Below are 43967 nucleotides of genomic sequence, written 5' to 3' on the forward strand. Positions count from 1 at the left end.
GCGGTCAATAATCGCTTGATCTTCAAATTCTTGCTTTTCGCTATCTGTGGTGGTTTTTAGTAGCTCATAAGTGGCTTCATCGGCAACTTTCTTTGGCTTGCCGCGCTTGTCCATTTCATACTTATAGAAACCAACGCCGTTTTTCTGACCTAAGCGTTTGTTTTCATATAAAAGCTCAATCGCGCCTTTATAATCAGGCTTCATGCGATCAGGGAAACCTTCTGCCATCACTTCTGCGCCATGAACACCGGTATCTAAACCAACCACGTCGATTAGATAAGCAGGACCCATCGGCCAGCCGAATTTTTCCATGACTTTATCGACATGAGCAAAGTCCGCACCTTGCTTAAGTAGCAAATCAAAAGCACCAAAGTATGGGAACAATACGCGGTTCACTAAGAAACCTGGGCAGTCATTAACCACAACTGGCACTTTGCCCATTTTAGACGCTAGCGCAACAGTCGTCGCAATCGCTTCTTCAGAGGATTTCTCACCGCGGATAACTTCAACCAATGGCATACGATGTACTGGGTTAAAGAAATGCATACCAACGAAGTTTTCTGGACGCTCAAGTGCTTCAGCCAAGAATGTAATAGAGATAGTCGAGGTGTTTGACGCTAAGATACAATCGTCTTTTACTAAGCTTTCAACTTCTTTTAGTACCGCACGCTTCACGTTTGGATTTTCTACCACTGCTTCGATAACGATATCAGTCTCAGCAAAATCGCCATAATTCAAAGTAGGACGGATACGGCTTAAGGTTTCACCCATTTTTGCTGGGGTCATTTTGCCGCGATCGACCATTTTACCCAGTAATTTGCTGGCTTCGCCCATACCAAGGTCTAATTGCTCAGACTTGATGTCTTTCATGATGATTGGCAAGCCTTTACTGGCTGCCTGATAAGCGATACCGCCGCCCATGATACCAGCGCCTAGTACAGCTGCTTCATTGATCTCATGTGCTTTTTTGCTGTGCTGTTTGGCTAATTTTTTAACCAACTGATCGCTTAAGAATAAACCGACCAAGCTTTCTGCTTGTGGGGTTTTCGCCGCTTTTGCAAAACCAGCCGCTTCTACTTCGATTGCTTTATCACGTGGTAAGTTAACGTGTTTTTCCATCGCAGCGATAGCAAGTGCTGGCGCAGGATATTGCTTAGGATTGGCTTTGGCAAAGATCATACCTTTAGCGCTGTTAAACGCCATCGCTTGCTCAAGCTGATTTAATTTAACTGGATTCAGCTTCTCTTCACGCTTCGCTTTCCAATCAAGCTCACCTGAGATACATTTTTTGACCAAATCAATAGCAGCATCTTGCAAATCATCAGCAGCAACAGTCGCATCAACCAAGCCCAGTTTTAGCGCATCAAGTGGTTTCTTTGGTGTACCAGTCGCAATCAGCTCAAGCGCATTGTCGATACCAATCACACGCGTCGTACGAACCGTACCACCAAAACCTGGGAAGATACCCAGTTGGGTTTCTGGTAGACCTATGATGGCTTTGTCGCTCATGACGCGATATTCACAAACCAAGGTCATCTCACAACCACCGCCAAGTGCCGCGCCATTGATGGCCGCTACTTTCGGGAAAGGCAGGTCTTCAAAGCGGTTAAAGGCGTCATTGATACCTACGACCCAATCTTTAATCTCGCTTTCTGGCTTTTTAAAAGAGCCAACGAATTCTGTGATATCAGCACCAGCGATAAAGACGCCTTTACCTGAGGTCACGATTAAACCTTTGACGTCGTCGGCTTTTTCTAAAGCAGTAACCGCTTCACCAAATTGCTTATTGGTTTCAGCATCAAACTTGTTCACGCTCTCATTTTCGGCGTTGTACTGCATGTTGGCGATGCCATCCTCTAGCATTGTCACCGTGATGCGATTTCCTTGGTATACCATTTGAAACTCCTTGCTATATAACGAAAGCTACGTTTTAAAATTAAAAGTTTTAAAATTAAAGGTCATAGCCAGTTATTGTTAGTAAAACGAGTAATAACACTGCCAATATACTGTGTTATAAAGTCAGTATAGAGTAAGCAGTGAAGATGTCTTTATTATCCAGCGTTTATGTTTCTATATTTATTTTTTATGCTTAACATTACCGCGTTAGCACAAGTGAATACGGCGCTTCATTTATATATATTGTGACCAGTACTGATATTGAACATACTAACATTAAAAATATGGACTGAGAGTTGAGCAAATTTTTCGCTGAAATAAGCACGCAAACCTCTAGCCCTAAATTATCAGATCATTTTTACGCCAATTAGTGTAGGGGATTATGCCCCTAACTGTCACAAGCTAATACCATACTCACAAGTCACTCTTAAATCAGCAGCAGCCCTTTACCTGACTAGTAATGTGCTTTAAGTGACGGTTTGTATACTGAAATTGTATACTAAAAATTCGTCTTTTAAAGATTATAATGACAGATGCTTATCCTCACACGCCGTCACACGCTTAACGTGATTCTTTATCAAAACATATCCACTAACTAAGTTAAATCACCAATACGTAACGAGGGCTTGTTGCATTATTTCGGAGTGCTTAATACAATTTTTAACAGTAAGCTGCAAAAATATGGCATTGATGATGCTCACCCCATAAGCTATATAATCTATCATGCTACACTAGCGATATTTTTATTATTCACCTGATAAATGGTTGGGTTATGACTGTTTCTTCTACGCCAAGCTTTATACCTGAAAGCCTTATGCCTTCAAGACTTGTATCTTTTACTAGCTTTAATAACAACACCGAGCAATTTCATAGCGCCGTGCGCGCGCAACTTGCACAAGATATCGACGTGCTGTTTGCGTATGCCAACCTGCCAAGCCCGTTGATTGATGCCTGTCGTTATGTGATGACCGGTCAAGGTAAATTGGTGCGTCCACTATTGGTTGCCAGTGCCTTTGATAGTGTTAATCACACTAATATTAATGATAATACAAACGATGCTGATAAAAACCCTGATAAAGAAGCTAAGCAAATTCAGCAAAATAGCGATTTGGAGTCGCTATTAGAAAACGACTCCGATTATGATATGGCGCGCCGTGCGGCATTGGCGGTGGAGCTGCTGCATACCTATTCATTGGTACATGATGACTTGCCATGTATGGACGATGATGACTTGCGCCGTGGTCAGCCAACGGCTCATATCGTCTTTGAAGAATCGACCGCCCTACTCGCTGGCGACGTATTGCAAACATTAGCCTTTGAAGTATTGACCGCGGAGTTGCCCACTTTTGTACCCTTTGATTCAGCTATCGCCAGCCAGCTCATCGCAATATTTGCGCCACGTGCACGGCGTATGGTTTCTGGTCAAATGCTTGACTTGAACGCTGAGGCTAGTGCTAATATTTCACAAAGCGATCTAGAAGCTATCCACCGTGATAAAACAGGCGCATTGATTGAAGCCGCTATGCTTATGGGCGGCATCTGTGCTGGTGCGACCGCTCCGCAGCGTATGGCATTACAGGAGTGCGCCCAGCATATTGGTCTGGCTTTTCAGGTTCAAGACGATATTTTAGATGTGACGACTAGCACCGATACCCTTGGCAAACCTGCTGGCAGCGATGAAAAATTAGACAAATCTACCTATGTGAAATTGATGGGTGTCGAAGACGCGACCAGCTATGCGCAATCGCTATTTAATGATGGACGTGCAGCCATCATTCGTGAACTGAGTCTTTATGAATCAAGCGGTAGCGAGCTTGGCAATGACGCAAACAACGATGCTTTACTGGCATTAATAGAATGGCTATGGGCACGTAAAAAATAGCCAAAAATTTAATCATCAAAGAACGGCAGTGAGTGGTCAACATGGACAGTAACCCTATCCCGTGTATCTACCTTGGCACTGGCGGCTATAGCGATACCGACTTACTCGGTACGCTGTATCCAACTGGCACCAAAAAAACGGACTTCTTACGCGAGTACGCCAAGCAATATAGTGCAGTAGAAATCAACAGTACCTTTTATGCCCCTATCGGACAGAAAGCCTTTACAGGTATGGTCAATAAAGCCTATGCCGAAGCGAATAGCCAATTGAAATTTGCCGTCAAGCTTCATCAAGACTTCACTCATGCGCGTAAAGGTACTGCCGAACACGCGCAAGCATTTTTAAATGCCCTATCCCCGCTTATCGAAGCCAATGCTCTAGCGCCACTACTATTACAATTTCCCCATGGCTTTGATCGTACTCGTGAGCATCGTCTATATTTGGCTAATCTCGTTAGTTGGTTCAAAGACTATCCACTCGCCATTGAGTTCCGTCATAATGGCTGGCATACGCCGCAAGTGGTCGATAGCTTCGTCAAGCAAGGTTTGATTTGGTGTAGCGTTGATTATCCCAAAGTCAGCGGTCTACCGCCATCACGATTGATATTTACCGAGCGAACTGGCTATCTACGGATGCATGGTAATAATCTGAACTGGTGGGATGCGATGAGTGCTGCTGACCGTCATGATTATCGCTACAGTGAAGCTGAGATGAATGACTGGGCGCAAGCGATTGCCAATCAGCATCAGCATTTTGATACGCTCTATATTTTCTTTCAAAATACCGTTAATGCGCATGCTTATTATAATATTGCGATGTTGAGGGAAGCGTTGGGTAAGTTTGGGTTTGAGGTGTTGTAGCACTACTCCCCACGCTGTATATCAGAGGGTTTAACTAACTCTAGTTTAGATGAAAATCTATATTTTTAGGTTATTGTAGCTTCTTAGAAACATAGTAGAAAAGTTAGCTTGGGAACTTAAATCCACCCTTTTACTGCTGTAAAAAGCTGCCATTTATCACTATAGTAAAGAGTCGTTCTTATGAGAAAAAACCTTATAGTGTTTTTAGGATTAGGTACAATTTCTTTTATTCTTATTATATATTTATTTCTGATAAACCCTAATGTAGCGAATATTATCGACGTAGATAGTGAAAATAATCAGCAAAAAGCCTACAAAGCTTTTGGTTTAGAAGAAGAGGATATGGGCATACACTACATCAAATTATCTAACCTAATAGAATCTGAAAGAAACGAAGCCTTAACTGCATTAAAAAATTTGAAAACTACTGGCAGCCTTAGTGGTGGCATACAGACAACAGAGTTTGATGAGACAATGATTGGTGAGGCTAAGAATAACTTCCAAGCCCTAGATGAAGATATCAATAAAGCTAAATATAAATTAACATTCGAGCCAGTTCTCTTAGATAATTTTTATAATAGTAAGTTGGTAGGTTTGAATAGCTCTGGCATATTAGCTAATAACAAATACAATATATTTTATCAGGTCTACGATATCAATAATGGTCAATCTGTTATTGAGCTCACAGAACATTATATACCTAAAAACGGTTCCGTCAGGCTAACAGTGATTGAGGATTTCTTGAACGATAAAGTCAATGATAAGCCTGCAAGACTAGAAAGCCTATATTCTGATAGACAAGAGCTTTTATACAATTTTAGCTGGCAAAATAACCAACGCTATTATGAATTAAATACTAAAAAGCTATCATTAATTTCTGTAAGAGAAATCGCAAACTTCATTGATTTAAGTTCCACTAAAATACAACTATTAGATGAGAAAGAACCTAACTAATTAGACAATCCCAAAAGAGCCATTTTTTATATAAATCCAAACCAAAAAAAGGACACCTCTCAGCGTCCTTTTTTATTAATCAAATACTTAGTGGTTAAAGATTACTCTTCAACACCAGCATCTTGACCTTTATATTTAGCGTTTGCGTAGTCCCAGTTCACTAGTTTGTCTAGGAACGTGTCAACATAGTCAGGACGACGGTTACGATAATCGATGTAGTACGCATGTTCCCATACGTCACAAGTCAATACTGCGATTTGGTCATGTGCAAGTGGTGTGTCAGCGTTAGCGGTTTTGGCGATAGACAATTTGCCACCGACTTTATCAGCGACTAGCCATGCCCAACCTGAACCGAACTGAGTCAATGCTGCATTTTTGAACTCTTCGCGGAACTTATCATAGCTACCGAAGTCTTCTTCGATTTTAGCTTTTAGATCGCCAGTAGGTTCGCCGCCGCCATTGGTTGGCGTCATGCAGTTCCAATAGAACGTGTGGTTCCATACTTGGGCTGCTTGGTTGAACATACCTTGCTTGCTGTCATCTTTAGCAGTCGCTACGATAATTTCTGGCAATGTTTTGTCTTCCAGACCAGAACCTGGTAGCAATTCGTTGAGCTTAGTCACGTAGGCATTGTGATGCTTGTCGTGATGATACTCTAGCGTCTCGGCGCTGATATGTGGCTCTAGTGCATCTTTTGCGTATGGTAGCTCTGGTAAAGTAATGTTTGACATAGTTATTTTATCCTTGCTGTTTTTAGCCGTCATTTTATAAAAACTCATTATAGAGACTGAATTTTACGCTATTTTTACATGATAAAAAACACGATAAAATAACGGACTAAATTGGCTGAGTTTATTGTTTGAAATGAATGTTATTGCTTAATACCGTTTATTGTTTAACACAGTATCACGTATTATTATGAATCCAAAATTAACTTACTTTTGTTACAGTTTGCTCAAAAGCCAAGTGCTTGACTTTATAAGCATTTATTAACTTAACATTCACAAGCCATAAGATATCATTCACGGTAGCTTGGCGGCTATTATAGCAACAGTGGTGACAAATATCAGTTACCAAATGTTATGGATAACACTGTTAGTATAGCCTTTGGTTGTCTATAGACTAAGCGCAGAATGCCTTAGCATGCCAATCGTGCTAGGCACTTAGCTGACTGATAAACTGATGAAATTGTCATTAAGAAATAGCTATAATTTAAAAACCGACCATACTTTCGATAATGATACTTTCACTAATCATATTCTTAATAATGAAATAACGGAATAACCCTATGAGCACCACGAATACCTCACGATCATCCACCCAATCGACTCCTGATAATCAATGGGTGCTCGCCAGTAATAATAAAGGCAAACTGGCTGAGTTTAAAAGGCTGTTTGCCGAGGCAGATTTGGATGTGACGATCATCCCGCAAGGTCAGCTTGATATCGAAGATGCAGTTGAGGATGGGCTAAGCTTCGTAGAAAACGCTATTATTAAAGCGCGTCATGCAAGCCGTATCAGCGGAATGCCTGCGATTGCTGATGATTCAGGACTATGTGTGCCAGTATTAGGTAACGCACCGGGCATCTACTCTGCTCGCTATGCTGGTGAGCATGGTAATGATGGTAAAAACAACATCAAGCTCATCGCTGACTTGCAGCCTATTCGTACTGAGCACGCGAGCGAGCCTATTAAAGGGTTATTTGTTTGCGTACTGGCGATGGTTCGCCATGCTGATGATCCGCTACCGATTATCGCGCAAGGTCTGTGGCAGGGTGAGATATTAGAGACAGCGCATGGTGACGGCGGTTTTGGTTATGATCCGCTGTTTTGGTTGCCAGAGTTGCAAGCTAGCGCCGCGAGCTTAAGTGCTGCTGATAAAAATAGCATTAGTCATCGGGGGCAAGCGATTCAGCAATTATTGACGCAGTTGCCGTTGTAGATAACCCTTAAATCTTATAGTGGATTCAATTTATTCCTTTAGCTATTAATGCTAATACAAGAAAGTCGAGCACAGAGATACAAATCGTAGTTTAAGCGAGATTGACGATGTAGCAGATTCAAAGGGAATTAACGATAAAGAGATAATTTTTACTTTAATAAACAGATAGATTATACTGTTCTACTTTTAAAATTTTGTTGAAAGCCGTTATTTGTCTGTATAATTCACCAAAAAGCGTTATTATGCGGTGCATTAACGGTTTATGATTGATATCTGATAGCGCCTATTACTAAGATAACCGTTTCACATTTTAGTATCAGTCAGCGCCAGTGGTGACCAAAGGCGATTGCTCAAGGTACTGACTTTGACATTGCGCGCTATCGCTATCCCCTATTTATTCCAACGGCAACCCATGGTACACGCCCGTAATTTGAGGCACGGTTTGTCTATTACCATTTAACCCTAAGTACTATTTAATCAAACGTACTATTTAATCCTAAAGGTGTAATTAACATGGCTACAGATTTACAAGTCACAACCAACAAGCTATCTAATAAAGAAACCCAATTGACAGTTAAAGTACCTGTCGAAAAAATTCAAAACAAAGTCGAAGGTCGTATTCGCCAAGTTGCGAAAACTGCCAAGATTGACGGTTTCCGTAAAGGTAACGTCCCTATGTCACACATCCGCTCTCAGTACGGTGCTGGCATTCAACAAGAAGTTATCAACGATGTGATCCGTGATACCGTTTTTGAAGCGATCAAATCTGAAGACATCCGCGCGGTTGGTATGCCTAACATCGACGACGTAAAACTTGAAGATGATTTCTTGGTTTATCAAGCCACTGTTGAAATCTTCCCAGAAGTAGACGTGCAAGGTATCAATGAGATCGAAGTTGAACGTCACACGGCTAAAGTAAGCGAAGAAGACGTCAACACTATGATCGAAAACCTTCAAAAGCAACGTGAAGAATTCGTTGAGAAAAAAGGTAAAGCGGACAAAGGCAATCAAGTAACTTTTGACTTTGAAGGCTCTATCGATGGCGAAAAATTCGAAGGCGGTTCTGCTGAAGACTTCAAACTGGTTATCGGTAGCAACCAGATGATTCCTGGTTTTGAAGCGGGTATCAAAGGCATGAAAGCTGGCGAAGAGAAAGTTATCGACGTCACTTTCCCAGAAGATTACCAAGCTGAAAACTTAGCGGGTAAAGAAGCTCAGTTCAAAATCAACGTAAAATTGGTTGAAAAATCTAAGCTACCAGAAATCAACGAAGAGTTCCTTGAGCTATTCGGCGTGAAAGAAGGCGGCGTTGAGAAGTTGAAAGAAGACGTTCGCAAAAACATGGAACGCGAAATCAAAAACGCTGCGCGTAGCCAAGTTAAGCAAGCGACTTTTGACGCATTGCTAGAAAAGAACGAATTTGACGTACCAAACGCCATGCTAGAGCAAGAAATCGAGCGTCAGCGCAATATGATGATGCAACGTTTTTCTCAGCAGTTCGGTGCCAATGCTGATAGCTTCGATAAAGACATGCTACCAAATGAGCTATTTGAAGAGCAAGCGCTACGTGCTGCCCGTCTTGGCATCATCGTTGCTCGCGTTATCGATACCAAAGGCTTAGAAGTCGATCAAGAACGCGTTGAAACCTTCATCAAAGAAGCCGCTGAAAACTACGAAGATCCAAGCGAAGTAATCGAGTATTACACCAATGACAAGCAGCAGCGCGCGAACATTGAGTCTGTGGTACTAGAAGACCAAGTAGTTGATTATTTAATCGAGCAAGGTAAAGTAACTGACAAAGAAGTTAGCTACCAAGACTTGCTAGCTGCACAGCAACAACAGCAGCAAGGCATGTAATTTAGTGAGATAACTTAGCAATTTGCCATTGAATGGCAAATTGCTAATCTCAATCTAAACATGCTCTAACATAATGCTCTAACGCAATGCTCTAACATATGTGTTAGGGCATTTTTATTGGGGATTTATATGCTATCTTTATGGACAGTTTATCAACAAGCCCCTTGATAAATGGTTACAGACGCCTTATTAATAGTGAGTCAATCATTTTATTAATAGCACTCATGTTATAAATAGAAAATTATTTTTCACATGAAAAAGTTACTATTGCCTCAATAAAAAAGTTACCATTAGCTCAATTATTTTTAGCGATATCTGGCGCTTATTATTTCAGCCAGCGAATATTATTAAAAAGCGGCAACATCTAGCATGATGAGCAGCCATACAAGCGTAGCCGCTCGCTAGCTTCAATCCCTTTATTTTATGTACTTATAAACAGGACATCTTTATGACAGATTATGATCGCATCACTGCCAACCCACATTTTGATATGCTGATGAGTGCGCACAATGACGCACAAGGCATGCAATATACCCAAAGCGCCCCTCAAGCTGCGCATGCAGCATTAGTGCCAATGGTCGTTGAACAATCCTCTCGTGGTGAACGCTCGTTTGATATTTTCTCGCGTCTATTGCGTGAGCGCGTTATCTTTTTGACCGGTCAAGTCGAAGACCACATGGCCAATCTGATTGTTGCACAGTTGCTATTTTTAGAAGCGGAAAACCCTGATAAAGACATCCACTTGTATATCAATTCACCAGGCGGCTCAGTGAGTGCAGGCTTGGCAATCTTTGATACCATGAACTTTATCAAACCTGAAGTATCGACCATCTGTATGGGCGGCGCTTATAGCATGGGCTCGTTCTTGCTCGCGGCTGGTCAAAAAGGCAAACGTTACTCTCTTGCCAATGCTCGTGTCATGATTCATCAGCCTTCAGGCGGCGCGCAAGGTCAAGCAACCGATATCGAAATTAATGCGCGTGAAATTCTAAAAACGCGTGCCCGTTTAAATGAGATTTTGGCAGAACGTACTGGTCAACCATTAGAGAAAATTGAAAAAGACGTTGAGCGTGACTTTTGGTTAGATGCGAAAGAAGCCAAAGAATACGGTCTGGTTGATGAAGTATTAGAGCGCCGCCCTACTTCTTTATAATTACCGCATAAGAGCAAAAGCTTTGATGGGCATCAAAAGCCTGAGCGTTATACGTTTTGGCTTTGATGTAAAAAATCAAAATATTTGTAAGTTTTAAATTTTAGGAGCGCCTTTTATGGCAGAAGATAACACCCCGCATTGCTCGTTTTGCGGCAAAGCCAAAAGCGATGTACAGCAGCTGATTGCCGCTGACGATGCCAATATCTGTAATGAATGTATTGAGCTATGTACCGATTTAATCGCTGATAGCGCTGAAGATGGCGATGATGACAGCGACATTGATACGTCTTGGGTCAATAAAAAACTACCAACGCCAAAAGAGCTGCGTGCCAAGCTTGACGAATACGTCATTGGACAAGACGCTGCTAAAAAAGCCTTAGCAGTTGCCGTTTATAACCATTATAAGCGCCTAAAAGTTAGCCAAACCTTAGCCAATGACAGCAAAAAAGCGAAGATTGGCGCTGACGATGCCATGGTTGAATTGGCTAAGAGCAATATCTTGCTGATTGGCCCAACGGGTTCTGGTAAGACCTTACTGGCGCAAACCTTGGCTCGTCTACTGGATGTGCCTTTTGCGATGGCCGATGCGACGACCTTGACCGAAGCAGGTTATGTCGGTGAAGATGTCGAAAACATCGTGCAAAAGCTACTACAAGCATCAGATTATGATGTCAGTAAAGCAGAGCAAGGCATCATCTATATCGATGAGATTGATAAAATCAGTAAGAAAGGCGACAACCCGTCTATCACCCGTGATGTGTCAGGCGAAGGCGTACAGCAAGCGTTGCTAAAGCTTATCGAAGGTACGGTCGCTGCCATTCCGCCACATGGTGGTCGTAAGCATCCACAGCAAGAGCTGATCCAAGTTGATACGAGTAACATCTTAATCATCGTCGGCGGGGCGTTTGCCGGTCTTGATGCGGTTATTCAGCAGCGTACCGAAAAAGGCGGTATTGGCTTTAACGCCGATGTCAGCTCAAAAGATGATAGCAAACGCAGCTCAGAATTACTGCAACAAGTAGAGCCTGAAGATTTGATTAAATTTGGTCTCATTCCTGAGCTCATCGGTCGTCTTCCTGTTCTCGCTGCGCTCACAGAGCTGGACGAGGACGCATTGGTTCAGATATTGACAGAACCAAAAAATGCCTTGGTTAAGCAATATAAGTATCTATTCGATATGGAAGGCGCTGACATTAGCTTTACCAAAGAAGCGCTCGATGCGATTGCCAAAAAAGCCATGGCGCGTAAGACTGGTGCTCGTGGTTTGCGTTCTATCGTTGAAAATGCGCTCCTTGAGACTATGTACGAGTTGCCTTCGATGAAAAACGCCAAGACTGTCATCGTCGATGAGCAAGTGATTAATGAAGGTAAAACACCTGAAATTATCTTTTCTACCGACGACTCAGAGCAAATAGCGATAGATGCTTAGCGGTTGTTATCAGCTTTATTAAAACTGTCATTGAAGTAAAGGCGTCTAGCATATCTTATACTAGACGTTTTTTTATGGCTGCTCACTTATAATTTTTTTATGACAGCCAATGTATGGATAAAGTGACAGCGGCGTCTATCAATCGTTTACAGCTAAAACCACAAAGCATGCTAAGGTAAATGTGCTACCAACACCTATCACTGATGAAACAAAGGACTGTTTATCATGCTTAACAATGTTACTTCTATCGCAACCTCATTACGTCAACACTTGCCTTTTCATACCACGATAGACCAAGATATTACTCCTTATTACCATAATCGTGTCGCGGCTATTACGGGTGCTGGCTCTGGTATGGGGCGCGAGTTAGCTATTCATTTGGCAAAGATGGGCTGCCACGTGGCGCTCTCTGATATCAACGCGGCGCAACTGGCACAGACCAAAGAATTGCTGGTCGGTTATAATATAAAAGCGACTATGACGGTGCTTGATGTCTCAGACAATAAAGCCGTGGAAGCGTGGGCAGATAGCGTCATGGCAGACCATGGCAAAGTGAACTTCATCTTTAATAATGCAGGCGTGGCGCTATATTCGACCGTAGAAGGCAGTAGTATTAGCGAGCTTGAATGGGTGATGGACATCAATTTTTGGGGTGTGGTCTATGGCACCAAGGCATTTTTGCCATTGATTAAAAATAGTGTCAAACAAAGCGAATCGACGAATGGCAGCAAAAAAAACAGATCGCGCCAATTTAACGAGCATGGTCACATCATTAATATCTCAAGCCTGTTTGGCTTGACTGCGCAGCCGTCACAATCTGCGTATAACGCCAGTAAATTTGCTGTACGCGGCTTTACTGAAAGCTTGCGTCAAGAGCTAGATATTCAGCGCTGCGGTGTGTCAGCGACCTGCATCCATCCCGGCGGTATTAAAACCAATATTGCCAATAGTGCCCGTGGTAATGACAGTATCAATGATATTGGCATGCGTACTGGCCCCAAAGCCATTCAGAGCTTTAATAAATTCCTGAAATTTGATGCAAGCAATGCCGCTTTGATTATTTTGCAGGCTGCCGCGACCAATCAACCGCGCTGTCTGATTGGCAATGATGCCAAAATAATCGACGCGGTACAGCGTGTCTTTCCAGCGACATACAGTCAAATATTGAACGATGTCCATACGCTCTCTCGTAAGCTCAAACCACGCCGCCATAAAAAGTCAAGCACGCCAAAATAGTATGTTTTAAAAATCACTACCCACAAAAAAGCGCTTAAATATTGATAATATTTAAGCGCTTTTTTGATCGATAGAATTTCAATACTGTCTTTCAATATCGTTCTTCATACGGTATGAAATTAATTCATATCACTCTAAAGCCAAAACACTTTATCTATTTATATACTTTAAGTATTTAATATTTGGTACAATTATGTTTCTAGCAACTTACAGATTGATGTCTCATTCAGATTTTTTGCGCAAAAATTAAGATTACTTCTGTCATTTTGACAGCTAAATTATCATAAAAATATATTATTACATATTATTTTTGATAATAAGGATATTCCAATGAAAATACTTTTAAGGGTCAAACCCTCTTCCTCCGTTTTACTGGCTGCTATCTTTGCTATTGGTGCGGTTAGCCTGTCAGGCTGTAGTGAATCAGATACCAAGGCTGTCGACCGTGTCGAAGAAGCTGAAGCATTAGCCCGCGTTAAGTCACTTGAGGCACGTGCCGCAGAAATTAAAGACGAGATGGCTGCAAATCCAAGCGCCAAACTGACCGTTAGCATGCCAGATGAGTCCACTATTCCAGATGATGAGTTTGGCGCAGCAGTACGTCGCGGCTTACAAATCGCCAATCATACTTATAAAGAAATGCCTGATAATGTCGGCAACCAGTTGAATTGTACCAGCTGTCACTTGGGTAACGGCTCAGAGGCTTACGCGGCGCCTTGGAATGGTATGCCGGGCATTTATCCTATTTATCGGTCACGTGCTGGTCGCGTTAATTCAATACAAGAGCGCATCAATGGCTGTTTTGAACGCTCAATGAATGGCAAAGCGCTTGACTTAGGTTCAGATGATATGAATGCGATGGTGTCTTATATGAGCTGGCTATCACAGGGTTTGCCTTATGGTGTCTCGCCTGAAGGTCGCGGTTTTGTTAAGGTAGACAAAACTTTAGAGCCAAATACGGACAATGGTAAAAAGCTGTTTGCTGAAAAATGTAGCGTTTGCCATGGTGAAAACGGCGAAGGTCAATATAACGACGATGGCACTTATATCTATCCAGCAGTAGCTGGAGACAAGTCCTTCAACGATGGCGCAGGTATGGCGCGAACTTATACAGCAGCTGCCTTTATCAAGGGCAAAATGCCGTTTGGTCAAGGTAACTCGCTTAGTGACCAAGAAGCGGTCGATATTGCCGCTTACTTTACCCATCTGCCGCGACCTATCAAAGCCAACAAAGACAAAGATTGGCCCAATGGTGATGCCCCTAAAGATGTACGCCGCTAGTTTTAAGCACCTTTAAAAATTGCCATAAAAAAGCCCAGCTACTTAAATAGCTGGGCTTTTTTATTATGGATAGTTAGGACAATTTGCGTCCTTTATCTTTAATTTAAGGCAATTTCATATCACCATCAACCAGCCAGCCCACGCGGCGCATCACATGAGCGACCACCCCTGCAATTAGGGCAGGTAATACAAACATCAACAGGATAATCGCTGTCCATAATTGACCCGTACTCATGATGTCTTGTGACGCTTCAATCACTCCAAATACGCCGACCAATCCAGCGGTACCCATACCTGCACCCGTTGCTGTACATGCCAGTCCAAAACCTACGGTCGCAATAGGACCAACGATGGCGCTGGCAATCACAGCAGGCAATAACACCAGCGGTTTTTTTAACACATTAGGAATCTGTAGCATACTGGTGCCCAGACCTTGAGATATTACGCCACTGACGCCGTTGTCTTTAAAGCTTGCAACGGCAAAGCCAATCATGTGTGCCGCACAGCCTACTACTGCTGCCCCGCCTGCTACGCCACCAAGCCCAATTGCGATACAAATGGCAGCGCTGGACGTTGGCAATGTCAATAAAATACCCACTACCACTGCAATCACAATACCCATTAACAGAGGCTGTAACTCAGTGGCCGCTTGAATACCTTGACCAATGGCAGCGACCGCAGCGACGATAGGTGGATTCAATAGGGCGCAAACTGCTAATGCTACCGCGCATACCAATAAAGGAACCAATAGAATATCAAGCTTGGTTTTGCCAGCGACCCAAGTACCAGCACGATAAGCAAATACCGAGGTCAAATACGCCCCTATCGGATTGCCCGGTAAGGCGGCAAAGGTCGCAGGTCCGCCTACTTGGGGCATAAATAACGTCCCTGCCATTAATGCTTCAGAGTGTGCGCCAAGCATACCCGCCACCAAGCAGCTGAGCATGACGAGCGTCGGTGCTTTAAGATAATAAGCGATCCCTACTCCGATACCTGCACCCATTAGTACTGAGGCAAGCTTGCCCACCGCAACCAATGCGGGCAAATCTAACCAGCCACCGATTTGCGAGATGATTAGACCAGCAATCAATGTGACAAATAGCCCTAAAGCCATGCCAGTAAACGCATCAATAAAATACTTTTGGAAAAATGCTTTAATAAAGCTGGTAGGCGGTGTTGCTAAATGAGAGACAGTCATAGCCACGCTCTTTATAAAATTTTTGATGAAAGGTAATAAACCAACAGAAAAAATAACTTTGCTAAAAATTAGAGATAAAAAAAACGTCATTGCGACGCTTTTTTTATTATTCATAAGGAACTAAAACTGCTATCAAATAGCGCAACTTAACGACGCTGTTCAACGATGATGGAATCAATACCATTATTCTGTAGGCGCTGCTGAGCAGTGGTTACTGCTTGGCGATTATTCATCGGGCGAGAAATAACCTGATAAATTGGCAAACCATTACCCGTCGTATTCTTAACCACTCTAGCGTCTACACCTGCCATCAACACTTGGGCACGGCGGCGATCTGCTTCATCCGCATCACCAAAGCTGTTGATCTGCAAAATGTAAGTTGCCGCAGGTTTTGCAGCCTGAACGCTAGCAGTACCTGCGCCTGCATTATTGGTGGACGTATTATTGCTACTAGTAGGCGTCGATCCATCATAGGTCGCGTCTTCTTCAACGATCACAATGTCATCGCCGCTATTACTGGTAGCAGCGCTATTGCCACGACTGGGCGCAATCACTGTATTTTCAGAGATACCAAAGTTACCAGTATCATCATTGCGACTGGCTGAGCCATCCTCAGGTTGAGTCACCACCACATCAGGCTCAAAGGCGCTGATATCCCCTATGCGATCATTGCCTGTCTCAGCAATATCTTCATCAGGAATAGTCGCCATCTCTTGATTGGGCAAAATATCATAGAACTCATAATCACCATTATCAGTATCAGTGTCGACACGTGGCTGTACCTGACGATCAGGATCATTACCAGCGGTGCTGTCAGCGGGACTGAAATCAAATAATGGTGACAAGTATATAAATACCCCTATCATAAGGGTCAATACAGCCCCGACAAACATCCACAATAAGCCTGATACGCTACTTGTTTTGCGTTTTTCAGTCGCACCTTTAGGTTTTTTGGCTAGCATGGATCTGGTTCTCCCTACTGAATCTAACTATCATCAAATTATGGCTGGCAGTCATCTATACTCATACTACATGTTAGAAAGTTACTATATACTAGAAAAAAACTACATGCTAGATGGTGCCGACAACCCTAACAAACTAAGACCATTGGCCAATACTTGACGTACGGCTTTAGACAAACGCAAACGGGCTTGCATCAAATCCATCTCATCCGAGCTTGGTGTCTCACCTGAGGTCAAACTCACTGGCAAAATGCGATTGCTGTCATACCAACCATGAAATAGCGCTGCCAACTCTTTAAGATAGTTGGTCAAGACATGTGGCTCATAACCCGTCGCGGCGCGTAATAATGTCGCTGGATATCCTGCTAATAATTTAATCAGCTCGTCTTCGTTTGGTGCGCTAAGTAAGTTTTGATGTTCTAAACCAATCGCATCGTCTACCACAAGACCACTATTTTGTAGTTTTTCTAATACTCGGCAAACACGAGCATGCGCGTATTGAATGTAATACACTTGATTGTCTTTGCTTTGTGATTTAGCCAGCTCCAAATCAAAATCAATATGCACTTCAGGCTTACGGGCGACATAATAAAAACGTGCGGCGTCGTTACCAACTTCGGTACGTAAATCACGCAGGGTGACAAATTGACCTGAGCGCGAGGACATTTGCACTTTTTCACTGCCACGCCATAGTGCAACAAATTGCACAAGCACCACATCTAAACGCTCAGCATCGATACCAAGCGCCAATAAAGCGGCTTTTACGCGTGGCACATAACCATGGTGATCGGCACCCCAAACATTGACCACTTTATCAAAACCGCGATCAAATTTGTTTTTGTGATACGCAATATCAGAGGCAAAATAAGTAGATTGACCATTGGCACGGCGCACAACACGGTCTTTTTCATCACCAAAATCGGTTGATTTAAACCAAATATTACCGTCTTTTTCGTATAGGTAGCCTTTTTCATCTAAGGTCTGTAAGACTGGCTCAATATCGCTATCAATAGACCGTTCGCTAAACCAGCACTCGTAGCGCACACCAAAGTCATTTAAGTCATCTTTGATATCGGCTAAAATACTGCTCAATGCCGCATTTAAAAACAGCTCATAGCCCTCACCAAGCAAGGCTTTACTGTTGGCAATCAAGCCATCAATATGCGCTTCTTTGTCACCTGATAGCAGTGTTTTTTCGCCGTCCGCATTGATCTCAAACTCAGCATCTGCTGGCACATCTTTAGCGATTGCTGCAAAGCTATGAACGTAATGATCGCCGTGTTGCGCTTTTAACGTTTGGGCGATGTCACTGACATAATCACCTTGATAACCATTGACTGGGAAGATTATTTGCTCGCCATTGGTTTCCAGATAACGCAAATAGGTACTGGTCGCCAAGATGTCCATCTGCCGACCCGCATCGTTGACATAATACTCACGCGTGACGTCATAACCAATCGCTTCCAGCAGGTTTGCCACGCTCATACCGAACGCTGCACCGCGACCATGCCCAACGTGCAAACTTGACGTTGGATTGGCAGAGACAAACTCAACCTGAATTTTTTGCCCGTCAAACTGATCGCTTAAACCGAAGCGATCTTGCAATGCAAAGATATCATCTAATACCGCAAATTTGGCTTCCGCATTTAAGAACACGTTAATAAAGCCTGGACCTGCGATTTCTAGTTGGCGAATGTCTTGGTTTTCAGGCAGCGCATTGACGATTTTTTCGGCAAGCTGTCGTGGATTGACCTTGGCAGCTTTGGCAGCTGTCAGCGCGATATTACTGGCGAAATCACCATGGCTTAAGTCTTTAGTACGGGTGATTTGGCTATTATTTTGCCAATCGCTTGGTAGCGTGCCATCTGCTTGTAGGGTTTGAATCGCATCGTTAAATAGTGATGCAAGTGTATCAATTTGGGCTTGTGACATAAGGATTTGAACTCAGTTAAATAAACAACAAAAACGGTATAAAAATGTGGCGAATGCGAGCAGCCAATAACTGCCTATTATAATAGCGACCGACATTGCAGGGGATAAAATAATACAAAAAAGATAAGTAACCTGTAAATATAACAATCTTTGCTCTGCATTGCACCATTTGCACCAAAATTAGCACTAAAATCTTACGGTTATGACAGTTAACACTGATAATTTAGGTGACTAGGGCGTGTCCTCATTTTAAAAATGGTAATAAACATGAGATAAATTGCTGTCAAGCAAGGAAAATAGCGCAAATAATATCGAGATATTGATAAGCTATTTAACGATGTTTGGCAAAATTTAGCCATTTTTAGCCCATTTAGAGGTTAATCGATTGAATTGAAGACACGCTCTAACAGGTGTTGTCTGTGCTTTCACTCACGATAAGTCAGATTAAAATATTTTAAATAGATCAGCATTTAGCGCTGTTACCGATCAGTCAGCCCTGCAAATTGTAGCGTTACTGTTGTCTCATACTTAGCAGCAGTTTATACCTGCTCGCTTCCGCGTTATAATAACGGTTTGTATTGCTGCCTGCTTTTTTCTGACTTATTTTATGGATTACTGCTTATATCATGAATGGTGATACTTCATTTTGAAGGCAATTATTATCAAAAGATCCATAAAATAATAGAAATAAATAAAGACGGCGTTACTACTTTATAGGATTATGCCATGTTTGCTATTGCTGCCAGTACAGTTACCAGTTGGGGATTGTATGTTTTACTACCCATATTCATCGCCTTCTTATTTTTTATTATGTGGGATATCTCTAAAGAATCTCAAGCTGGGCGCGCGGGTACATTTTGGATTTTCTTAGCACTAGGCGCAGGGTTTGTGGGCTTCTTACTCAAGCTATTGTTGGAAGTCGCTTTTAAAAGGTGGTTGATATAATTTTTATATAATTAAGCCGTGTCTTCACTGTCAATGATAGGTAATAAATAACTCGCCTATCACTGTAAATAGACGGTTAAATAATCAATTAAAAAAATGCATGGCTCATGACGGCTTCACTTTATAGTGTGTCAATCATTCCTATCAGAATATCACTCACTGAGCCTTGCTACCATTTTTTACGACTTCACTCACGTAAGTTGGTAACCCCCACGCACCACCAGCAAAACCGCGACACATTCCTGAGCTGGAATCTTCCGATTTGGCAAATGTTTGACCATTCCAAACCCATATCGCATGATTCCAGCAATCACCAACCCCTCGATCTTTATGGGTGGCCCAAATCTCGCCATCAGAATAGTCATTGCCTGCCGTAGTGATCAGTTTTGGCTTGCTTGGTTTGTCATGATTAATAAGCCAATAACCTGAACTCTCATTATAGGCGCCTTGCCAGCACAGGTGGCTAGCAAGCGTATGGGTGGCATCTACGGGTGTAAACGTCCAATCCAGTCTATCGACACCATACTCTTGCATTCGTTGATACACTTCGGTTTTTGGATTAATCAGCTCACAGTCTCCCATATCATCTTCAGAGCCTATAAGCTCCTTGGCATCAATATCGATCCACTTATTTATATTCGCTTGAAAATAGGCCCACTTTGACGAATCCAGTTGCTTGTTGTCAGCATAGGCATATGCTTTTTTAATCACAGGCTTCGCTTTAGCAGATTTGGGTATTTGCTTACTAGCGTGGTTTTTACTCACCAATGCTATTGGCGTGCCTACTCTGCCTTGCACCTCATCAAGTTTTAGCAGCACGGCACTCATGCCTTTGTCACTAATAGACCAATTTTTATCACCTGCTCTTATCTCTATCTTAGTATTTTGACGCGAATGACTTAGAAGCTGCTGAGTTTGTTTGGCGGTTAAATCGTACGCAGAACCATCAGCATCTGGTTGTAGCATGCCTTGGTTTTTGCCATTTAACCACAGTTCAGCACTATGGTAGGTTTTGTCTGAGGTTTGTGATAAAAACTGGATTTGGGCAATCGGCAAAGCTTTTTTGGGTATGACGGTTAATAAAATAGAAGCTGGCGTATCGAATATACTCTCATCTGCATAACCTGCTGCGCGACAAGTCAATGTATTATCACAAACCACTTGCCAATCATTTTTAACAAACCCCCAACCTTCAAATGGTGTACCATAGGCAGCATGAGCTGATATGGACGTCAATGGCAGCAAGCCCATCATAGCGCTGAGCAAAATCGTTATTTTTTTCACTACCCATTTTCCTTATGAGTGATACAGTACGCACGCGCTACTTTTTTGCAATCAAAGTTGCACGCATCGGCGCAGGATACCCTTCCATGGTTTTAGTCGAGTCATTAGGATCTAAGAAGTCGGCTAGCGAATGATAAGTCATCCACTCAGTTTTACGTTGTTCCTCAATCGAAGTCACTGCTACATCGACGCAGCGTACCTCTGAGAATCCAGCTTTTTCTAGCCAGCCTATCAATGCCGCCACTGATGGTAAAAAATACACATTATTCATCTGGGCATAGCGGTCGTGTGGCACCAGTACGGTATTGGCATCACCTTCGATAACCAAGGTTTCAAGCACCAGCTCACCGCCTTTGACCAACTGCCCTTTAAGCTGTTGTAAATGCTCAAACGGCGATTGGCGATGATAGAGCACACCCATACTAAATACGGTGTCAAATAATTGGCTATGCTCGGGCAATGCTTCAAGTGGTACGGGGATATAATGCGTTTTATAGCTATCAGCTGCACCGACAAAATGACGAATCGCCATAAACTGATGATAAAACAAGCAAGACGGATCAATGATAATGACCGTATCCGCGCCAGCGCCAGCCATACGCCAGCCGTGATAGCCAGAGCCACCGCCTACATCCAATACGCGACGACCTTTTAAATTACCCAAATGCGGTGCGACTCTTTGCCACTTCCAATCACTGTGCCATTCGGTATCAATCAATATTGGCGCGGCTTGTTGGTCTTCATTCTGACCACTATCAATTTGATTTTCGAGCTGACCACCAATCTGAAAAGGTCCTTTACGCCACGGCATCAGCTGTTTTAATAATGCCATTGTTTGTTTGCGCTGAGACTCACTAAGATTTGCCTCAATCGTCAGGACATCACTGTTTAGATCGACATTATTGACGGTTAATGTTGGCAAACGAGCGACTGACGCTTGATAAGCAGGTGCATGCGCGTAGTTGGCTTTGTCCTTGATATCATTTAACCATGTTGGCAAGCGCGTAAGCCATTCATAAGCACTCGGCTGCTGCTGGGCTAACTCAAACAAGGTTAAATATAATTCGCGTTCGGCGTGGGTGATAGTTTCGTTAAGCATAAAAGCAGGTTACCGTATTGATCAAAAAAACTGTGTTAAAAATAAGGATTATTTAAACGCCACAATAGACACAAAGTTTAAAAACTGAAACCATGTGAGATGCCGCTGAAAGCCAACGTCATTCAAACGTGCATGATGCTCATCTAATGTATCAGTGATAAGGACGTTTTCTAGTGCATTACGTTTACCACTGATTTCCATCTCGCTATAACCATTGGCACGCTTGAAGTCGTAATAACGCTCAACCAACCATGCATCATATTGCTCATCAAAAGCATGGGTTTTTTCAGTTAATACCAGTATCCCACCTTCACTTAACGCTGCATAAATTTTCTCTAATACTGCGACTCTATCGGCAGCTGGCAAAAACTGTAGCGTTAAGTTCAAAATCACCATATCGCAGGGTTCAAGTTCCACATCGCGAATATCAGCGGTAATCACTTCGATGTCATGTGCAGGATAATTGTCACTCAGTAGCGTGGTCGCTTCGGTCGTCATCGCTGGTGAGATATCAATCGCTTTAATCTGCAAATCTTGCGGCTCAAACTCGCCTGCCAAGGTCATACTTGCTGCGCCCAGTGAACAGCCCAAATCATACACTCGACTGACGCGCTGACCACTATCGCTCTGTTGACGATACTTACAGTGACGACGGGCAAATATGGGCAGCATCGCCAGCACCTGACCATAACCAGGCACACTGCGACGAATCATATCAGGGAAACAAGCTACCACTTGCTCATCGAAAGAAAAGCGCGCGGCTTTATCGAGTGGCGTGGTAAACGGTTTGTCAAATAGGGTGTCGTGTTTAACAATAGCAGGCTTAGCTTGACTCATGGTGCGACTCATTTTGTGATAATAGAACTTAAATTAGGAAATAATTGATGGTCTTGCTTGTCATTATTAGCTGAAAGCGGCACGACGTAGCAAAAGCCCATTATAACATTACTGTTTGTTACTTATCGCGGTCAGATGCCCTGCTAAGCTAAATACGTATTGCTAAGTAAAAAACACTTGGCTCATATTTTATATTTATAAAAATAGGAAAAATTATGCAAACCATTATTTTGGGCGGTGGCTGTTTTTGGTGCACCGAATCGGTATTTTTATCCGTAAAAGGTGTGCAATCTGTCGTTTCAGGCTACATGGGCGGTGACGCTGTTTCTGCCAACTACGAAGCGGTCTGTAGTGGCAATACAGGGCACGTTGAAGTCATCAAAATCGAGTTCGATGACTCTATTGTCCCGTTAGAAGTGATACTTGATGTTTTTTTTGCCACCCATGATCCCACCACAATGGATCGTCAAGGCAATGACGTCGGTAGCCAGTATCGTAGCGTGGTTTTTTATACCGAAGAAAACCAGAAACCAACGATTGACCGCACTATCAACAAACTGCGCGATATGGGCGTCAATGTGGTCACCGAAGTACACCCTGCCGTTGAGTTTTATCAAGCAGAAGAGACCCATCAGGATTTCTTTAATAAGAATCCAGGACAAGGGTATTGCAACTTTGCCATACCACCAAAGCTTGCCAAATTGCGTAAAGAGTTTAGTCAATATATGGTGAGCTAAACGACAGAATAAAGATATTTTTTATTTAAAATAAAAAATATCTCAGCATTTTATTATAGCCAAACGCTTATTGTATGAGCGTTTGGCTTTTTAACATCTTTAGCATTCTCACTCAAACAGTTATGATAGAAACAACTCAAATATAACCCTCAACGAATAAAGGCGAAGGTATGAACGCTGAATTTTGGCACAGCCGCTGGCAAGAGAAACGCATTGGCTTTAATCAGTCTACAGTGAATCCATTATTAATGAGGTACTTTAAGCAGTTAAACCTGCCAGCTGGTAGCCGCGTTTTTGTCCCTTTATGTGGTAAATCGATTGATATGGCTTGGCTGGCAGCGCAAGGCTACGACGTTGTAGGCGTTGAATTGGTAGAAACAGCCGTACAAGCATTTTTTGCTGAGCAGAATATCTCCCCTACTGTGCACCAGCATCTAGACAATCCAGCCATTAAATACTATCAAGGTCAGTTGTCAGGACAAACCATTACCCTATGGGTTGCTGATATTTTTGCACTAACGACTGAGGATATCGGATCTGTAAAGGCGGTGTATGATAAAGCCGCATTGATTGCGCTGCCAGAAAACATGCGTACGAAGTATAGCGAGCATATACGTAAAATAAGTGGTCATGCACCACAATTTATCATCACTCTCACTTATGACCAAAGCAAAAAAGCGGGGCCGCCGTTCTCTATCAGTAGCGAGCAAATAAAGCAATATTATGGCGATAACTATCATATCAGCGAACTGACGAGTGAACCTACTTCTATAGGATCGGCACCTGAGCTAACAGTTTCGAAGCATGTTTGGCTATTGGAATGAGTGGTTAATAAATAAAATGAGTCGTTAATAAGCCCGTTTGCGTAGCGATTAATCAGTACTAAATTATGATGGAGAAATTGAATGAAAATATTCGTTGGGCTGATAAGTTTAATCTCTATTTTGCTAGTCACACTCGCAGGTCCGCTTTACAAATTTGGCTTAGTCGATTTAGCGACTGCGTTTGCAGGGTTTAAGTTTGGTGTATTTGCTGGTATCGCAGCATTGTTACTATTAGGCATACAGCTTTTATTTAAACGAGACACGGCTAGCCTTAGTAGCGCATTAACATCGGCAGCGCTTGCTATCACTGCCATTGCTATTCCACTAAGCATGATGAATAGCGCTAAAAATGTACCGCCCATTCACGATATTTCAACCGACTTAGTGAATCCACCTGAATTTGTGGCCATTGCTCCACTGCGCGCTGATGCACCAAACCCAGTTGAGTATGCAGGTGTAGAGACTGCAACGCAGCAGCGCGCCGCCTACCCTAAATTACAAACATTACGCTATAGCCAGTCAAAATCTGAGTTGGTTGGGGCAACCAAACAAGCCATCGATAATTTAGGTTGGGAGCTTGTCAATATCGATGCGGATAAAGGCGTCATTGAAGCGACAGATACGACTGCTTGGTTCGGTTTTAAAGATGATGTGGTCGTGCGTATCACGGATAACAGTAGTGAACGTTTGGTCGATATTCGTAGCAAGTCACGGGTTGGTGGGAGCGATTTGGGCAAAAATGCGGCGCGTATTCATAAGTTGATTGAAGAGTTGGATAGGGTTTTGGGGGAGTGATTAGGTTAGGTTTTGAATGAAGTAGAAATGATTAATTGGATTTTTTTAGCACTTTATCCATTTTAGCCTATCTATCCTAAATCCTAAACCCTCTCTCAACCTCACGCCACCGTCAATTTATAGTAACAGCTTACTTCGATACCTTTTCTTTACCAATGAGATTGGTTACTCTAAGTCCATACTGCACCAATCCGCTTTGCTTTCTCTTTTAATAACTATTTCAACGTTTATAGGATATTTTCATGCGTTTGACTCCAGTTTCTACTTTATCGTTACTGAGCCTTGCTGTTGGGCTGAGTTTTGCTAGCACTGCTCAAGCAGCCAAACCACCAGCGCCAGACTTATCTAATGCCGAGTTTCAACAATGCTTAGACGGTTTGAAAAACTCTAGTAAATTTCGCGGCGTTGATAGCTCTACTTTTAATAACTATCGCCCTAGCCAGCCTGATCCTAGCGTGATTCAGTCATTGAATTATCAGCCAGAATTTCAAAAAGACGTTTGGGATTATTTATCTTCATTGGTCGATAAAGAGCGTGTAGAAGATGGCATCCGCGCCAAGCGTCAATGGGCGGATACGCTACGTCAAATTGAATCACGCTATGGCGTCAAAGCCGAGCACGTACTAGGTGTATGGGGTGTTGAGTCAAACTTTGGGCAGACATTGGGCAAAAAACCTTTGTTTGAGTCTTTAGCGACGCTGTCTTGTTTTGATCGCCGTCAGAGCTATTTCCAAGGTGAATACGCCAATGCGCTAAAAATCGTCCAAAACGGTGATATCGCGCCAAGTGATATGACCGGCTCATGGGCAGGCGCTTTTGGTCAAACACAATTTATGCCAAGTACCTTTTTAGAGCTGGCAGTCGATTTTGATGGCGATGGTCGCCGTGATTTGGTCAATAGTGTGCCTGACGCGCTAGCCTCTACCGCCAACTTCTTAGATAAGCGTGGCTATCGTACGGGCGAGCCTTGGGGTTACGAAGTCAAGCTGCCCAGTGGATTTTGGGCAGCGTCTGACCGTAAAAATAAGAAGTCTATTAGCCACTGGCGCAATCAAGGTATCACGCTCGCCAATGGCAGTCCATTGCCTAACGATTTGAGCAGCGCAGGACTATTATTACCCGCTGGCAAAGATGGTCCTGCTTTCTTGGTCGGTAAAAACTTTGATACGTTTTACTCTTATAATGCGTCAGAAAATTACGCATTGGCAATCGCCCATTTATCAGACTTAATCACCAAAGAGGACAGCAGCAAAACTGACTTTGTCACGGCATGGCCTACCGATGACCCTGGTATCAGTCGCCAGCAAGCCAAAGATATCCAGCAGGCGTTATTGAATGCGGGTTACGATATTGGTGGTGTTGATGGCATTATTGGCGACAATACCCGTATCGCGATTCAGCAATACCAATCTAGTCGTGGTATCTTGCCAGCGGATGGCCGCGCAGGACAGAAATTCTACCGCGCAATCATTGGAAACGCTGGAAACACAGCCCCGAAAAGTACGCAATACGGCAATCAATACGGGCAGCCATCGAATAGCCAGCCTTTAAACCCTGCCTCTGCTGATCGCATGGGACAGCTGATTCAGCAGCAAACGAGTACTCCTAATACTTACTCGACGCAGCCTTCTGCACAATCACCTACCTCTGGTAACACACGCTATCGCCGTGTCATTGGTAGCGACGGTGTGGTGAAGCTCGTTCGTGTTGACGAAGGTTCTTAGTATTCTGCGGATGTATCTTAGGTTAAACACATACTATACTAAGCACGCCCTAGATTAAGCACATAAAAAAAGCCACGTTAATAATAACGTGGCTTTTTTCATAAGGTTCATTCTTTAGTTTTTAGTCAGCTTTTAACTTAAACGATCGGTGGTGGGTTCGGTTTACCATTGTCACCATCCCAGTTCTCACGTGCTTTTTCATCTAGATCAGCAGGTGTTTTTGGTTCCCACTTGCCGTTTTCTTTCCAAGTAGCATCGCCCCAATCAGCATCTTCTTCTTTTCTGTCCAAGTCTTTGTAAGCTTGGCTAGGGTCGATACCGCGACGTTTCATGTCCGCTACTTGCTCTTCTAAAGTATGAAACTGCTCGGCAGCATGCATAGATTCTTCTAAGCCATCAAGCTCTTTTTTTAATGCATCGTTTTTAGCGTTACTCATCAGGTGCTCTCCTTAGTCAGTATTATTATGCGATTTATATATATTCGATTTGTATGTATACAATATATACGTCAGTAATTTTAATATAAATAATGTATTTATTATCAATCTCTGATTAGTCTCAATATTACCAGTGTTAAATGGATTCACAACCGTTGACGCGTATGCTTTGTATTACAAAACGTAGTCACAGCCACACGTGTGCTCTTTACAGCAGATAGGCTATGACTACTTTTAAATGAGGAAGGCAGGAATATTATTAGTGCAAAATACGAATCATTGGGAGTTATGATGGACTTCGTTCAATAGATTTTTTGCATGAAAGGTCAACTTCCAAAGTTCTTGCGAGACGCGAGTGCCATAGGTTGTGAGCTGTATCCAGTTTGCACCCACTAGCTGACGTTGTAGCTGGTTCAAATCATCTTGAGAAATTTGGCAGCGCGAGACGGCATGGACATTCGGCATCTCTTTTTTGATGTCTTGCTCAGCTTTTGACGCTATCAAGCGATTCATGGCATTTTGCAAGCCATAGCTCGAAAAGGTCGCTGGTATTTTCATTAAGGCGATCAATATCTCTTGCCATGTTAAGGTCATGGGTCTGGTAACATCGGTCAGGTTGCCACCTGCATAAGCTTGAGCACTATATTGAATATCAAAAGCTTCTAACAATACAATGGGCTTACTCACATCATCAGAGACGAATTCATCAGCAGGTGGGCTATTTTCCTTTAGCGTTTTGTCAGTAGACAATAGATCTGCAAACCGTTCCGCCACAGTTTGCTTGCTAAATTTAATCATTTCCTCATTGGCTCTCAGCCATCCACCAACGACCTGATGATTGGTCACTGCGTTATAGTAAGCTTGCACGAGCAATGGCTCAATATCCGTTTCTGTATCATAATAATATATCGTATTGTCCTGCCGAGTTACCGACTTAATAAATTCTTGCAGTTGACGACTAATACTCGCATCTGGATGATGATTTTTGATTAAGATGAGTAACGGTTTGAGCTTGGCTTTGGCATTCAAATAACTCAAATGCATTTGGCTAACGCCATTCCTTTGCACGGTGCCATAACTGTCTCCAATGAGCATCAGTGCGTAATCGCAGGAGTCGATACATTGTCGACCATATAGCGATGCTTTTGGCAATTGGCTCGACACATCATAGGTCAAGAAAGCCCGCGACTGAAAAAATATCGCCAAGCTGTCCAAGACCAACAATTGATCATTGTCAGCGCATATGATGTGAATATGATAGCGACGGTCTGGCACAATCACCTCTAAGCTTAGGTCATGACATAGAATAATATGATATAAAATAGAGCACAAATATCTTGTTTTGCACAGCCTAGCATAATCTTATAAAAATAAGCTCAATTTATTTCGATTATATCAATATTATGGTTATGGGTTTGATACAAATACCTTTAGCTGCGCCTATTTAGAATAGTATTGCAAGATGGCGTCTTTGCCAAGCAAACGCGCTATTAAAGTATCCAGCTTATCATCGAACTTAGTCGCATAAAAAATCAATGGCGGTTGAGTGACAACTTTTGTTTTGTCAGTTGTTTCTAAACAATGATCATCTGGGGTATTGTCAATCAATGCAGACAGCTGGTTTGCAGCCAATAGCTGCTTAACTCGCTCAGCAATCGCTTGTCCAGAATCAACCACCTGCATCGCCAATTGCTGCTGAGCAATCTCATTTAACAAAAACGTTTTGAAAAATGGATAGTGCGTACAGCCTAGTACCAATTGATCAACGCCATCATGAGCAAATAATGTGAGCTGCTGGCGTAATCTTAAAGCAGTATCGTCCTGCTCTGGCATTCCCGCCTCGACCCAAGGTACCAATTGCGGATCAAAATATTTGGTCACTACCGTATTGTTGGGTTTAGCAAAGTGATCGATGACCTCATTAAGCAATGTGCCATTCAAGGTAGCCTTAGTCGCTAAAACGACCACGCGACCAGTTTTGCTCGCCGATATGGCTGGCTTTAGCGCCGGTACTAATCCGACGATAGGCAGCTGCGGATAACGCCGTCTGGCTGTTTCCAAAGCATAAGCTGAGGCGCTATTACAAGCAATAACGATGAGCTTGCAGCCCTGCTCATACAACCAATCAACGGCTGTTAAAGTCAACGCTTCAATATCGGCGCTATCACGATTACCATAAGGCACATTTAAGGTGTCTGCATAATAGACATAACGCTCAGCAGGCAACTGCTGTGCCAAATGTAGATAAACAGACAGTCCACCGACACCAGAGTCAAACAATCCGATTGGCGCATTGCGCTTTTTATTATTTACAACTGTACCAATATTCGTTTTATGGATGTCAGCTTTAGCATTAGTTACACTCTCGACATGCTCAACATGTTTACCATCAAAGCTATCTGAGCGCATTTTCACCCTATTTAAGCTATTACTTGCAGCAATATCCATCACTACTCTACTGCCATTTTTACTGCCATTTTTATATACATATCGTCATCTTTATGCTGTTTGCTGTTTGCTGTTTGCTGTTTAGCATACTACAGTAATTATCTGGTGATTTATCGCTATGTAAGCAGTAAATCATTTGACAGATACATAGCTTTGAGCCCTTACGTTAACTGGCTGGCATCGACAGCTCATAGAATTTTCCGCCACTTTGTAACGTCAGTATCGTCTCACCATTTTGCTCTGTCAATTCGCCAATTTCGGTCAAGTGATAAAAAGTATTACGCCCAATAAGTGCGTCCAAACCATTTCTAACGGGCATATAAGGACGTACCTGCATATCCATTGCTGTCTGCTGATCAATCGTATCATTGCCTGTAGGATTATACGCCTTTAATGTGATGGTGTGCTCATCATCTAAACGCACCATATCGCCAGTCGTCGTGGTAAATTCTAGCCAACGGTTATTGCCTTCGTTGACGATACCGACGTCATTGATTAACAAAGGGGCATCTTCAACTTGGATACGAATTTTCTGTACTGGCGTCTTCAAAAAATATTCAATGATGCCATTATTGTCTTCTTTCCATAAAATAGTCGCAAATAAGCTCACCAATGACTCTCTGGTCATTTGCCCGCCTTCATGCCACCACTCGCCATTTGCTTTTATGACCAGATCCATATCGGCCACATCTTTTGGGTGCCATTTATCCAATGGTGGGATGGCACGTCCTTCACGTTTGCCTACGGTAGACTTTAGATACTGACTGAGAGAATCTATATTATTTAGCTCAGATAGTACGTCTTTTGGCGGTTTAGCTGCCGTTTCATCGTTTTGAATTATGTCTTCATTATTGTTATTCATCGTATAATCCTTTACTTAGCATTCAAAGTTTGGCAAATCTATTATTACTATAAATTTTAGTTTCGGGTATGATGAAAACATATCATCTTAGCACCCTCATTAGTTCAATCTTACCTTAACATCGATACTAATAAATGCGTATCGTGTTTGTAGGACTTTTCTTTTATAATGAGTAACGATTTTTTATTGAAATGGTCAAGTGGGTGTTGTGTTAATGACACATTTTACGTGATGTGTTGATATCCTTAAATACATGGATCTCGACAGTAACATGGTCAATTGATGTCGCAAAGACAGTTTTTATCGGGCAGCCATATGTCTGAGTAATGTTAGCGCCGCAAGTCTATTATTCAATTGTTAAGCTAATGATGCCCTGAGATAAGCCACTAAAAGTTTAGGAGTAGGTATGCAAGAGCAAGACAATCAAAAGCCAGTCATTGATAGTGACACTGTGAATACTGACCCATCAGTAGCGACAGAGACGGCAAATCTAGATAAAGCAGAGTCAGCCGTTGTGACCCAAGAAGCGCCAGCTGAAACAGTCGCTATCGACAAAGCGCCAGAGCCAGTAGTAGAAGCTGTCGCGGCAGAGCCTGAGATTGAACGTGAATCCATGGAATTTGACGTTATCATCGTTGGTGGTGGACCTGCTGGGCTATCTGCTGCTATCCGCCTGCGTCAGCTCGCTATCGCTGCTGGTAATGATGAGTTTATGGTTTGTGTGGTCGAAAAAGGTTCTGAGTTTGGTGCGCATACCTTATCAGGTGCTGTCATCGAACCACGCGCTTTGAACGAGCTGATACCAGACTGGAAAGAAAAAGGCGCGCCGCTTAATGTGCCAGCGACCGAAGATCGCTTTTATTATTTAAACTCAGCCACGCGCTCTACTAAAGTACCTGACTCGTTGATTCCAGGACCGATGCACAACAATGGCAACTATATTGTCTCATTGGGCAATGTGGTGCGCTGGTTGGCGGTGCAAGCTGAAGAGCTTGAAGTCATGATGTTCCCAGGCTTCCCTGCAGATGATATTTTATATAACGACGACGGTTCTGTACGTGGTGTCTTAACGGGCGATATGGGTGTGGCTGCCAATGGCGAAGCCAAGCCTAGCTTTGAGCCAGGTTATGAGCTACTTGCTAAATACACTATTTTTGCCGAAGGCAGCCGTGGTCATTTAGGTAAGCGCTTAATCAGCCGTTTTGATCTTGATAAAGACTCAGATCCTCAGCATTATGGTATCGGTCTAAAAGAGCTGTGGGACGTAGCCCCTGAGAAACACGAACAAGGCGTGGTCATGCACGGTCTTGGCTGGCCATTGACCGAAACAGGATCTACTGGTGGCTGGTGGTTATACTTCGATGAAAACAACCAAGTAAGTTTTGGTCTTGTCGCTGACTTGTCTTACCATAACCCATATATGTCGCCATTCGATGAGATGCAGCGCCTAAAAACCCATCCCGTCATCAAAAACGTATTGGAAGGCGGCAAGCGTATCTCTTATGGCGCACGTGCTTTAACCAAAGGTGGCTTAAACTCTCTACCGAAATTTACTTTCCCAGGTGGTGTATTGGTCGGTGATGATGCTGGATTCTTGAACCCAGCAAAAATCAAAGGCACACACACATCGATGAAATCAGGCATGCTAGCCGCCGAAGCCATTTTTGAGGCACTACAAGCCGAGCGTCAGCATGATGAAGTGGTTGCCTATACCACCATGTATAAAGAGTCGTGGTTGTATCAAGACAACTATGAGTCACGCAACTTCTCGCCTGCAATACATCGCATGGGTCTGTTTATGGGCGGTGCTTTTACCTTTATCGAGCACAACTTATTAAAAGGTAAAATGCCGCTTACCTTACATGACAGCCTGCCAGATTATGATCAGTTAGAGCGTGCCAATCACGCTTTTCAGCCAACCTACCTCAAGCCTGATGGCAAACTGGTATTTGACAAGCTGTCATCGGTATTTATCTCTAATACTAACCATGCAGAAGACCAGCCGGTACATTTGAAACTGACTGATCCAACGGTACCTGTTTCAATTAACTTACCGCTATATGCTGAGCCTGCTCGTTTATACTGCCCAGCTGGTGTATATGAAATAGTAAAAGATGCGGAAGGAGCTAAGTTTGTGATCAATGCGCAAAACTGTGTGCATTGTAAAACTTGTGATATCAAAGATCCTTCACAGAATATCACTTGGGTAACGCCAGAAGGTGGCGGTGGCCCTAACTACCCTAATATGTAAATATAAACAATATTAGAATTAATCGCTGATACTAAAAACCGCCCTTATGAATTCATAAGGGCGGTTTTTTTAACTTCGACACATGAGACAAGTTTATCTTTAATCAGGTGAGATTAATCTGTCCATGCATCACGATTGGCTTCGTCTTTAAGCTTCACAAAGTCATCAGGATTAAACTTGATTTGATCGCCGGTTTTACCTTCTTTAATCTGACGCTCGTAATCACGCAATATGCGCAGCGCTACGGGTGACAAGATTAAAATAGCCACTAAGTTAACGAGTGCCATTAGACCCATTGATAAGTCAGCGAAGTTCCATATGGCAGGAAGACTGGCAATAGCACCCACAAATACCATGCCAAGTACCATAAAGCGGAATATCATGATCATGACTTTGGCATTTTTGGCACCAGAGATGAATTCAAGATTCGACTCACCATAGCTATAATTGGCAATGATAGAGGTGAAAGAGAAGAAGAAAATAGCAATCGCAACGAAGATAACACCCATATCACCCACATACTGTGACAGTGCCAACTGAGTCAGCTGAATACCTTCTTGCTCAACACTAGGATCGACCACACCGGACAAAATAATAATCGACGCCGTTGCCGTACAAATGACAAGGGTATCCATAAATACACCCAGCATTTGCATAAATCCTTGCACCGCTGGATGATCGGGATGACTCTTCGCCGTTGCCGCCGCATTAGGCGCTGAACCCATACCCGCTTCGTTTGAAAACAGACCACGCTTGATACCGTTAATCATTGCCTGAGCAATACCATAACCAATCACCCCGCCTGCTGCTTGCTCAAAACCAAATGCTGATTTAACAATTAACACAATCGCCGCTGGGAATTGACTAAAATTCGTCACGATAATGAACAAGGCCAATAAGATATAGAGAATCGCCATAACGGGTACGATTTTACCTGCAATACGAGCAACCGAGCGCAAACCACCGAATACCACTGGCGCGACTAATACAACCAATACCAAGCCTGTCATCCACGTTGGAACCCCGAATGCTTCGTTGGTCGCTTGTGCGATGGTATTTGACTGCACACCATTAAAGGCTAAACCGAACGCTACTAATAAGCATAATGAGAAAAATATCGCTAGCCAGCGCTGACCGAGACCTTTTTCGATATAATAAGCCGGTCCACCGCGGTAAACATTGTCATTGTGCGGCACTTTATAGGCTTGTGCTAATGTTGATTCGATAAAGCTGGTCGACATACCGACGATCGCAGTCATCCACATCCAAAACACTGCACCCGGACCGCCAAGGTAAATCGCGATTGCGACCCCTGCCAAGTTACCCGTACCGACCCGTGCCGCCAATGAGGTCATCAGCGCCTCAAATGAGCTGATACCGCCATCTTTACGCCCTTGATTGGACACACGCAATAGCTGCCACATATGCCCAAAGTGGCGAAATTGAATAAAACGTGTGGCAATGGTAAAATACAAACCCGCACCAATCAGTACGAACATCAGTAATCCATACCAAGGGTTACTTGCAATTAACCAATCATTGTTGCCCCAAATAATGCTTACACCATAATTGACGATGCTATTAAACCAACCTGCTATCCCTTCACCCATACTGCTATCCTCTCACTTACATTTTATACTGCTAGTATATTTTATGGATTGATGTGGTTAATGATATTTAAAAATGCTTACTAATCTCTCTGCCTACTCATGGATCAATATACTGACAAAGTAAATCACTAACATCCTGTCACTACATTTTAACTGACTAGAGATTATTTAACTATTTCAAACCCTATATTATCAAAATTAAATAAATATAAACTTTTGTAAGGTTTTATCTATATTTACAGAATCAATGACTTTTATTGCTAATAATGCTCTAATACCTCTATAAAACTAAATCCTTAATATAAATAAGGTTTTAACACAACACCTGAGCAACGGCCGTTTTTTTAGCTACTCTCTCTAACATAAGTTGACCATGGTTTCCATAAAGCAAACATTTAGTTACATAAAGTAAATAAAATTTATTTATTGTTAATTAAGTTAATATTGTATATATTCCCAATAAGTTCATAAATATTTCTTGCAATACTTATTGGCATGAATGGCAAGTTGAAATATTAAGAAAATATCATCAGGGATGATGAGCATAATAAGACAGAGGACTGTCAATCAATAACGACCCTCCTCCATAAATCCTCATCTCTATATACTATAAATCCAGTCATTCTATAGCCCATAAATCTTGTTAGATATTTAGGTTATAGTCGACCCACAGCCATATTTTACAATGTAAATTTTTAGTAAAATCAAACCACAGAAAGTATTTTTCGCAGTGTTTTAGCTGATAGAAATCTGCTTTTTTTTCGATAATATTGGGTTACTTACTACTGGTTGGTCATTCTGCTTTATCAGCCTATAAACTGATTTTAGGATCCGTTTATAGACAACGTATCGAACTGTCTTCCATCATGTGATACATGCTAAAGCAAAATAACTTGTCAGGCTCAAATCAGTAATCTTGTTTTTATGTTAGGCAAAAGGAGTTGTCCTATGGAAAACCACAACGATCCATCCGGTTATTGGCGTGCCAATGTCCGTCTCATCTTAGGTAGCCTATTTATTTGGGCGCTATGCTCATACGGGTTCGGGATTTTGTTACGTCCCCTCTTAGCAGGTATTAAAATCGGTGGTACCGACTTGGGCTTTTGGTTTGCTCAGCAAGGATCCATTGGGGTATTTATCGTTTTAATTTTCTTCTACGCTTGGCGTATGAATAAGTTAGATAAACAATACGGCGTAGACGAGGAATAGCCCCATGAGTCAATTTACGATTAATATTATTTTTGTAGGTCTATCTTTCGCTCTATACTTCGGTATTGCAATTTGGGCACGTGCTGGCACAACGAGTGAATTCTACGTAGCAGGCGGCGGTGTTCACCCTGTCGTCAACGGTATGGCAACGGCTGCTGACTGGATGAGTGCTGCGTCATTTATTTCGATGGCAGGTATTCTTGCCGCTGGCGGTTATGGCGCATCAACTTATTTGATGGGTTGGACAGGTGGTTATGTACTACTGGCAATGCTCCTAGCGCCTTATTTACGTAAATTTGGTAAGTTTACGGTACCTGACTTCATCGGTGACCGTTTTTATTCAAAAACGGCAGCAATGATTGCCGTAGTTTGTTTGATTATCGCCTCAACGACTTATGTTATCGGTCAGATGACAGGTGCCGGTGTCGCTTTCTCACGCTTCTTGGAAGTTGAAAACACGACTGGTCTACTGATTGCTGCGGTTGTTGTCTTCTTCTACGCTGTACTTGGTGGTATGAAAGGGATTACTTATACGCAGGTAGCGCAGTATGTAGTTCTAATGATTGCATATACCATTCCTGCTGTTTTCATCTCACTTGAGTTAACAGGCAATCCAATTCCAGGTTTGGGCTTGTTTTCAAACCATGTGGAAGCAGGGGTTCCTATCTTAACTAAGCTAGATCAGGTAGTTACTGACTTAGGTTTCACGGCTTATACCGCTGATGTCCCTAACAAACTAAACATGGTGCTATTTACCTTATCACTCATGATCGGTACAGCAGGTCTACCACACGTTATCATCCGCTTCTTCACCGTACCTAAAGTCGCTGATGCGCGTTGGACAGCTGGTTGGACGTTGGTATTTATCTCGCTACTATACTTCACTGCTCCTGCCGTAGGTGCAATGGCACGTTTAAACCTGATTGATACGATTTATCCACAAGGGGTAGCAGAAGCACCTATAAACTATGATCAACGTCCAGACTGGATGAAGACATGGGAAGATACCGGTCTTATTAAGTATAATGATCTTAATAATGATGGTCGTATCCAAATGTACAATGACAGTGGACTTGGTGCCGCTGAGCTTGCCTTGACTGCTGCACAAGCGGATGGTGGCGATGTAGCCGCTGCCACTGCAGCCGTAGAGACTGCACGTGTCGCACAGGATCTAGAACTTGATGGACGCTTTACCGCAGCAGGCTGGAAAGGTAATGAGCTGGATGTCAATGCCGATATCTTAGTATTAGCTAACCCAGAAATTGCGAATCTTCCACCATGGGTTATTGGTCTTATCGCCGCAGGTGGTTTGGCAGCAGCGCTCTCAACAGCAGCAGGCCTACTACTCGCTATTTCGTCAGCGATCAGTCATGACTTGATTAAACGAAATCTTAATCCAAACATTACTGATAAAGGCGAATTGAGAGTTGCGCGTATTACGATGGGTGTTGCGATTGTAGTTGCTACTTGGTTAGGAATAAATCCACCAGGGTTTGCCGCACAGGTAGTCGCATTAGCATTCGGTATCGCTGGTGCATCGCTCTTCCCTGCACTGATGATGGGTATTTTCTCTAAACGGATCAATAATGTTGGTGCCATCGCTGGTATGCTAACAGGTCTGATTAGCATCCTTGTTTATATCTTTGTCTTTAAAGGTTGGTTCTTCATTAGCGGTACAGCGAACTTCCCTGATACGGCAGAGTATTGGTTATTTGGTATCTCACCACTATCATTTGGTGCGATTGGGGCATTGCTTAACTTTATCGTAGCGTTTGCTGTCTCTTATGCTACTGCTCCCCCACCATTATACATTCAAGAGTTGGTTGAAAGTGTCCGCTCTCCACGTGGCGCAGGCGGTGCAGTCGACCACTAAGTGTATAAATGAGAATATATCTTCAGTTACTATATATCACTCACAGGCAGTAGCTGCTTGTGAGTGATTTTTTTATCTCTTATTGATTATAAAAAATGTTAGATTTTTGCTTTATTGAATATACTTTATTAACTATGCTTAGGGCGTGTCCTCAATTAAATCGATTACCCTCTAAATGGGCTAAAAATGGCTAAATTTTGCCAAACATCGTCAATAGCTTATCAATATCTCGATATTATTTGCGCTACTTTCCTTGTTTGACGGCAATTTATCTCATTTTTATGACCATTTTTAAAATGAGAACACGCCCTAGTTAAAAGCGCTCAATTAAAAGTGCTTAACGCATTAAGGAAGATTTTATGCTTTTTGAGTTTATCGCTACCATCGCTGCCGCATTTGGCATGGCTGGTCTGGCACTCATTATAACTCACCTCAGTAAACTGGCTGGCAAACGCGCACCAAAGTGGCTTATTCCTTTGTTTGCTGCGATTGGTATGTTTGCCTTTCAAATACACCAAGAGTATAACTGGTATGGTCAGCAAGTGAGCAAGTTACCAGCAGGCGTGCAAGTCGTCAAAGTAGCAAAAAGCACCGAGTGGTTTCGCCCATGGTCTTATATCAAACCGCAAATATTACGTTTTATCGCTGCCGATACCGCCAACGCTAGCGTGCAGGTAGACAATCCAGATATATATTTGGTTAATTTATATCTTTTTGAAAGACGCAGAAGTGTGCAGAAAGTACCACAAGTTATAGACTGTCGTATTCCTGCGCGTGCCGATTATGTCATACCCAAAAAAGACAGTAAGCTAGCGATTGATGAACATGTCAAGCAAACAACAGCATGGCGAGAGTTGGCAACAGATGATCCGTTGTTCATTAGTATTTGTACTGGTAAAAGCTAACCTCCTCATAAATATGCAAATAAAACCCTGCTAAAATATCTGATTACTAAGGGATTTAAGACGGCTTATATTATAATCATGTATTCAGTTGCGCTGAGAAGTTGCGGTATAAGTATGCTTAGAATTAGCGCCTAACAGCAATCCAGCGCATAGACCACCGAAGTGCGCCGCAAACGAGATACCTTGTTGCGGCATCAATCCTTGCTTGATGGTCAACCAATAGCCAGTACCCATGACAATACAGGCAATCAAATAACCCCAACGCCGCGCAAATACAGCACCACCTATCATATAGCCGAGCATCGCGAAGCATAGCCCTGATGCGCCAATATGAATTGACAATGGCGAGCCAATGATCCAAGTGACCAATCCAGATGCGATAATGAGCTTAATCACTGTTCGATAAGCATTCTTCTCAAACAATCCAAACAAAAATAAAATTTGTAACAACGTCAAAGTGTTACCAAGCAAATGTGAAAAACTGCCATGCATCGTCCATGATGCAAATACTCCAATCATGCTGCCCACATCTAAGGCACGAGGCACAATCCCAAATATATTCCACATGCCAAATAATGCCACTTCATTTAAAAAAAACATGCCCCACATCGGTATTAATACAAAAGCATATAAGCCTATAACCTGCTTTATTCGTATCATAATCAAGCTAAGCAGTTGCTGCCAATTCATATAATGCCCTATTCTTTTAATCCATGTTTTTAGCGATATTTTAATGACTCAGCGTAGTAGTGGAGCGTGTTACAGGTGTAAAATCTAACAATGCAGCCTCTTTTTCAGTCATCAAATAACTGTCACTATGTAATAACGACGTCGAGTGATAAGGCACTAAAGCTGTGGGCACAAAACGACGAGCGGCATCGATATGTTTGATAGAATCATCAAAAAAGATATGAGGTGCAAACGTTCTAAGTACAGCTGTTTTTTCTAAACCTCCTAAGAAAAACGCCATATCAACATTGACGCCCCACTCTCGCAATGTCTTAATCGCACGCAGATCAGCAGGTGCGTTGCGAGCTGTCACCAATGCAATCTTTATGGGAGAATACTTGAGACCAGCGGGTAGACGTTCCTGTAAATTTGATAGTTTAATCAACAATTCAGCATAAGGGCCTTTTTCAATGGGTAAATCACGCATCTGTATTTCGCGATCGTGAAAAGCACGCAGTCCTTTTTGCTTGTACAGCAGCTCACCTGAATCATCAAACAGTACCGCATCACCATCAAAAGCAATACGCAACTGATCGGTATCTAACTCATAGGTATTGACGGGGGTTGCATCGAGTATCGCACAAGCGCAGATATTGGCATCAGCCACTTGCTGGGCATCTTCGCGATTGGTAGTCAAAAATAGATCGACGTTGAAGTCTTTAATATAAGGAGCAACAGGACTGCCTGAAATAAATGCCGAGCGTGAGATAGTCAGCTCATGTTCAAGAATTGCATTGAGGACTTGAATGCCCGTATCTGGACTACTCTTTGAAACAATGACCACTTCCACCAAAGGTGTCTCAACCTCTAAATCTTGCATGCCATCATTGCAATAATTATTCAGATTTAATAGAGCTTTAATTAATGGATAACCAGCACCAATGCTGAGAGCATCGTTCTCACGCTTGGTCATATAATCTCGAAACTCTTTTATGGCGCTTACAGGTCTCTGCTCTAGCAGCTCTAGCAAATAATTTTCTGATTCGGTTAAATCAAAAAGTGCCGTTGCAGAAATCGCGACGATGAGCGTATTACTAAAATCGACTGCCATGATTTTCTCTACTTATAAAATTATCTATTCGGAAATGCCAACCAGTTTACTACATTCACAAGCCCTTAGAATGATAAGAAAAGTTATCCACGTATAATATCATTTAGTATAAAAACCACCTTCTAAGTAATCCAAATGACCGCTCAAAAAATGTCTCATAATGTGACTTTATGTGGAATAATTTAACCATAGAATTATTACGCCGACTTTTTGTTTTATCATAAAAAAGCCATATTGTTATGAAAACAATATGGCTCTATTAATGAACAATACAGATGAACGACGCAGCTATGATTTTCTAAGCTTACTTTTATCAATAGCGCTTACGTTAGCAGCACTAAAGATATCGCTGGAAAGGCGACCAAAATAACCAGTCGAATCAGATCAGAGACAATGAACGGTGCGACCCCGCGAAACATATCAGACAGCTTAATATGCGGTGCCATTGCCTTAATCACAAAGATATTCATCCCCATCGGCGGCGTAATCAGTCCAAGCTCTACTGTCAATACAGCGATGATACCAAACCATACGGGATCAAACCCTAACGCCACAATGATTGGATATACCACTGGAATAGTAATGACCAGCATCGCCAAAGCATCCATGAACAACCCTAAGAGGAAGTACATGATTAAGATACAGATCAGTACAATCATTGGGCTAACTGCTAATGTACCAATCCAAGTCGCTAACGTATAAGACAAACGTGAAACGGAGATAAAGTAACCCAAGGCTTCTGCACCCAGCAGCATAAAGAACACCACCGCTGATAATGCAAGCGTTTCAATCAAAGATTGCTTTAGACCTTTTATACGCATGCCTTTGGCAAAAGCATAAGCCCAAGAAACAAATGCACCGACTGCCGCACCTTCTGTTGGGGTAAATAATCCAAAGAAAATACCAGCAATAATCACAATAAAAATAAAGCTAAATGGTATGAGTCCCGTCAACGACAGCAGCTTGGCTTTCCAAGAAGTAGGCTCACCGCGACGCGCTAAATGCGGCTTCCAGCGTACCATAATCATAACAGTGATTGAATACATCACCATGCCCAAAATCCCAGGCAAGAAACCAGCGATGAACATATCACCTACTGACTGCTGGGTTAAGATGGCATAAACCAGTAGCGCAATGCTAGGCGGAATCATAATACCTAACGTGCCACCCGCTGCTAAAATACCACAGGCAAAACCTGGTTGATAACCATATTTCTCCATTTGTGGCAGCGCAACCTTGGTCATAGTGGATGCTGTGGCTAAGGATGAGCCTGAAATAGAAGCAAAAATACCAGACGATCCTATACCAGCAATACCCAAACTGCCCCTCACTCCCCCAAAAATAGTTCGGGTAGCTTCAAACAATTTCCCTGCCATCCCTGAATGAGTGGCAAAAACGCCCATTAAAATAAATAAGGGAATCGCACTAAAGTCATATTTGGCTAACACATCTACCGGAATATCTTTGAGCATTTGCAGTGCACCACTGGGTGCCGTCACTGCGCCAAAACCAGCCAATCCAACACCTAACATGGCAAGCGCCACTGGAACTCGCAGGACAACAAGCAGGATCATGACGATTAAGCCGATAGCTCCAATAATTTCTGGACTCATGCGCCTGTCTCCTCAGCGTCAAAGAACTCGCCCGTTTTAAAGATATTGATGGATTCGATTAATGAGCGAATGGCGAGTAAGAGACTTAAAAATGCACTAAATGCATAGATGGGCATCATTGATAATCGAAGGTCTTGAGTGACTTTGCCGTATTCTATGGCATCAACAGCACTCTCATAAAGCCCCCAAGCAAAAACGATACCAATGACGAAAAAGCCCATCATAAAGACGCCCATCATATAACCTTTAATGGCTTGCGGCATTTTTTGGGTAAAGACATCAACGATGATTTGTGAGCGTTCGACGAAAGCGCCAAAGGCAGCAAGTAAAGCAAAGAGCATGAAGTAAGAAACGATCTCTACACTGCCTTTAACGGTAAAGCCAAACTCACCACCAGTCAGCTTAAAAATATAACGAGCAGTCACATCGAGCATCGTTGTGAGGACAATAATAATAAGACTGATACCACCAATAAACTGGCATAATCTAGAGATTAGAATACTGATTTTTACTAAAAATGCCATGTGACACCTCCAATGGCCAATGGGTTATACCACTTTACAAGCAGCACTGGCAGCTTTTGCTTTCTCATAGACACTATCAGCATCTAAACCCAAAGCATTGACATCACTTAGATATTTTTTAGTACCCTTTTCAAGTGGTCCTTTCCAATCAGGATCATTCAATGGATCAGGAATTTCAACGATCTCATCGCCTTTAGCTTTAGCAGCTTGAATGGCCATTTGATCATGCTTATCAAACACTTCACCAACTTTATTAGCCAATGCCATTCCTGAGTTTTTATCCAACACTTGCTTTAAATCATCAGGTAAGTTGTTATATTTATCCTTATTCATAGTAACCATCAGCGCCGAACTATAAAAAGGAATGTTGGTATGATATTTGGTGATTTCGTCAATTTTGAACGCTGTTACGGCCTCCCAGGGGAAACTCAACCCATCGACGACGCCGCGCTGTAGCGAGGTATACATATCATTAGCAGGCAATCCTACTGGTGATGCCCCAGCGCTTTCGATAATGTCACCCGCGACCGCAGAAGGGCGGCGGATGCGCATGCCTTTCATGTCTTCAGGAGTCCGAATCAATTTATCCGTAGTATGCAGTGAGCCAGGCCCAGCGCCATACATGAATAGTAGATGTGAGTCTTCATACTCACTAGCAAGCGTGCCATCCTCATAAAGTGTCTGAAGCATACAACCCATTTGAGTCGCTGAATTTGATAAACCAGGAAGTTCAGTGATTTGAGTTAAAGGAAAACGACCACTGGTATAACCATGTGCTTGTGAGCCGATATCTATCGTACCTTTAGCAGCAGCTTCGTACGTAACATCTGCTTTGGCAAGACCCGCGGAAGGATACAACTCTACTTTTAAGCGACCATTAGAATCTGTTTCAATTTGCTTTGCCCAAGGTTCAAAAACCTCTGTGCTAATAGAAGAGGTTGCTGGCCAAAAGTGAGAGAAGCGTAAAACGGTCGTTTCTTGAGAGGTTGCTGATGAGCCATCAGTCGTGTTAGCAGATTGGTTAGAGCAGCCTAAAAGACTTACAGCCGCTAAGGCACCAATTGAAAAAAGAGGAGCTAGCTTCATTATCAATTCCTTTTGATAATTGTGAAAATAGGAGTAATACATCACTGGTAAATAATCCAATATATCAGATGTAATAATTTACAAGTTTTAAATATATCTTTTACATACCTGTAATAAAAATCTAGTTTAAAATTAGCAGCTATAATGATATAAGTCAAATCATTTTGATGGCAAGACTAGAAAATATATTCATAAAATTGCATAGCAATTAAACAAAAAAACTCGTCAATTCAAATAGAAAATAGAAAATAGAAAATACACTTATAGAGTGTGAATTATAAAAGTAAGTTAGATTAAGTATAATTTTACACTTAATCTCCCAAACCGCGCACAAAGAAAACCCCCTCCGCTTTCGCGGAAGGGGTTTTACTTTAGAATAGAGAGCTGACGATGACCTACTCTCACATGGGCGAACCCACACTACCATTGGCGCAATGATGTTTCACTTCTGAGTTCGGGAAGGGATCAGGTGGTGCCATCATGCTATTGTCGTCAGCAAAGGGGGTTAGATATGAGTCTGTTATTTTTATTGTTTGACTATA

36 protein-coding genes and 1 rRNA gene (1 of these 37 only partly in view) are annotated in these 43967 nt (G+C 42.5%); 18 read left to right on the forward strand and 19 right to left on the reverse strand.

What is annotated here, in order from left to right; translation table 11 throughout:
• Nucleotides 1-1896 carry the 5' portion of a fatty acid oxidation complex subunit alpha FadB gene (fadB, locus tag JMW94_RS06270; RefSeq protein ID WP_201603074.1) on the reverse strand. Its footprint begins 264 nt before the window's first position, so 1896 of the gene's 2160 nt are visible here — the first part of the coding sequence; its start codon is at nucleotides 1894-1896; its stop codon lies off the left edge, out of view.
• A 772-nt stretch (nucleotides 1897-2668) separates the two neighbouring features.
• On the opposite strand from fadB, the gene JMW94_RS06275 reads away from it, so the two are divergent.
• The 3 genes from JMW94_RS06275 to JMW94_RS06285 all read left to right on the forward strand — a co-directional run bounded on the left by JMW94_RS06275 (nucleotide 2669) and on the right by JMW94_RS06285 (nucleotide 5592).
• The gene (locus tag JMW94_RS06275; protein ID WP_201603077.1) at nucleotides 2669-3778 is read left to right on the forward strand and encodes a polyprenyl synthetase family protein; all 1110 of its coding nucleotides are present in this window, start codon (nucleotides 2669-2671) and stop codon (nucleotides 3776-3778) included.
• 41 nt (nucleotides 3779-3819) lie between these two features.
• Nucleotides 3820-4638 carry a DUF72 domain-containing protein gene (locus JMW94_RS06280; protein WP_201603081.1) on the forward strand — a complete coding sequence of 273 codons (819 nt, stop codon included), beginning with the start codon at nucleotides 3820-3822 and terminating at the stop codon, nucleotides 4636-4638.
• Between the two features lie 180 nt (nucleotides 4639-4818).
• Entirely contained in the window at nucleotides 4819-5592 is a 774-nt protein-coding gene (locus tag JMW94_RS06285; protein WP_201603085.1) for a hypothetical protein, read from the forward strand.
• 101 nt (nucleotides 5593-5693) lie between these two features.
• Here the strand turns inward: JMW94_RS06285 and JMW94_RS06290 are convergent, their stop codons facing one another.
• Nucleotides 5694-6323: a superoxide dismutase gene (locus tag JMW94_RS06290; protein ID WP_045448006.1), complete on the reverse strand. Its 630-nt coding sequence runs from the start codon at nucleotides 6321-6323 to the stop codon at nucleotides 5694-5696.
• A 557-nt stretch (nucleotides 6324-6880) separates the two neighbouring features.
• On the opposite strand from JMW94_RS06290, the gene rdgB reads away from it, so the two are divergent.
• From rdgB to JMW94_RS06320, 6 genes are all read left to right on the forward strand, one after another.
• A complete protein-coding gene (gene rdgB / locus JMW94_RS06295; RefSeq protein WP_201603100.1) occupies nucleotides 6881-7534 on the forward strand; it encodes an RdgB/HAM1 family non-canonical purine NTP pyrophosphatase in 654 nt (217 codons plus the stop codon).
• Nucleotides 7535-8047: 513 nt separating this feature from the next.
• The gene (gene tig, locus JMW94_RS06300; protein ID WP_201603103.1) at nucleotides 8048-9391 is read left to right on the forward strand and encodes a trigger factor; all 1344 of its coding nucleotides are present in this window, start codon (nucleotides 8048-8050) and stop codon (nucleotides 9389-9391) included.
• 448 nt (nucleotides 9392-9839) lie between these two features.
• On the forward strand, nucleotides 9840-10544 hold the full coding sequence (clpP, locus tag JMW94_RS06305; RefSeq protein WP_270896824.1) for an ATP-dependent Clp endopeptidase proteolytic subunit ClpP: 705 nt from the start codon (nucleotides 9840-9842) through the stop codon (nucleotides 10542-10544).
• A gap of 115 nt (nucleotides 10545-10659) precedes the next feature.
• On the forward strand, nucleotides 10660-11973 hold the full coding sequence (clpX, locus tag JMW94_RS06310) for an ATP-dependent protease ATP-binding subunit ClpX (RefSeq protein WP_087814795.1): 1314 nt from the start codon (nucleotides 10660-10662) through the stop codon (nucleotides 11971-11973).
• A gap of 225 nt (nucleotides 11974-12198) precedes the next feature.
• Nucleotides 12199-13209, forward strand: coding sequence for an SDR family NAD(P)-dependent oxidoreductase (locus tag JMW94_RS06315; RefSeq protein ID WP_201603118.1), 1011 nt, complete (start codon nucleotides 12199-12201; stop codon nucleotides 13207-13209).
• 330 nt (nucleotides 13210-13539) lie between these two features.
• On the forward strand, nucleotides 13540-14490 hold the full coding sequence (locus JMW94_RS06320; RefSeq protein WP_087814797.1) for a c-type cytochrome: 951 nt from the start codon (nucleotides 13540-13542) through the stop codon (nucleotides 14488-14490).
• 103 nt (nucleotides 14491-14593) lie between these two features.
• Here the strand turns inward: JMW94_RS06320 and JMW94_RS06325 are convergent, their stop codons facing one another.
• The 3 genes from JMW94_RS06325 to argS form a co-directional block, all read right to left on the reverse strand.
• A complete protein-coding gene (locus JMW94_RS06325) occupies nucleotides 14594-15688 on the reverse strand; it encodes a PTS transporter subunit IIC (protein ID WP_201603122.1) in 1095 nt (364 codons plus the stop codon).
• Between the two features lie 146 nt (nucleotides 15689-15834).
• The gene (locus tag JMW94_RS06330; RefSeq protein WP_201603126.1) at nucleotides 15835-16650 is read right to left on the reverse strand and encodes an SPOR domain-containing protein; all 816 of its coding nucleotides are present in this window, start codon (nucleotides 16648-16650) and stop codon (nucleotides 15835-15837) included.
• A gap of 102 nt (nucleotides 16651-16752) precedes the next feature.
• A complete protein-coding gene (gene argS / locus JMW94_RS06335) occupies nucleotides 16753-18582 on the reverse strand; it encodes an arginine--tRNA ligase (RefSeq protein WP_201603130.1) in 1830 nt (609 codons plus the stop codon).
• Between the two features lie 726 nt (nucleotides 18583-19308).
• Between argS and JMW94_RS06340 the strand changes: the two genes are divergently transcribed.
• A complete protein-coding gene (locus JMW94_RS06340; protein WP_045448016.1) occupies nucleotides 19309-19527 on the forward strand; it encodes a DUF2788 domain-containing protein in 219 nt (72 codons plus the stop codon).
• 156 nt (nucleotides 19528-19683) lie between these two features.
• Here JMW94_RS06340 and JMW94_RS06345 read toward each other — a convergent pair whose 3' ends face one another.
• From JMW94_RS06345 to cmoA, 3 genes are read right to left on the reverse strand one after another with little or no spacing between them, the layout of a single operon-like run.
• The gene (locus JMW94_RS06345; protein ID WP_201603132.1) at nucleotides 19684-20811 is read right to left on the reverse strand and encodes a DUF1176 domain-containing protein; all 1128 of its coding nucleotides are present in this window, start codon (nucleotides 20809-20811) and stop codon (nucleotides 19684-19686) included.
• 37 nt (nucleotides 20812-20848) lie between these two features.
• A complete protein-coding gene (cmoB, locus tag JMW94_RS06350; protein WP_201603135.1) occupies nucleotides 20849-21910 on the reverse strand; it encodes a tRNA 5-methoxyuridine(34)/uridine 5-oxyacetic acid(34) synthase CmoB in 1062 nt (353 codons plus the stop codon).
• A 48-nt stretch (nucleotides 21911-21958) separates the two neighbouring features.
• Complete coding sequence (gene cmoA / locus JMW94_RS06355) at nucleotides 21959-22759, reverse strand: carboxy-S-adenosyl-L-methionine synthase CmoA (protein ID WP_201603150.1); 801 nt, start codon at nucleotides 22757-22759, stop codon at nucleotides 21959-21961.
• A gap of 203 nt (nucleotides 22760-22962) precedes the next feature.
• Here cmoA and msrA point away from each other — a divergent pair, with 203 nt between their 5' ends.
• From msrA to JMW94_RS06375, 4 genes are all read left to right on the forward strand, one after another.
• Entirely contained in the window at nucleotides 22963-23484 is a 522-nt protein-coding gene (gene msrA, locus JMW94_RS06360) for a peptide-methionine (S)-S-oxide reductase MsrA (protein ID WP_045448022.1), read from the forward strand.
• Nucleotides 23485-23654: 170 nt separating this feature from the next.
• Entirely contained in the window at nucleotides 23655-24308 is a 654-nt protein-coding gene (gene tmpT / locus JMW94_RS06365; protein ID WP_201603163.1) for a thiopurine S-methyltransferase, read from the forward strand.
• Nucleotides 24309-24389: 81 nt separating this feature from the next.
• Nucleotides 24390-25103 carry a DUF1499 domain-containing protein gene (locus tag JMW94_RS06370; RefSeq protein WP_201603167.1) on the forward strand — a complete coding sequence of 238 codons (714 nt, stop codon included), beginning with the start codon at nucleotides 24390-24392 and terminating at the stop codon, nucleotides 25101-25103.
• A gap of 242 nt (nucleotides 25104-25345) precedes the next feature.
• Entirely contained in the window at nucleotides 25346-26827 is a 1482-nt protein-coding gene (locus tag JMW94_RS06375) for a lytic murein transglycosylase (RefSeq protein ID WP_201603171.1), read from the forward strand.
• Nucleotides 26828-26964: 137 nt separating this feature from the next.
• On the opposite strand, the gene JMW94_RS06380 is transcribed toward JMW94_RS06375, so the two are convergent.
• The 4 genes from JMW94_RS06380 to JMW94_RS06395 all read right to left on the reverse strand — a co-directional run bounded on the left by JMW94_RS06380 (nucleotide 26965) and on the right by JMW94_RS06395 (nucleotide 30574).
• Nucleotides 26965-27264 carry a hypothetical protein gene (locus JMW94_RS06380; protein ID WP_045455583.1) on the reverse strand — a complete coding sequence of 100 codons (300 nt, stop codon included), beginning with the start codon at nucleotides 27262-27264 and terminating at the stop codon, nucleotides 26965-26967.
• Nucleotides 27265-27540: 276 nt separating this feature from the next.
• Entirely contained in the window at nucleotides 27541-28539 is a 999-nt protein-coding gene (locus JMW94_RS06385) for a DUF4062 domain-containing protein (protein ID WP_227685438.1), read from the reverse strand.
• A 165-nt stretch (nucleotides 28540-28704) separates the two neighbouring features.
• Nucleotides 28705-29712, reverse strand: a complete 1008-nt coding sequence (murI, locus tag JMW94_RS06390; protein ID WP_201603177.1) for a glutamate racemase — start codon at nucleotides 29710-29712, stop codon at nucleotides 28705-28707.
• A 166-nt stretch (nucleotides 29713-29878) separates the two neighbouring features.
• Nucleotides 29879-30574: a DUF1285 domain-containing protein gene (locus JMW94_RS06395; protein ID WP_201603180.1), complete on the reverse strand. Its 696-nt coding sequence runs from the start codon at nucleotides 30572-30574 to the stop codon at nucleotides 29879-29881.
• A 613-nt stretch (nucleotides 30575-31187) separates the two neighbouring features.
• Here JMW94_RS06395 and JMW94_RS06400 point away from each other — a divergent pair.
• Nucleotides 31188-32825, forward strand: a complete 1638-nt coding sequence (locus JMW94_RS06400; RefSeq protein WP_055125900.1) for an electron transfer flavoprotein-ubiquinone oxidoreductase — start codon at nucleotides 31188-31190, stop codon at nucleotides 32823-32825.
• Between the two features lie 113 nt (nucleotides 32826-32938).
• Here JMW94_RS06400 and JMW94_RS06405 read toward each other — a convergent pair whose 3' ends face one another.
• Nucleotides 32939-34435, reverse strand: a complete 1497-nt coding sequence (locus JMW94_RS06405) for an alanine/glycine:cation symporter family protein (RefSeq protein WP_045448031.1) — start codon at nucleotides 34433-34435, stop codon at nucleotides 32939-32941.
• A gap of 948 nt (nucleotides 34436-35383) precedes the next feature.
• Between JMW94_RS06405 and JMW94_RS06410 the strand changes: the two genes are divergently transcribed.
• The 3 genes from JMW94_RS06410 to JMW94_RS06420 all read left to right on the forward strand — a co-directional run bounded on the left by JMW94_RS06410 (nucleotide 35384) and on the right by JMW94_RS06420 (nucleotide 38422).
• Nucleotides 35384-35644 carry a DUF4212 domain-containing protein gene (locus JMW94_RS06410; RefSeq protein WP_045448034.1) on the forward strand — a complete coding sequence of 87 codons (261 nt, stop codon included), beginning with the start codon at nucleotides 35384-35386 and terminating at the stop codon, nucleotides 35642-35644.
• A 4-nt stretch (nucleotides 35645-35648) separates the two neighbouring features.
• A complete protein-coding gene (locus tag JMW94_RS06415; protein ID WP_201603183.1) occupies nucleotides 35649-37517 on the forward strand; it encodes a sodium:solute symporter family protein in 1869 nt (622 codons plus the stop codon).
• A gap of 359 nt (nucleotides 37518-37876) precedes the next feature.
• The gene (locus JMW94_RS06420; protein WP_201603186.1) at nucleotides 37877-38422 is read left to right on the forward strand and encodes a hypothetical protein; all 546 of its coding nucleotides are present in this window, start codon (nucleotides 37877-37879) and stop codon (nucleotides 38420-38422) included.
• Nucleotides 38423-38506: 84 nt separating this feature from the next.
• Here JMW94_RS06420 and JMW94_RS06425 read toward each other — a convergent pair whose 3' ends face one another.
• The 6 genes from JMW94_RS06425 to rrf form a co-directional block, all read right to left on the reverse strand.
• Nucleotides 38507-39112: a rhomboid family intramembrane serine protease gene (locus JMW94_RS06425; protein ID WP_201603202.1), complete on the reverse strand. Its 606-nt coding sequence runs from the start codon at nucleotides 39110-39112 to the stop codon at nucleotides 38507-38509.
• A gap of 40 nt (nucleotides 39113-39152) precedes the next feature.
• The gene (locus JMW94_RS06430; RefSeq protein WP_201603206.1) at nucleotides 39153-40202 is read right to left on the reverse strand and encodes a 5'-nucleotidase; all 1050 of its coding nucleotides are present in this window, start codon (nucleotides 40200-40202) and stop codon (nucleotides 39153-39155) included.
• 323 nt (nucleotides 40203-40525) lie between these two features.
• The gene (locus JMW94_RS06435; protein WP_087814812.1) at nucleotides 40526-41815 is read right to left on the reverse strand and encodes a TRAP transporter large permease; all 1290 of its coding nucleotides are present in this window, start codon (nucleotides 41813-41815) and stop codon (nucleotides 40526-40528) included.
• Complete coding sequence (locus tag JMW94_RS06440; RefSeq protein WP_055125846.1) at nucleotides 41812-42339, reverse strand: TRAP transporter small permease; 528 nt, start codon at nucleotides 42337-42339, stop codon at nucleotides 41812-41814. The genes JMW94_RS06435 and JMW94_RS06440 overlap by 4 nt, the downstream gene beginning before the upstream one ends.
• Nucleotides 42340-42363: 24 nt before the next feature.
• Nucleotides 42364-43425, reverse strand: a complete 1062-nt coding sequence (locus JMW94_RS06445; protein ID WP_201603209.1) for a TRAP transporter substrate-binding protein — start codon at nucleotides 43423-43425, stop codon at nucleotides 42364-42366.
• A gap of 382 nt (nucleotides 43426-43807) precedes the next feature.
• Nucleotides 43808-43922 (reverse strand): 5S ribosomal RNA (gene rrf / locus JMW94_RS06450).
• Between the last annotated feature and the right edge of the window lie 45 nt (nucleotides 43923-43967).

Source organism: Psychrobacter immobilis (genome assembly GCF_904846185.1).
Lineage (GTDB): Bacteria > Pseudomonadota > Gammaproteobacteria > Pseudomonadales > Moraxellaceae > Psychrobacter > Psychrobacter immobilis_B.

Coding starts and splice junctions, on each gene's coding strand:
- JMW94_RS06275 (WP_201603077.1), top strand. CDS start 2,669: ATGACTGTTTCTTCTACGCCAAGCTTTATACCTGAAAGCCTTATGCCT.
- JMW94_RS06280 (WP_201603081.1), top strand. CDS start 3,820: ATGGACAGTAACCCTATCCCGTGTATCTACCTTGGCACTGGCGGCTAT.
- JMW94_RS06285 (WP_201603085.1), top strand. CDS start 4,819: ATGAGAAAAAACCTTATAGTGTTTTTAGGATTAGGTACAATTTCTTTT.
- JMW94_RS06290 (WP_045448006.1), bottom strand. CDS start 6,323: ATGTCAAACATTACTTTACCAGAGCTACCATACGCAAAAGATGCACTA.
- rdgB (WP_201603100.1), top strand. CDS start 6,881: ATGAGCACCACGAATACCTCACGATCATCCACCCAATCGACTCCTGAT.
- tig (WP_201603103.1), top strand. CDS start 8,048: ATGGCTACAGATTTACAAGTCACAACCAACAAGCTATCTAATAAAGAA.
- clpP (WP_270896824.1), top strand. CDS start 9,840: ATGACAGATTATGATCGCATCACTGCCAACCCACATTTTGATATGCTG.
- clpX (WP_087814795.1), top strand. CDS start 10,660: ATGGCAGAAGATAACACCCCGCATTGCTCGTTTTGCGGCAAAGCCAAA.
- JMW94_RS06315 (WP_201603118.1), top strand. CDS start 12,199: ATGCTTAACAATGTTACTTCTATCGCAACCTCATTACGTCAACACTTG.
- JMW94_RS06320 (WP_087814797.1), top strand. CDS start 13,540: ATGAAAATACTTTTAAGGGTCAAACCCTCTTCCTCCGTTTTACTGGCT.
- JMW94_RS06325 (WP_201603122.1), bottom strand. CDS start 15,688: ATGACTGTCTCTCATTTAGCAACACCGCCTACCAGCTTTATTAAAGCA.
- JMW94_RS06330 (WP_201603126.1), bottom strand. CDS start 16,650: ATGCTAGCCAAAAAACCTAAAGGTGCGACTGAAAAACGCAAAACAAGT.
- argS (WP_201603130.1), bottom strand. CDS start 18,582: ATGTCACAAGCCCAAATTGATACACTTGCATCACTATTTAACGATGCG.
- JMW94_RS06340 (WP_045448016.1), top strand. CDS start 19,309: ATGTTTGCTATTGCTGCCAGTACAGTTACCAGTTGGGGATTGTATGTT.
- cmoB (WP_201603135.1), bottom strand. CDS start 21,910: ATGCTTAACGAAACTATCACCCACGCCGAACGCGAATTATATTTAACC.
- cmoA (WP_201603150.1), bottom strand. CDS start 22,759: ATGAGTCGCACCATGAGTCAAGCTAAGCCTGCTATTGTTAAACACGAC.
- msrA (WP_045448022.1), top strand. CDS start 22,963: ATGCAAACCATTATTTTGGGCGGTGGCTGTTTTTGGTGCACCGAATCG.
- tmpT (WP_201603163.1), top strand. CDS start 23,655: ATGAACGCTGAATTTTGGCACAGCCGCTGGCAAGAGAAACGCATTGGC.
- JMW94_RS06370 (WP_201603167.1), top strand. CDS start 24,390: ATGAAAATATTCGTTGGGCTGATAAGTTTAATCTCTATTTTGCTAGTC.
- JMW94_RS06375 (WP_201603171.1), top strand. CDS start 25,346: ATGCGTTTGACTCCAGTTTCTACTTTATCGTTACTGAGCCTTGCTGTT.
- JMW94_RS06380 (WP_045455583.1), bottom strand. CDS start 27,264: ATGAGTAACGCTAAAAACGATGCATTAAAAAAAGAGCTTGATGGCTTA.
- murI (WP_201603177.1), bottom strand. CDS start 29,712: ATGGATATTGCTGCAAGTAATAGCTTAAATAGGGTGAAAATGCGCTCA.
- JMW94_RS06395 (WP_201603180.1), bottom strand. CDS start 30,574: ATGAATAACAATAATGAAGACATAATTCAAAACGATGAAACGGCAGCT.
- JMW94_RS06400 (WP_055125900.1), top strand. CDS start 31,188: ATGGAATTTGACGTTATCATCGTTGGTGGTGGACCTGCTGGGCTATCT.
- JMW94_RS06405 (WP_045448031.1), bottom strand. CDS start 34,435: ATGGGTGAAGGGATAGCAGGTTGGTTTAATAGCATCGTCAATTATGGT.
- JMW94_RS06410 (WP_045448034.1), top strand. CDS start 35,384: ATGGAAAACCACAACGATCCATCCGGTTATTGGCGTGCCAATGTCCGT.
- JMW94_RS06415 (WP_201603183.1), top strand. CDS start 35,649: ATGAGTCAATTTACGATTAATATTATTTTTGTAGGTCTATCTTTCGCT.
- JMW94_RS06420 (WP_201603186.1), top strand. CDS start 37,877: ATGCTTTTTGAGTTTATCGCTACCATCGCTGCCGCATTTGGCATGGCT.
- JMW94_RS06425 (WP_201603202.1), bottom strand. CDS start 39,112: ATGAATTGGCAGCAACTGCTTAGCTTGATTATGATACGAATAAAGCAG.
- JMW94_RS06430 (WP_201603206.1), bottom strand. CDS start 40,202: ATGGCAGTCGATTTTAGTAATACGCTCATCGTCGCGATTTCTGCAACG.
- JMW94_RS06435 (WP_087814812.1), bottom strand. CDS start 41,815: ATGAGTCCAGAAATTATTGGAGCTATCGGCTTAATCGTCATGATCCTG.
- JMW94_RS06440 (WP_055125846.1), bottom strand. CDS start 42,339: ATGGCATTTTTAGTAAAAATCAGTATTCTAATCTCTAGATTATGCCAG.
- JMW94_RS06445 (WP_201603209.1), bottom strand. CDS start 43,425: ATGAAGCTAGCTCCTCTTTTTTCAATTGGTGCCTTAGCGGCTGTAAGT.